A 55953-nucleotide genomic window follows, 5' to 3' on the forward strand; every position below is an offset into this window, starting at 1 on the left:
CCCATGTTCGAAGGTGCGCTGCCGGCCGAGCAGATCCGCGCCTTCATCGACGAACTGCTCAAGGTGGCCGAGGCCAATGGGGTCACCGGCAGCCTCAACGACGGGGCGCAGGCATCGCCCGCGGCGCCCGCTGCCGAACCCGAGCTGCCGCCGCTGCATCAGGAGGCCTTCGACGCCATCGAGGCCGGGAACTACGCTGCGGCCGCCGCAGCCTACCGCCGGGCCCTGGCGGAGCAACCGGCCGACGCGGACGCGAAGGCGGGCCTGGCCCAGGTTGAACTCATGCAGCGCCTCGAGGGGGCCGACGCGGCCGCGGTCCGCACCGCCGGGGCCGAGCGGCCCGACGACGTCGAGGCCCAGCTCGCCGTCGCCGACCTCGACCTGAGCGGGGGACACGTCGAAGACGCCTTCGCGCGCGTTACCTCCTTCATCGGGCGCAGCGGCGGCGAGGACAAGGAAACGGCCCGGAAGCGGCTGCTCGAACTGTTCGAGATCGTCGGACCCACCGACCCCCGCGTCACCAAGGCCCGGGCCGCCCTCGCCCGGGCGCTCTTCTAGGCCGCCACTCCGGCCGATCCGCACCACCCACCCCGTTAGGACCCCATGACCTCCGGCAGCACCACCCCCGGCCTGTTCGACCCGATCACCCTGCGCTCACTGACAGTGCCCCACCGGGGGTGGGTGGCCGCGATGTGCCAGTACTCCTGCGATCCGGTCGCCGCCCCGGGGGTCCCGACGGACTGGCACCTGGTGCACCTCGGCCAGTTCGCGACCGGCGGTGCGGCCATGATCATCACCGAGGCCGCCGCGGTCAGCCCCGAGGGACGGATCAGCCCACGTGATGCCGGCATCTACAACGCCGAGCAGGTCGCTGCCTGGCGCCGCATCACCGACTTCATCCACACCCAGGGGACTCCCGGCACGCTCACCGGGATTCAGCTGGCCCATGCCGGGCGGAAGGCCTCGACCTACTGGCCCTTCAGCAAGCTTCACGGGTCGGTGCCCGACGCAGAGGGCGGCTGGGAGACGCTCGGCCCCACCGATGAGGCCTTCGACGGCTATGCGGCCCCGCGGGCGATGACCGAGGAGGACATCCTCGCGGTGATCCGAGACTTCGGCCAGGGTGCCCGCCGTGCGGTGGAGGCCGGTTTCGACACCGTCGAAATCCACGGCGCCCACGGCTACCTGCTGCACCAGTTCCTGACCCCGCTGGTCAACAGCCGCACCGACGGCTGGGGAGGCTCCGAAGAGGCCCGGTTCCGCCTGACGCTGGAGGTCATCGACGAGGTCCGAAGGAACATCCCGGCCGAGATGCCGCTGCTCCTGCGCATCTCCGCCTCCGACTGGGTCGAGGGGGGCCTTGACGGTGCCGCTTCGGCGCGGCTCGCCGCGAAGGCGGCCGAGCATGGCGTCGACTTCGTCGACGTCTCTTCCGGCGGAGCGGTGGCGCACGCACGGATCCCCGTCGGTCCGGGCTACCAGGTGGAATTCGCCGAGACGGTGCGGGCGGCCGGGCTTCCCACCGGGGCGGTCGGCCTGATCGACGATCCGGAACAGGCGGAGGGCATCATCCGGGAAGGGAAAGCCGACGTCGTCCTGATCGCCCGGGCCGCGCTGCGCGACCCCCACTGGTGGCTCCGTGCGGCGCACGTGCTGAAGCGCGAACTTGCCCCCGTGCCGCAGTACGAGCGAGCCGGATCGTTCGGCCGGACCAGGTAGCCGGCAGGGGGCCGGCGGTAGACTGGGTCCATGACGATGCCCGCAGACCCCTTTGCCAACGACCCCCTGGACAGCCCCGGCGCCGGCTCGACCGCCACCCTCGAGCGGGAGGAACAGCGCCAGGAGGTGGAGCCGGGCGACAGCGAGCGGTTCGCGCACTACGTGCGCAAGGAAAAAATCATGGAATCCGCACTCACCGGAGAGCCCGTCATCGCCCTGTGCGGCAAGGTCTGGACGCCGGGCCGCGACCCGGAGAAGTTCCCGGTCTGCCCCGAGTGCAAGGAAATCTACAACGGCCTGCGCCCCGGCAAGGACGACACGCCGAAGTAGGCTCCCGGGCCGGTGTCCGGCCCGTCCCACCGCCTCCTGCGCCGCGCGGGAGGGAAGCAACAACGCGTAAGGTGCCATGACGGATACCCCCGCGCCCGAATCCACAATGGCGGCACGCCTGCGCCCGCTGACCTTCGGGCTGATCGCAATCATCACCTGTGCCGCCTTCGAGGCGATGGCGGTGGCCACCGCCATGCCCGCCGTGGCGGACGAGCTCGACGGGGAGGCCAGCTACGGGCTCGCCTTTTCGATGTACCTCACCGCGTCCCTGCTCGGCACCGTCCTCGCGGGGTCCTGGACGGACCGGAGGGGACCACGCCCCGCGCTGCGGGTCGGCATGGCCCTGATGATCGCCGGCCTGCTCCTGTCCGGGGCCGCGCCGGAGTTCTGGGTGGTGACGGCGGGACGGGCGGTCTCAGGGCTCGGCGGCGGCTTCCTGATTGTCGCCGTCTACGTGGTGATCGGCCGGGCCTTCCCCGCCGGCGCGCAGCCCGTGGTCTTCGGCTGGCTCTCGGCCGCCTGGGTGGTGCCCTCGCTGGTGGGGCCCTTCGTGGCGGGGGTGGTGGCCGAGGAACTCCACTGGCGGTGGGTGTTCCTCGGGGTGGCCCCGCTGGTCGCGGCAGCGGGCCTGGTCGTTGCGCCCCGGATCCGCTCCCTGGGCCCTCCGGCGGACCCCGGCACCGGCGGAACCGGCAGCGCGGGCTGGCGCCGCGCCCTGCGGGGCCTGGGGCTGTCGGGCGGCGTGTTCGCCGTGCAGTGGGCCGTCATCCGGCTGGCGGCTGACGGCAACAGCGCCGCCGCAACGGGCCTGCTTGCGGCCCTCGCCGCCGTCGGACTGGCAGCGGTGTTCATCACCCTCCCGGGGCTGCTGCCGCGAGGCACCCTGCGTTTCGGCCGGGGCCTGCCGAGTATCATCGGCACCCGCGGCCTCGTGAACGTCGCCTTCTTCGGCGCCGAGGCGTTCATCCCCCTGATGCTCGTCAGCGCCCGCGGCGTCGACGCCTCCACCGCCGGGCTGGCCCTGAGCGCCGGGGCGCTCGGCTGGAGCGCCGGGGCCTTCCTGCAGACCCGCGTGCGCTTCCGCCGCCAGTGGCTGCTGGTGGCCGGCTCGACCCTGCTCTCGCTCACCCTGGGCGGCTTCGCCCTCGCCTCGGGGGCCCAGGCACCCCTGCCGGTCCTGATCCTCATCTGGGCCTTCGCCGGCATGGCCATGGGGATGACCCTCTCGAGCACCTCGGTCCTCGTCCTCTCACTCTCACCAAAGGCCGAACAGGGGCGCAACTCCGCGTCGCTGCAGATCGCCGACCAGCTCGGCGGGGTGGCCGGGACGGCCGGGGCCGGCACCCTCTTCGCCCTGCTGCGCGATCCCGCGGCGCCGGGGCGGGTCGAGGTGTTTGTTGCGATCTGGCTGGCTCTGTGCCTGTTCGCGGCAGCAGGTATAGTTTCCGGTCTGAGAGGGGCACAGGCACCCAAGGCCGGCCCCACGAAGGACACCACGAAGTCAATGGAAGGTACTGTCCCGGCGTGAGTAGTGACACCCTGTTCGGGGCCGGCCCAGCCCTGCCGCCCGCCTATCCGGAGCGAGCGGCGTGGGGCACGGCACCCAAGCTCCGGCAGTGGCAGAGCGAGGCCCTCGAGAAGTACTTCGCCAACTCGCCGCAGGATTTCCTCGCCGTGGCCACCCCCGGGGCGGGAAAGACGACGTTCGCCCTGCGGGTCGCCACCGAGCTCGTCGAGCGGGGCATCGTGAACCGGGTCACCGTGGTGGCGCCGACCGACCACCTCAAGCGCCAGTGGGCCGACGCCGCTGCGCGGGTGGGTCTGGCCATCGACCCGAACTTCAAGAACGCCGACGGCCGCCACGGCAACGGGTTCATCGGTGTCGCCGTCACCTACGCCCAGGTGGCCAGCAAGCCCATGCTGCACCGGGCCAAGACCGAAGCCGCGAAGACCCTGGTGATCCTCGACGAGATCCACCACGGCGGCGACGCCCTGTCCTGGGGTGACGGAATCCGCGAGGCCTTCGAGCCGGCCACCCGCCGGCTCGCCCTGACCGGAACCCCCTTCCGCTCCGACACCGCGGCGATTCCGTTCGTCGAGTACGTCGAGGACGGCGACGGCATCCGCCGCTCGCGCTCCGACTACACCTACGGGTACGGCCAGGCGCTGCGCGACCATGTGGTGCGCCCGGTGATCTTCATGGCCTATTCGGGCCAGATGCGCTGGCGCACCAGCACCGGCGACGAGATGGCGGCGTCCCTCGGCGAGGCGGCCGTCACCAAGGACATCACCGCCCAGGCCTGGCGCACCGCGCTGAACCCGGCGGGGGAGTGGATTCCCGCGGTGCTGGCGGCGGCCGACAAGCGCCTCACCGAGGTGCGGCGGACGGTGCCCGACGCCGGCGGCCTGGTCATCGCCACCGACCACGACGACGCCCGCGCCTACGCCGGCCGGCTGAAGAAGATCACCGGGGAATCTCCGACGGTCATCCTCTCCGACGATGTCAAGGCCTCCTCGAAGATCGAGGAGTTCTCCGCCGACACCACCCGCTGGATGGTCGCCGTCCGCATGGTCTCCGAGGGCGTTGACGTGCCGCGCCTGGCGGTCGGGGTCTATGCCACCTCCACCGCGACTCCGCTCTTCTTCGCCCAGGCCGTCGGCCGGTACGTGCGTGCACGGCGCCGCGGGGAAACCGCATCGATCTTCCTGCCCTCCGTTCCCAACCTCATGGCCCTGGCCAACCAGCTTGAAGCCGAGCGCGACCACGCCCTGGACCGCCCCACGACGGGGGAGGAGGACGGGTTCGCCCTCGAGGAGGGCCTGATGGAGGCGGCGAACCGCGAAGAGAAGGCCTCCGATTCGCTCACCAAGCAGAAGTTTGAAGCCCTCGAGTCCCAGGCCTCCTTCGACCGGGTGCTCTTCGACGGCGGCGAGTTCGGCACCGGCGGTGAGATGGGCAGCGAGGAGGAGTTCGACTTCCTGGGCATCCCGGGGCTCCTGGACGCCGACCAGGTGGGGCAGCTGCTCCGCCAGCGCCAGCAGGAGCAGCAGTCGCGGCGGCGCGGACGCGCCCCCGAGCCCGTCCCGGCCGACCCCGCGGTGCCCGACCACCGGCAGCTGACGGAACTGCGCGGGCAGCTCGCCAAGAACGTCTCGGCCTGGTCGGCGCGGACCGGCACCCCCCACGGCGTGGTGCACACCGAACTGCGCAAGGCCTGCGGCGGACCGGCCGTGGCCCAGGCCAACGAGGAGCAGCTGCAGCGCAGGCTGAAGAAGCTGCAGGACTGGTTCATCGGGCGGAAATAGTTCCGGCCCGGAACGCGCGCCCCGGCACCCCGGTCAAGGGTGCCGGAGCGCCGTGCTCAGCGCTGGACCTGGACCCCCGCCGCTTCGAGTTCGTCGAAGGTGTCGTCAAGCTTTTCGCCGTGGACGGCGCGCGTCAGCTCCGTGAGCACCGACACCGAGTAACCGGCGGCCACGGCGTCGAGGGCGGTGGCACGCACGCAGTAATCGGCGGCGAGGCCGGCAACCACCACCTCGTCGACGTCACGGTCGCGCAGCCAGTCGTCAAGGCTCAGCGGCGTCTCATCCGGTTCGGCCAGGGCCGCCCCGAGCTTGCGTTCCCCGGTGGGAACCTCGTCCTCGGGGGCGAGGACCCCCTCGAAGCCCGAGTAGGCCGCCTCGAACTGGCCCTTGCGGAACACCGCGTCGACGTTCTCGGTGTCGAGGTCGGGATGGAAGTCCGCCCCGCGGGTATCGGCCACGCAGTGCACGGGCCAGGAGTCGATGAAGTCGGGGGTCTCGGAGAAATGGGGGCCCGGATCGATGTGCCAGTCCTGGGTCGCCACGACGTAGTCGTAGTCGGCGGCGCGGGCGTCGGCGTGGTCGCTGATGGCGGCCGCCACCTCGGCGCCGCCCTGCACCGCGAGGGAACCCCCCTCGCAGAAGTCGTTCTGGACGTCGATGATGATCAGTGCGCGCGTCATGGAAGGATCTCCTCGTACTCGGTGGGAATGGCAGGCTCGCCGCGCTGGAGCCGGTGCACCGACTCCGGGAGCTCGGCGACGGACTCTGAGTGGCGCAGGGCCGCCCGCTGGACGCCCTCGGGCCCGGTCCAGCCGGGCAGGACCTCCCCGCCCTTGACCAGCTGCTGCAGCAGGGGCCGGTCGTTGCCGTCGTCGGAGGGCGAGGCGGAGATACCCACCACCTCGGCGGTGGCCTTCCCGTTCTCGTCGAGCCGGCGCAGGGCGTACTTCCGGCCGCCCACCGAGGCCTTGTTCTTGGCGGCCTTGGCGACGGAAACGAAGTCGCCGTTGTTGTCCTCGCGGCTGACGAGCTTGTAGACCATTCCTGCGGTCGGGGCGCCCGAACCGGTCACCAGCGAGGTACCGACGCCGTACGCGTCCACGGGAGCCGAGGCCAGCAGGCCGATGGCGAACTCGTCGAGGTCGGAGGTCACCACGATGCGGGTGTTGGTGTTGCCCAGGTCATCGAGCAGTTCGCGCACCCAGCGGGCCTGGGTCACGAGGTCCCCCGAGTCCAGCCGCACCGCCCCCAGTTCAGGGCCGGCCACCTCGACGGCGGTTCGCACCCCCTGTTCGACGTCGTAGGTGTCGACGAGGAGGGAGGTGCCCCGGCCGAGGGCCTGGACCTGCGCCTCGAAGGCCTGGCGTTCGGTGTCGTGGAGCAGGGTGAAGGAGTGGGCGGCGGTGCCCACGGTCGGCACCCCGTAGCGCCGCCCGGCCTCAAGGTTGGAGGTGCTGGCGAAGCCGCCGATGATCGCGGCCCGGGAGGCGGCCACGGCCGACTCCTCGTGGGTGCGCCGGGAGCCCATCTCAATGCACGGCCTGCCCGCGGCGGCGCTGGTCATGCGGGAGGCAGCCGAGGCGATGGCGCTGTCGTGGTTGAGCACGGAGAGCACCAGGGTCTCGAGGATGCACGCCTCCGCGAAGGTCGACTCCACGATCAGGATGGGGGAGTTGGGGAAGTAGGCCTCGCCCTCGGCGTAGCCGAAGATGTCGCCGGTGAAGGAGAAGCCGGCGAGCCAGTCCAGGGTCCTGTCGTCAACGATGGACTTGTCGGAGAGGTAACCCAGCTGGTCATCCCCGAACCGGAACGAGGCAAGCGCTTCAAGGAGGCGCCCGGTGCCGGCGGTGACGCCGTACCGCCGGCCGTCGGGCAGGCGGCGGGCGAAGGCCTCGAAGACCGAGCGGCGGTGGGCCGCCCCCGAGTGCAGGGCCGCCTGCAGCATCGTGAGCTCGTACTGGTCGGTGAACAGTGCGGTGTTGGGCTGCCGGGGCGCCGGAGCGCTGCTGGGAGAAGTCACAGTCAAAACATTAGCCGTGCGTTCGCTTTGTGAGTACCGGGTCCGCCCGGGTCCGCCGCGCATTCTAGAATGAGGTACATGACACTTGGCACTGCTTCCGATACCCGTGTGCGGGACGAGGCCTCGACCCGTTCCGAGGCCGGCCTTGACCAGCCGTGGGTCGTTGTGGTGTGGAACGACCCGGTGAACCTGATGACCTATGTCAGCTACGTCTTCCAGACCTACTTCGGTTACAGCGAGTCCAAGGCGCGCACGCTGATGCTCGAGGTTCACGAGCAGGGCAGGTCGGCGGTGGCCACCGGCAGCAGGGAAAAGGCCGAGCGGGACACCGTCGCCATGCACTCCTTCGGGCTGTGGGCCACCTTCGAAAAAGCCGGAAGCGAGTAGGGCCCCATGGCGAAACCCTTCAAGTCGACCCGCCGCGGGATCACCGGGCATTTCGAGCCCGGCGAGGTGCGTCTGCTGGGCAGCCTGTTCAGCGACATCATCACGATGCTCGAACCGGACACCGCCCCCAGCACCGATCCGCTGGCCGCGATGGTCGGCGTGGACGCCGAGGCGGCACGGCCGGAGGATTCGGCGCTTCAGCGGCTGCTGCCCGACGCTGTGCGGGACGACGACGTCGAGGCGCTCGAGTTCCGCCGGCTCACCGAGCGCTCCCTGCGGGAGCAGAAGATCGGGGCGCTGCGCAGCAGCGCCCTGCTGATCGAGAACAACCCGGTGACCCTGAATCCCGAGCAGGGGCGGCTGATGGCGCAGGCCTTCAACGATGTCCGGCTCGTGCTTGCGGACCGTCTGGGGATCGAAACCGATGAGGACGCCGCCCGCCTCCACGGGATCGACGACTTCGCCGACGCCGAGGACGTCGAGGCGTACCTGGCCCTGGTGTACAACTTCCTGACCTGGCTCCAGGAGTCCCTGCTGCAGGCGCTGCTCAGCAGCACCCGCACCGCCCGGTAGCCGGGAGCTCCCGCAGGGTGTGATGGATCCCACGCGGAATCCGTTAGTGTCCGGGCGCGACACGCCCTATTCTCAGTAGATTATGAGTTCAGAGCCTGCGGGAACACCGCCCTCGAGCAAGACCGGGGCGCCGATCGGTATTTTCGACTCCGGAGTCGGCGGCCTGACGGTCGCCCGCGCCGTCATCGACCAGCTGCCGAATGAATCGATCCTCTACGTGGGCGACACGGCCAACGGCCCGTACGGGCCGCTACCGATCGCCAAGGTGCGCGCCCACGCGCTCGCCGTCATGGACGAGCTCGTCGACTCGGGCGTGAAGCTGCTCGTCATCGCCTGCAACTCGGCCTCCGCCGCAGTGCTCCGCGACGCCCGGGAACGCTACACGGCGAGGTACGGCATCCCCGTGATCGAGGTAATCCAGCCCGCGGTCCGGCGCGCGGTGGCCGCCACCCGCAGCGGGGACATCGGCGTCATCGGAACCGCGGCGACCATCGGCTCGCGGGCCTACGAGGACACCTTCGCCGCCGCCCCGCACCTGCGGATCACCTCGGCCGCCTGCCCGGAGTTCGTCGAGTACGTCGAGGCCGGGGTCACCGCCGGGCCCGGGCTGCTCTCGGCCGCGAAGCGCTACCTTGAGCCGCTGAAGCGGGCCGGCGTGGACACTGTGGTGCTCGGCTGCACCCACTACCCGCTGCTGACTGGAGTCATCTCATACGTCATGGGGGACAGCGTCAGCCTGGTCTCCAGCGCCGAGGAGACCGCCAAGGACGTCTACCGCGCCCTCGTCTCCCACGACCTGCTCAGCAGCGGCACCGGTCCGGCGGTCCACCGCTTCCTGGCTACCGGTGACGCCGAGAGCTTCGAGGTCCTCGCCCGGCGCTTCCTCGGTCCCGAGGTGCTCAGCGTCCAGCACGTCGACCACGTCGCCGCGCAGTACCCGACGGGAAGCCTGGCGAGGATCACTCCGGACATGATCACGGCCTCCGGCGGCCCGCGATGAAACTGACGATCGTGGGCTGCAGCGGCTCCTTCCCCGGCCCACAGTCGCCTGCGTCGTGCTACCTGATCACCGCCGAGGCCGAGGGCCGGACCTGGCGCATCCTGCTTGACCTCGGCAACGGCTCCCTCGGGGCCCTGCAGCGGTACATGGACCTGCGGCAGATCGACGCGGTCTTCCTGAGCCACCTCCACCCCGACCACTGCATGGACCTATGCGGGCTCCACGTCGCCGTCCACTGGGACCCCGCCGGCTGGGGCCGGGCGCGGATCCCCGTCTGGGGGCCGGCTGCGACGGCCGACCGCATGGCGACCGCGTACGGCCTGGCCCTGAACCCGGGCATGCACGAGGACTTCGAGTTCCACTCCTGGCAGGACCGCACCGAGGTCCGGCTCGGCCCCTTCAGGATCACCCCCTACGCGGTGCTGCACCCGGCCGAGGAGGCCTACGCCCTGCGCATCGAGGTCAGCGAGCCGAACGCCGAGGGGGTCCCCGAAACCCGCGTGCTGACCTACTCGGGGGACACCGACTCGTGCGAGGGGCTCATCGAGGCGGCGGCGGAGGCCGATCTCTTCCTGTGCGAGGCCGCGTTCCAGGAGGGACGCGACGACGGGATCAGCGGGGTCCACCTGACCGGCCTGCGTGCCGGGGAAATGGCGCATGCCGCCGCCGCCAAGCGCCTGCTGCTGACCCACCTGCCGGTTTGGAACGACGCCAATGTCTCGATCTGCGAGGCGCGCTCGCGCTACAGCGGCCAGCTCGCGGTCGCCGTGGCCGGAGTGTCCTACACGATTTAGCCGGCGCCCTCCCCGGCCGGGCGGTGCCAACGGAGGGGCGGCGGTTGCACCGGCCAGCGTGCTGCCGGCGCCTGGACCACAGCCTGGCGGCCTGGTCCCGCACCAGTCCCGTCCGGCTTACTTCGGGACCTCCCCGGGGGGCACCAGGGTGAGGCCCGCCTGGACCGCCTGGACGGCGATCTGGATGCGGTTCTCCACCCCGAGCTGCTGCCGGATCCGGGCCACCGCCGCCTTGATCGTCGCCTCGCTCACATGCATGGGACGGGCGATCTGCGCATTCGTCCGACCGGCCATGATGCCGCGCAGGATCGTCTGGTCGCGCGGGGTGAAGGCCTTGAAGCGAAGCGCCAGCCGAGGGTCGGCGGACGCGCCGCCGTTGGTGCGGCGCGGGGACCGGCAGGAGCTCACCGTCCCGCCACGATGCACGATCCGCAGGGCGGCGGCGATGTCCTCGAGGGTGTCGCCCCGCACCAGGTATCCGGCGGCGCCGGTCCGGAAGGCGGCATCCGCCGCGGTGGGGGAGGGATCATCCGAGAGAATGAGCACCTTCGGCGGCCCGCTCAGCTCCGAGAGGGCGGCGACGGTGGCCGGCATCGCCGTGTCCTTGATTCCTGCCTCGAGGATGACGAGGTCGGGCCGTTCCGCCCGGACCCGCTGGAGTGCCTGGCGGCCCGTCGAGCTCACCCCGGATAGGTCGATGAACCCCGAGGCCTCGAACAGTCTTTCGAGACCGAAGTCGGTGAGGTAGTCGGCTCCCGCCAGATGCACGCTTACGCGCTGATGTACCCGAATATGCGTCATTCGTCTTCTCCGCCCCCAAACGGTACCCCCAATGGGGTAGTCCGCCCACCCTATCGGGTGAACCGGCCCAACTAGCAAGGTTACTTAGTAACTATTCGGCACCATCGGTCTACCGGATTGGTTATTACAACTAGCCGACCGGACGTGTGGCATGGAAACAAGTCGTCGTGGTGTGAGTCTCACGCACCACCGTCTCGCCCTCTCGGGTCTCCTGAGGGCTCCTTCGTCTCGAATCTGGGGATTTTCATGACCACTCGTAACCGCCTGCTCGCTGCAGGTTCAACCGCCGCACTGGCCGCCGGGGGCCTCTTCTTTTCCGCCGCTCCGGCAACCGCCGCACCCGTGACACCCGAGTGCCTGTCCGCGCAGGCCGAATTCCTTGCAGCCCTTGAGCTCGCCGGCGTCAACGCCGACGTCCTCGCCGAGCTCAACCTCGCACTCGAGGACGTCCTCACCGCCCAGGCCGACCTTGACGCCCTGGTGGACGGCCAAGGCGCGGTCGTCGCGGACCTCCTGGCCGACCTGGCGATCCTCGAGCGTGACCTGGCAGCTGCTCCACAGGTCGAAACCGATGCCCGTGCCGCCCTGGCGGCCGCCCAGGGGGCCATCGTAACCACCCAGGGTGAATTCGATCTGGCAACCGGGCTCCTTGACGACGCCGAGGACGAGTTGGCCACCGAGGGCCCCGGACTCCAGCTCCTTCTTGAGGCTGCCCTCAAGGCGCAAGTGGATGCCCGAGAGGAGCTGCGCCTCGCGAACCTCGAGCTGGCCGCCGCGGTGGAAACCGAGGACCCTGCGGACAACATCACCGCCCAGGCGCGGGTCGACGCAGCATTCGATGGCCTCGACCTTGCAGATGAGGCCGTCATCGAGGTGCAGGCCGACCTCACCGCTCTCACCAAGGCCGTCGCCGATGCTCAGGCCCGCCTCACAGCAGCCACCACCGCCCTGAATGCCGCACTTGCGGTGAACCTCACGGCACTCCAGGCCGCGATCGATGCCGCCGTCCAGCTCCAGGTGGACCTGCCTACCGAGATCGCGGAGCTGCAGGCCGAGATTGCCGCCGCCGGAAACCTGGACCTCGAGGCCGTCGCCGACGCCACGGCGAACCTCAACGCCGCCCTCGCCGCCCTCGTCGAACTGCAGATCGTCCTGAACGCCACCGCCGTCGACGTCACGGAGCTCGAGGCGCTCTTCGATGCTTCACTCGGCGCCTGCGGGGTCGGCGTCGGAGGCCCGGGAACCGTCGTCGTCGACGTCGACATCGTCGTCGGGCCGGGCACCGGCGGCGGGACCGGCGTCGTGATGCCGGCCGGCACCGGCGGCGGGCAGACCGTCAACCGCGGCATGAACGTCCAGACCGCCGCGGAGACCGAGGCGGCCGGAGCCGCTGAAGGCCTCGGCCTCGCGGGTCTGCTCGCGGGCGGACTCGGCGTCGCTGCGGCAGCCTTCGGCATCCGCCGCAAGGCCCGGCACACCAACTAGTGGAGCGGCTCCCGCCGCGCCTGCGGCGGGAGCTGTACCCTGTGCGGAGGTACCGGTCCCTCGTGGACCGGTACCTCCGTCCCAGTGAAAGGCTTCAGCAGCATGGCACCCCAGGCGCACCCCGACGAGCTCCCGGCTACCGAGCCGTCCCGGTCCGATGACCGGAAGCAGCGCACGTCCCGGCGCCGGCGCACCCTCGTCCTGCTGGTGTCCTCGGTTGCGGCGCTCGTGCTCGTCCTGCTCGTGCTTCTTCCCCCGCTGCAGCAGGGATCGTCGGCGGCCGATGACGACCGCCCCAGCTCAACGCCCTCTCCGGCCCCATCGGTAACCAGCGCCCCTGCCTCTCCCAGCGCGGCGCCCGCCGCGCCCCCCGCCAAGGCAGCCGCCGGACCGGCCGCCGCCGCTCCCACCCACATCACGGTGGAGGCAGCCGGCATCGACGTCGCCGTGCTCCCGCTGCAGCCCACCGCCGCTGAAGTGGCGAGCCAGTCGATCGTCCCTCCCTTCACCGACGACGGCTACTGGCTCGCCTCCTACGGGACGCCGGGCGCCGGATCGGTCAACACGACCTACATCACCGGGCACAGCTGGGAGGGACGGGAGGCGCCCTTCGACCGGTTCAGCACCTCCACGGAAGTCGGAGACACCGTCACTGTCACCACGAAAACGGGCACGCTGCGCTACACCGTCGACTCGATCACCACCCATGACAAAGACACCCTGAAGACCAGCGACATCTGGAACATCACCCCGAACCGCCTCGTCATCATCAGCTGCTACACCGAGGACCCCTGGGGCAAGAACGTCGTGGTGACCGCCTCGCCGGTTCCACCGGCCGCGGGCTGACCGGCCGTCCGGCCCATCCCCGGAACCGTGTCGGGACGCGGCGGCGGCCCCGGCAGCTGCCCGACCCTGCCCGTTCCCTGGCCGTACCGCGCCGCCGGGCCGGGCGCGCCGCCGGTTTAGACTGGCTCCATGAGCCCAGCCGATCCGCACCCCGCCCCATCCGCCGCCATGGCCGCCCCCGATGGCGCCACGCCCGCCACGCCGACCGTGCGGCGGGCCGACGGCCGCACCCCTGACCAGCTGCGGAGCATCAGCATCACCCGGGGCTGGTCGAACCAGGCCGAGGGCTCGGCGCTGATCGAGTTCGGCAACACCCGCGTGCTGTGCACCGCCTCGCTGACCAGCGGAGTCCCGCGTTGGCTCAAAGGGGAGGGGAAAGGCTGGGTCACGGCCGAGTACGCCATGCTGCCCCGGGCCACCAACACCCGCTCCGACCGCGAATCCGTCAAGGGGAAGATCGGCGGGCGCACCCACGAAATCTCCCGCCTCATCGGCAGGTCGCTGCGCTCGATCATCGACACCAAGGCGCTCGGGGAGAACACCATCGTGCTCGACTGCGACGTCCTGCAGGCCGACGGCGGCACCCGCACCGCGGCGATCACCGGCGCCTACGTGGCGCTTGCCGACGCCATCCGGTACGCCAAGGACAAGAAGCTGATCCCGGCCGGGGCCAAGCCGCTGATCGACACGGTCGCCGCCGTCAGCGTCGGCATTATCGACGGCGTCCCCATGCTCGATCTCCCCTATGTCGAGGACGTGCGCGCCGAGACCGACATGAACGTCGTGGTTACCGGCTCGGGGAAGTTCGTCGAGGTCCAGGGCACCGCCGAGGGTGCGCCCTTCGACCGGGCCGAACTCGACGCGCTGCTCGACCTGGCGCTGATGGGCACGGCCCAGCTCACGCAGATCCAGCTCGACACCCTCAAGGAAGCAGCCGGTGCCTGAGCAGGTGCACCGGCTGGTGCTCGCGACCCGCAACCAGGGCAAGCTCCGCGAACTCCGCGAGCTGCTGCGCGGACAGGTTCCCGGGCTCGACGTCGACACCCAGGTCGTTGACGCCGAAACCGCGGGCGCTGCCGACGTCGTTGAAAACGGCGTCACCTTCGAGGAGAACGCCGTGCTCAAGGCGCGCCAGACCGCGGCGGCCACGGGGCTGGTGGCCGTGGCCGACGACTCCGGCCTCGCCGTCGACGTCCTCGGCGGAGCGCCAGGGATTTTCTCGGCCCGCTGGTCCGGCCGCCACGGCGACGACGCCGCGAACCTCGAGCTCCTGCTCGCCCAGCTGGCGGACATCGGCCCGGAGCACCGCGGCGCGGCCTTCCACTGCGCCGCGGCGCTCGCCGTGCCCGGCGGTGCCGTGCACGTAGAGCTGGGCGAGCTGCGCGGCACGCTGCTGACCGGGCCGCGGGGCACTGGCGGATTCGGCTACGACCCGGTGCTCGTTCCCGAGGGGCTCGACCGGACCTGCGCCGAGCTCGCCCCCGAAGAGAAGAACCGCATCAGCCACCGCGGCCTTGCCTTCCGGGCGCTGCTGCCGCACCTGGTCCGGGTGCTCGACGACGGCCGGGATGGGGTCCGGTCCTGAGGGTTTTTGGCGGCGGTCGCTGGACATAGGGCAGACTTGAGAGCGATGACTATTTTTTTGCAGCAGGGCCTGACCACCGCGTCCGACGGATCCGCGCTCGGCGGGGTCGCCGAGTGGGCGGTGAACGTCATGGAGACCATCGGTGCTCCCGGTGCCGGCCTCGCGATCGCCCTGGAGAACCTTTTTCCCCCGCTGCCGAGCGAGGTCATTCTTCCGCTCGCCGGATTCACGGCGAGCCGCGGCAACTTCACGCTCTTCGAAGCGATCTTCTGGACCACCCTCGGCTCGGTGGTGGGCGCCTACGCGCTCTACGCACTCGGTGCGGCACTCGGCCGCCGGCGCATGCGCGCGATCGTCGCCCGGGTTCCCCTCGTCGACCTTGAGGACGTCGACAGGGTGGAGGCCTGGTTCGCCCGCTACGGCTACCGCGCCGTCTTCTTCGGCCGGATGATTCCGCTCTTCCGCAGCCTGATCTCCATTCCGGCCGGGATCGAGAGGATGCCGCAGGGGAAGTTCCTGCTCCTGACCGCCGCAGGCAGCCTCATCTGGAATGTCATCTTCGTCCTGGCCGGGTTCTACCTGGGGGAGAGCTGGCACCTCGTGGAGCGGTACGCTGACACCTTCCAGAAGATCGTGATCGCCGCAGTGGTCCTCGGCGCCGCCTACTTCATCATCAGCAGGATCCTCAAGCGCCGCCGGGCGCCCGACGCGCGATGAGCGGCACCTCCGGCCAGCGTCGCCTGGCGGAGGTCTGGCCGCTTTTCGGGCTGTCGATCCGCACCCCCCGGCTCATCCTCACCCCCGTGCGCGATGAGCAGTTGCCCGGCCTCGTCGACGCGATCCTCGCCGGCATCCACGCCCCCTCGGTCATGCCCTTCGGCGTCCCGTGGACCGATGCGCCCCGGGACACCCTCATCCGTGAAAGCCTCAAGTACCAGTGGAGCCTCCGGGCCGCCCTGAGTCCTGACGACTGGACCATCAGCTTCGCGGTCCAGCACGAAGGCCGCGTCATCGGCGTTCAGGACCTCTCGGCCCGCCGGTTCTCCCTGCTGCGCAGGGTGAGCACCGGCTCCTGGCTCACCTCGGCCGAGCAGGGCAAGGGGCTGGGCAAGGAGATGCGCGCCGCCGTCCTGCAGTTCGCCTTCGACCACCTCGGGGCGGAGTCCGCGGCCTCGGGCGCGGCAGCCTGGAACCGCGCCTCCCTCGGGGTCTCGGCCGCGCTCGGCTACGAACCCAACGGCTCGGCCCTCATCGAGGCCCGCCCCGGCCAGGCCGACGAGCATCAGCTGCTGCTGCTTGCACGGGAAGATTTCCGCCGCCCGGAGTGGACGGCCGCCGTCGAAGGCGTCGAGGCCGTCCGGCCTATACTGGCAGGCGCCTGAGCTCGCGCGAGAGGTCGGTCTCCCGTAGGTGCAGCCGGGCGTCGATTCCGAGGCCGCGTGCGGCCTCGATGTTCGCCGTCGAATCGTCGATGAACAGCACCCGGCCGGGCTCCGTGCCCAGTTCGGCGAGGACATAGGAGAAGATGGCTCCGTCAGGCTTGATCAGGCGCAGCGACGAGCTGAAAAACAGCTTTTCGAAGTGTCGGGTCCACGGAGCTCCGCTGAAGTGCCCCACCATGGGGGCAGGCATGTTCGAAAGCAGCGCCAAGCGTGCGCCGGAACCGGACAGTTCATCGAGCACGTCAAGGGTCTCAAGGTTGTAGTGCGACCACTGGTTGGCATCCAGGACATCGAGCCATGAAGCACGGGCGTCGCTGACGGCCTGTCCGGTCACCCGCGACCAGTACCGCACGGGGGGCAGGTCTCCGGCGTCGTAGCGGTCGCGGTGCTGCCAGTAGGCGGATGAGCGCTCCCGCAGCCCCGGAACGCCGGCCTCCTCCTCGAGCCGGTCCCAGTCCTCGCTCGTGGGCTCGGTGGAGATCACCATTCCGTAGTCGAAGAGGTACCACTGCGGGGGAGAAAGGAAACCGGGCATGGTCCAGCCTACGGCCCCCCTGCGGTTCCCGGCACGCCAGCGGGGTGAACGTTGGGTGAACGGGTTTCCCTTTCGCTCCGCGTACCCTTGAGGGGTGGGAATTGAGTTCACGGCGATCGATTTTGAAACAGCTAACGGGTTTCGGGGCTCGCCCTGCGCAGTGGGACTCACCAAGGTCCGGGACGGACGAGTCGTTGACGAGGCCTCCTGGCTGATGCGCCCGCCCGCCGGCCACGACTACTTCGATTCCCGCAATACCGCCATCCACGGCATCACCGCCGACCAGGTGGTCACCGCACCCCGGTTCGGCGAGCTGTTCCCCGAGATCGGCGGCTTCATCGGCGGGGACATCCTGGTTGCCCACAACGCCGCCTTCGACCTCGGAGTGATCCGTTCGGCGCTCGAAGTGTCGGAGCTCCCAGGACCCGGCTGGGACTATGCGTGCACCGTGATGCTCTCGCGCCGCAGCTATTCCCTGGCTTCCTACTCACTTCCGTTCGTTGCGGAGGCGGCGGGGGTTCCGCTGGTGAACCACCACGATGCGGTGGAGGACGCGCGGGCCTGCGCGGGCATCCTCGTCGACATTGCCCGCCGCAGCGGCGCGTCGACGGTTGAGGAGCTGATGATTTCGCACCGCCTCCCGCTTTCCCGGGCCGAGCCGTATGAGCCCGGTGTCGACGAACTGTCAAAGGCCACCCGGACGGCGCTGGAGCGCGGCGCTGCGGCAGGGTGGGCCGGTTGGCCGGAGGAGGGCGACAACCCCGCGCCTAACCCGGCCGCCGATGCGAACCACCCCCTCTACGGGCAGACCGTCGTCTTCACGGGCGACCTTGGCATGTCCCGTCCGCAGGCGAAGGAACGGGCGGCTCGGGTGGGGGCGCAGCCGGCCAGCGCGGTCACCCGGCGCACCACGGTGCTGGTGGTCGGCGACGGATTCGTGGCCTCCGATCTGCGCAACGGCCGCGTCACGGGCAAGGCGCGCCGGGTGCTCGAACTCCACGAGCGCGGCCAGCAGATCGAGGTGCTCTCGGAGGCGGAGTTCCTGCAGATGATCGGCGGTCTCTGGCCTGTCGGCAGCCAGTAGGCCCCGCCGCAGGTTCACCCCGGCGGCCGGTCCCGCCACCGCGGGGCGGGTCGGCTACTCGCCGGTTGCCGCCTTGATGAGGGAGGAGCCCACGGCCCGGATCACCTCGGTGCCGTCCAGGCGGTCGAGCCACGGCCGGGGCAGGGCGGCCTCCCCGTACAGTGCTCCCAGGATGTTCCCGGTGACCGAGCCGGTCGTGTCGCTGTCTCCGTCGTGGTTCACGGCCAGGACGACGCCGGAGGTGAAGTGTTCGGCGGGGTCCGGCCGGGCGGACGCCAGCGCGGCATAGACGGCGATCGAGAGTGCCTCCGGGGCGAGCCATCCGTGGCCCAGCTCGTCGGGCAGCCGTTCGGGCGCGACAGGACCACCGGCGGCAAGGGCGGCCGCAGCCGTGAGGCTCCCGGCGAGCTCCGTATCGCCCAGGAATCCGGCGTGGGCGGCGGCGGACTGCACGGCGGCCTCAAGGTCGAGCCCGTCGAGGGCCAGGGCGCGGATGAGGTGGCTGAAGACGGCGGCGGCGGTCTGCGCGGCGGGATGGCCGTGCGTCAGGGCGGCGGCGTCGAGGGTCAACCGGTCCGCCATCTCCCCGGGGATCCGGGGCACCAGACCGAACGGAGCGGAGCGCATCAGCGCCCCGGATCCCTTGGCCTGTGGGTTGAGCGGACGCTTCCGGGTTCCCATGACCCCGGTGAGCAGCCCGGTCAGGCAGGCGTTGCCGGGGTCCCTGCGGTGGTGCAGGACCTCCTGGGCGTCGATCCACCGGGGCGGCGGAACCGGCGCGGGCTCCGGAGGGGTTTCGCCCTGCGTGGCAAGCCAGCGCAGGTAGGCCAGCCAGAGAATGGCCATCTCGTCGGCCGACACGCCGTCATTGGCCCATTCGAGCGCTTCGACGAGTCCGTCGACCGTGTACAGGGTCAGCTGGGTGTCATCCGAGAAGACGAACGGCGAACCGTCCTCCGGCGGAGCGGTCACCCCGCCGGGGCCGAACCGGGTGCGGATCGCCTCGAGGCTGTCGCGTTCGACCGTGTAGCCAAGGGCGTCTCCGAGTGCGCCGCCGAGCAGACTCCCGGAGACCCGCTGGGGGTAGGTTGCGTGGTGTGCCATCGTTCAAGTCTAGGTCCGCCTAGGATGGGAGACTGGACGGCTGTGCGCCGCCGCCCGGGAGCGCGAGCGAGGGTGGCGGGTACAGCCGAAGGCCCCAACCGAAGGACGCACTGCCCTATGTCGCATGAAATCCATCCCTACCTGGACGCCGGACCAGACCGGACCGGAGCACTGCCCCTGCGCTCCTACGGCCCGGCGGCCCGGACTGCCGCCGAGGCGGTCGGCTCGTTCGTCGTCGTCCTCACCGGACTGGGCGTCACCATGCTCAACACCCAGTCCGGGGTGCCTCCGACCCTGGCCTTCGGATTCGCGCTGCTCGCGGCGATGATCGCCTTCGGCTACATCTCCGGCGGGCATTTCAACCCCGCCGTCACCCTCGGCTCGGCCGTCGCCGGCCGCACAGGTTGGGGCTCGGTGCTGCCCTACATCCTGGCCCAGCTGGTCGGTGGCCTTGCCGCCGCCGGCTTCCTGTGGCTTCTGCTCAGCGCGAACTCCCAGCTGACGGACGTCAACGGACTCTTCGCGGCGGCCTCCAACGGCTTTGAGGAGCATTCGGTGGCGCAGTTCCCGCTGAGCAGTGCGTTCCTGGCCGAGGCCGTCTGCACGGCCATTCTCGTCGCCGTGTTCCTCGGCGCCACTGCCCGGCACGCGGGCCGGAGCACCGCACCGTTCGCGGTCGGCCTGACCTACGCCTCCCTGCTCACCCTGCTGCTCCCGGTCACCAACGGCGGGCTCAATCCGGCACGATCCACCGCCTCGGCCCTGTTCACCGGTGACTGGGCGCCCGCCCAGCTGTGGCTGTTCTTCGCGGCGCCGCTCGTCGGAGCGGTCATCGCCGGCCTGGTCTTCCGGAGCTTCGACGCAGCCGGCCGGAGGTCCGCCGCATCGGCGGCGCCCAGTGCGGCCGCCGGGGCCGCCGATGCCGCTCCGTCCGTCTCCACCGGGACTGCCGGCGCCGGCATCGGAGCTCCGGTCATGGGACGACCCGCTCCGGCGGCACCCCCAGCCGGTCCTGCGGCTCCTGCGGGTTCCCCGGACGACGTGCGCTCCTTCTTCGACAAGGGACCCGGGACGACGGGCCGCAGCTGACAGCCTCCCCGCAGGGAAGCGGGCGCCGGGATACCCTTTCGGGGCGGAATTTCCCCGGTGCCCGCGCGGTGCCCGCAGGAATGTCCGGGGCGGGCGGTAGCGTAAAAATATGCTGATACTCCACACCTCGGATTGGCACCTCGGCCGTTCCTTCCACGGAGCAGGAACCCTCGCGGCCCAGCGGATGTTTCTGGACAACCTCGAGAAGACGGTCCGTGACGCCCAGGTGGACGTGGTACTCGTTGCCGGGGATGTGTATGACCGGGCCCTGCCCGGGGTGGATGTCGTCGCGCTCTTCGACGAGGCGCTCGACCGGCTGCGCGGGGCGGGCGCCGAAGTGGTCATCTCGAGCGGCAACCACGACTCCGCGACCCGGCTGGGCTTCGGCGGCCGCATCCTCGAACGTGGGGGAGTGCACCTGCGGACCCGCACCGAGGACATCGGGCGGCCGGTCACCTTTCCGCTCGGTGCCGGGGCCGAACTCGCCGTGTACGGCATCCCCTACCTTGAGCCCCGGGTCGTCGCGGGCGCCCTGTCGGTCGAGCCGACCCACTCAAGCGTCACCCGTGCCGCCGTGGGCCTGATCCAGGAGGACCTGCGCCGCCGGAGGTCCTCCGGCACCGTGCACTCGGTGGTGATGGCCCATACCTTCGCCAGCGGCGGCATCAGCTCGGACAGCGAGCGGGAACTGGCACAGGGCGGGCTCGGCGCGGTACCGCTGGACCTGTTCGATTCCTTTGACTACACGGCGCTGGGCCATCTGCACGGGCAGCAGAAGCTTTCGCCCACGGTGAGGTACTCCGGTTCTCCGCTTGCCTACTCCTTCTCCGAGGCCCGCCAGACCAAGGGTGCCTGGCTCGTGGAGATCACCCCTGCGGGACTCGGCCAGGTGACGCCCGTGCAGTGGCCGGCGCCCAAGGAACTCGCCGTGCTCAAGGGCCGTATCGAGGACCTCCTGAGTGATGAGTCACTCACCTACGCCGAACACGCGTACTGCTCGATCACCCTCACCGACGCCGAGCGTCCGCCGCGCGCCATGGAGCGGCTCCGCGCCCGCTTCCCCGACACCCTCGTCCTCGCCTTCGAGCCCGAGGGCGGGCACACCGGTGACCTGCGCACCTACAGCCAGCGCATCGCCGCGGCGACGAACGACGCCGAAATCTGCTGCGGGTTCCTCGAGCACGTCCGCTCGCGGGAGGCCTCACCCGAGGAGCGGGAACTCCTGGCCGCAACCGTGGACGCCGCCCTCAGCCTTGCCTCCGAGCGGTGAGCCGCCGGTGGTGGGACCTAATAGATGACCAGCCCAGGCAATGACCGGCCCGGAAGCAGCCCAGTGAACAGGAACAGGGGAAACGCAGCGTGAGGATCTCCCGCCTTGAAATCCAGGCCTTCGGCCCCTTCGCCGGGCGGCAGGTCGTGGATTTCGACGCGTTGAGCGCCCAGGGCCTGTTCCTGCTCAACGGCCCGACGGGTGCGGGGAAGTCGAGTGTGCTCGATGCGATCTGCTACGCGCTGTACGGATCGGTGCCCGGAGTCCGGCAGGGCGCCAAGCGCCTGCGCAGCGACCATGCACCCGTCGGGCTCGCTCCGGAGGTCGAGCTCGAGTTCACCGTCGGCGCGCGCAGGTTCTCGGTCACCCGGTCCCCGCAGTGGGAGCGGCCCTCGAAGCGCGGCGGCGGAACCACGACCGAGCAGGCCCGGACCCTGCTTCAGGAATTCGTCGACGGCGCCTGGGTGCAGAAGTCCGCCCGCAATGACGAAGCCGCCCTCGAGTTGCTAAACGTGCTGGGCATGGACAAGGAACAGTTCACCCGGGTGGTGATGCTGCCGCAGGGTGAGTTCGCTGCCTTCCTGCGCGCCGATGCCGGTTCCCGGCGCGAGCTGCTCCAGCGCCTGTTCTCCACGGATCGGTTCGAGAACATCGAAAAGCTGCTGAGCGACCAGGCCGGCCAGGCGGCTTCCCGCCTGGCCGGCGCGGAGGACGGACAGCGGCAGACCATCCAGCGGGCGCTCGACGAGGCGGCACGGCACGGAATCGAAGCCGATCCTCCGGCCGACGGCGGGCCCGCGCCGGGCGGCCAGGCGGTCGTGCAGGCGCTGCTGGAAGCCGTCGCTGCCCGTTCCGCCGAAGCGGCGGCGGCGGCAGGCCGGACGGCACAGCAGCTGGAACAGGACAAGGCGCGCTACTCCGGGCTCGCAACGGCTCGGTCACGGGCGGTCGCGCTCGAGCGGCACCGTACCGCGCAGGCCGACCATGACGCCGGCGCCGCGGCGGTGGCGGCGCTTGCCGCGGCCGTGGAGCGGCACCAGGAGGCCCGCCTGCTGGCCGGGGTCCTCGACGCCGCAGAAGACGCCGGCCTGGAACACGATGACTGCCGTACCCGCTACGACAGCGCCATCCATGCGCTGCGGGCCGACGGCACCGCGGCCGCCTACCTCATGCGTGCCGATGACGGCGCCGACGCCCTGTTCGATCTGGAGCCCACTTCCGCCCGGCTCGAGGCCGCGGCCCGCGCCGCGGCCTCGGAGCTGGGGGTGCTGCAGGCCGCACTGCCCGACGAAGACAGGCTGCAGGGACTCAACGACCGGATCCGGGACATCTCGGCGGAGCGTGCCTCACTGGCCGACCGCACCACCGGGCTTGAGGAGCGGCTGGGCCAGCTGCGCGCGGACAAGGCACTGCTTGAGCAGGAAGCCGCAGGGCTGAGGGAAACCGCGGGGCAGGAGACCCGGTGCGCCGAGGCGCTTGAGGCTGCCCGGGCGCTTGAGGCCACCATCGCCGAGCATGCGCAGGCGGAGCAGCGGCGCTCGGTGGCCGAGACGAAGTACACGGCAGCACACGAGGAGCACCTCCGCCTCAAGGAAACCTGGCTGAACCGGCTGCAGCTGCGCCTTGAGCAGGCCGCCGTCGAGCTCGCCGGCCAGCTCGAGGACGGCAAGGAGTGTGCTGTCTGCGGCAGCCTCGAGCACCCCGCCCCGGCCCGGGCGGGCGCCGACGAAAGGGTGACCCACGCCGACGAACAGGCGGCCAGGGAGGCCCACGCAGCGGCGGAGGAACGCCTGAACGAGGCGCGGGCACTGCGGGACGCCGCCGTGCTTGAAGCGGCCCGGCTCGCCGCCCTCGGCGGTGAACGGGACGCGGCCGTTGCCCGGGAGGCGACACATCAGGCGCAGGCCCGGCTCACCGAGGCGCGGCGGGCCCAGCAGGAGCTTGAGAATGCAGCGGCACGGATCGACGCGCTCGTCGCCAGGGAACAGCAGATCCTCGCGCAGCAGGAGGACGCGGGCCGGGCCGCCGCCGAGGCCGCCGCCCAGCTGCGGAGCCTTGAGGACCAGGCCGGGGAACTCGCAGCGCGCCTCGAGCACCACCGGGGCGGTTTCGGTACCCTCCACGAGCGCGCGTCGGCGGTCGATTCCGCCCGTGCCGTGCTCGTCGCGGCCCGGGAGGCCCTCGAGGCCCTCGACCGGGCCGCGGGGCGCAGGGACAAGGCCGGAAGCGCCCTCGCCGACGCCCTCGCCGGCTCCCACTTCGACGGGGCCGCCGCCGTCCGGGAGGCCCTCCTCGACGCGGAGGCGCTCGAGGAGAACCTGCGCCGCATCCGCGCCCATGAGGCGGCGGGGCACCGGCTCGAGGCCGAGAGGGAAAGCCCCGACATCACCGCCGCCCTTGAGGACGAGGCCGAGGGCCGCTCCGTCCCCTCTGAGGACGAGGTCGAGGCCGCTGGCCGCGATTACACCGCGCTGGGGGAGAGGGCGGCCGACGAGGCCGTGGCCGTGCGGCTGCTTGAACAGTCTCGAACCCAGCTCGAGTCCTACAACGCCCTGCTGATGGAACAGGAGGCGGCCGTTGCGCCGCTGCGGGAGCGGCACGCGCTGCTGCGCTCGGTGGCCGATGCCGCCCGCGGCGGCGGCGAGAACCGGTACAAGATGCCGCTGAGTACCTATGTCCTCGCGTCACGCCTCGAACAGGTCGCCGAGGCCGCTACCGAACGGCTGCTGGCCATGACGGACGGGCGCTTCGCCCTCGTGCACAGCGACGCCCTGGCCGGGAACAAGAAGGCCGGGCTGGGGCTGAGCGTCATCGACGGGTGGACCGGAAACCGCCGCGACACCTCGACGCTCTCAGGTGGGGAATCCTTCATGGCCTCCCTGGCCATGGCGCTCGGCCTCGCCGACGTCGTGCAGCAGGAGGCAGGCGGCATCGACATCGAGACGCTTTTCGTCGATGAGGGCTTCGGCTCGCTCGATGACCAGGCACTGGAACAGGTGATGGACGCCCTCGACGGCCTGCGCAGCGGAGGCAGGGTCGTCGGCCTCGTCAGCCACGTCGCCGAACTGAAACTGCGCATCCCGGCCCAGCTCCAGGTCCATAAGGACCGGGAAGGCTCCCGCCTGGAATTTGTGGATCAACTCCAGATGGTGTAGATTCGCTCAGTTACCGGGTAGGGCGCATCGGGAGGAGGGACGATGCGCAATTCCAAGCACCCGGATGACAATGAACGCGATCCCTTCCCTCAGTCCCGCCGCCGAACGTTCCCCCGCCGCCCTTGAGCGGCCCCGCCGGTTTGGCCGCTTCGGCCGCCTCCCGCAGCTGGCCGGCACCTCCTTCCTCTCCGTCGGGTTCCTGGCACGACTGCCCCTTGCCATGCTGACCGTCGGTGCGCTGACCATCGTAACCTCGGTCAGCGGCTCCTACGCGCTCGGGGGGTTCGCGGCCGGCGCCGTCGGCATCGGCTCCGCCCTCGGCGCACCGATTCTCGGCTTCCTCGCCGACCGCTTCGGCCAGCGGGTGGTCCTGCTGCCGGCGGCCGCCCTCAATACCGTCGCCATCGTGGCGCTGGTGGTGCTCGCCCTTTCCCTCACCGGGACCGCCGCCGCGGCCGCCGTCCCCGTCCTGGCCGCGGCCTTCCTCACCGGGTTCACCTCCCCCCAGATCGGGCCGCTGGCGCGGGTGCGCTGGGTGGCGATGACGGGCAGGCCCGCCGACCTCGACACGGCCATGTCCTACGAAAGCACCGCCGACGAGCTGACGTTCGTCCTCGGGCCCGCCCTGGTCGGCCTCCTCGCAAGCCTCGCTGCCCCCTGGGTCCCCCTGACCCTTGCGGCGGTGCTGACCCTGGCCATGGTGAGCGCGTTCGCCGTCCACCCGACCGGCCGCCTGGTCGGATCCCCGCGCGGCCGCTCCCAGGCTCAGGAGCCGGGGCCGGCCGTGACCGGCCGGCGGTCACGCCTGCTGATCTCCATCCCCGTGCTGGGCATGGTCGCGATGGGCACCTTCTTCGGGGGGACCCAGACGACGCTTACCGCCTTCGCCGGGCAGTTCGACGCCGCCTCCGCCGCAGGGCTGCTCTACGCGGTGATGGGGCTGAGCTCGGCTGGTGCCGCCCTGTCGGTGGCCTTCTGGCCCGCCACCTTCGCGCACTCCTGGCGGTGGATCGCCTCGGCGGCCGGCATGGTCGGCCTGGCCGCGCTGCTCTTCCTGCCGTCGGGCATTCCGGCAATGGTGGTCGTGCTGTTCCTCCTCGGCATTTCCGTCGGCCCGACCATGGTTTCGATCTTCAGCATCGGGTCGATGGTGGCACCCCGGCGCCTGCTCGGCACGGTCATGACCCTGCTCGCCAGCGGCATCGTCGCAGGGTCCGCCCTCGGCTCCGCCGTCGCCGGATCCCTCGCGGAGAGGGTGGGAACCGGGGCGGCCTTCGCGGTGCCGGTGCTGGCGGCCGCAGCCTTGCTGGTTCTCGGACTGGGCGGCGCGGCAGGACTCCGGGCGCACCGCCGATCCGTCGACGCCGCCGCCCCTTCCGGCGCCACGGACAGCTGACGCGCGGACACCCCGCCGCTTGCCGCGAGTCCGGCGCGGCCGCCTGACCTGCGGCAAACGGCCCGCGGAATCTCCCCAATCGGGGGAGGTCTGCGTATGATGGACATCACATACCGAACGTTCTGTCGGTAATGTTTTCCGTCCCTTGGAGTGACAATGACGTCTTTCACCGCGAACGCCGCGGAGCACCGCACCTCACGCGAGGAGCGCCGCGTCCTGGCCGGCACCCTCGTCGGCACCACGATCGAGTGGTACGACTTTTTCATTTTCGCCCAGCTCACCGCTACGGTCCTGGGCGCGCTGTTCCTCACTCCGCTTCGGGAGTCCAACCCGGGCCTGGCCCAGGTCCTCGCCTTTTCCCTAATCGGCATCAGTTTCCTCTTCCGGCCCCTTGGAGCGATCGTCGCCGGTCACCTCGGTGACCGCATCGGTCGTAAGTCGGTCCTGGTCTTCACCCTGATCCTGATGGGCGCGGCGACCGCGCTGATCGGCCTCCTCCCCACCTATGCCTCCATCGGGGTGTGGGCGCCGGTCCTGCTGATCCTCCTGCGCATCGTCCAGGGCTTCTCGGCCGGCGGCGAATGGGGCGGGGCGGCGCTGATGTCCGTCGAACACGCCCCCGTAGGCAAACGCGGGTTGTTCGGCGCCTACCCCCAGATCGGCGTTCCGATCGGCATGATCCTGGCCACCGGCACGCTGCTGCTGCTCCGCTCCGCCATTCCCGAGGATCAGTTCCTCGAGTGGGGCTGGCGGGTGCCGTTCCTGCTGTCGGTCGTGCTGATCGTCGTCGGCTACCTGATCCGGCGTGCCGTCAGTGAGAGCCCGGTCTTCAAGGAGATGCTCGCCCGCAAGGGCGAAAGCAAGGCGCCGCTGCGCCAGCTGTTCCGGAAGAACACCCGCGAGGTGCTCCTCGCCGCCGTCATCTTCATCGGCAACAACGCCGCAGGCTACCTGGTCATCGCGTTCTTCATCTCCTACGCCACCACGGCGCTGGAGATGCCCGTGGTCCCGGTGCTGCTGGCCACGACGCTCGCTTCCTTCGGCTGGCTGATCTTCACCATGGTCGGTGGCTGGCTCTCCGACCGGATCGGCCGCGTGCGGACCTTCCAGCTCGGTTACGCCCTGGTGTTCGTCTGGATGCTGCCGATGTTCCTGCTCGTGGACACCGCCAACATCTTCCTCTACGGACTGGGCCTGTTCGTCCTGACCATCGGCCTGGGCCTGTCGTACGGGCCCATGTCCGCAATGTACGCGGAGATGTTCCCCGCCAATGTGCGCTACTCCGGAATCTCCATCGGGTACGCGCTCGGTGCGATCCTGGGCGGGGCGTTTGCGGCGATGGTCGCGCAGCTGCTGCTTGAGACCTACAAGTGGTCGGGGGCCGTGGCAATCTACATCATGATCCTGTGCGCCATCTCCTTCGTAGGGGTCACTCTGGCCCGGGAGACCCGCGGTGCGCCGCTTGGAGTCTCCCAGCATTAGCCGACGCGCCCGGGGCCGTCGACGGCGGCGTCCGGGTGCACAAAGGCAGCGCAGAGAAAAGACCGGAGGGCCAGGAAACCAACCTGGCCCTCCGGTCTTTTGCCTTGCCGCCGGGACTCCTAGGATCGAAGTAATGAACACCTACGCCGGAGGATGAGATGACCGAGACGCCGAACGGCAAGAAGCAGGACACCGACGGGCAAGACGCCAACGGGCAGGACACAGGGGCGGGTCCCGAGGGGACCATCCCCGACAACCAGGAGGGAATCGGCGCCACGACGCTCGACGAGCCCTCAAACTTCGAGCCCGAAGAGGACGACGTCGAGGGCGGCGAACCCCGCTGAGCGCGGTGCCCCCGGACGACGCGTGCCCGAACTAACGCTGGCCCGGACTAACCGAGGCTCGGGGCGTGCGAGGGCGGATCGGGGATGTGGATGTTCCCGGTGGTGATTCCGCCGGTTGAGACCCCGTCGCCGTCGTCAGCCGGAGCGGGATCGGCCGCCGCCTGGGGTGTGCCGATCCCCCAGAAGCCCGCTCCCTCGTCGGAGTGGGCGCGCAGGAGCAGGGCAACCTCATGCGCGTCGGGACGGTCCTGGGGGTTCCGGGCGGTCATGCGGGTGAGCAGGCCGGCCCAGTCGGCGCCCAGCCATTCCGGAATCTCGGGATCACGGAGCAGGCGGGCCAGGGCCGCCTCCACGATCGGCCCGGGGAAGGCCTTGTCGCCGGTGAGGCACTCGAGCAGGACCAGGCCAAGGGAGTAGATGTCGCTGCGTTCGTCGACGTCGCCCGACTGTGCCTGCTCGGGGCTGAGGTAGTTCGCCGTGCCGATGGTCGCGCCGGTGGCCGTGGCCATCGTGGCATTGACCATGCGCGCGATGCCGAAGTCGGTGAGCTTGGGGTAGAGCCGGGTGTCATTCTCGCCCGAGTGGAACATCAGGATGTTCGCCGGCTTCACATCGCGGTGGACCACTCCGTGGGAGTGGATGTAGGCGAGGGCGTCGGCGAGATCCGCTCCGACCTGGGCGACGGCGGCGGGGGCGAGAGGTCCCTTCTTCAGCAGCTTGCGCAGGTCTTCGCCGTCAACGAGTTCCATCACCAGGAAGCCGGTGGTGCGTCCGTCCTCATCCTGGTGCAGCCCCGCATCGTGGAGCGTGACGAGACCGGGGTGGTTGAGGGTGGAGAGCAGGAGCGTTTCGGTGTGCTGCCTGCGGTAATCGTCGTCATCGGCGGTGGTGGGGTTGAAGACCTTCACCGCGACGTCGCGCTGCAGGTTGCGGTCGACCGCCCGGTAGACGGAGGCGGCGCCGCCGACCCCGAGCAGGTCGGTGGTCTGGTACCGCTCGGCAAGGAGCACATCCATGGGTGTTCTCCCGGGAAGGTGTTGAGTAAGGGGAAGCTGTGTGTCACAAAAAGGTAAGTCTGCTGACGACTTATCCCGATTGTATCCTGCGCCAACCATTTTTTGCCCACGGCGCAGATCCCTTTATCTAAAGTTTATCCGCTGCGCCCGCCCTCTTCGGCGGACGGCGTGCGGCGCGGGGGCGGGCTCAGGCGGCCAGGAAGGCCACGGCGGCGGACTTGAAGGCGCGCGAGGTCACGGCATTGGCGTGGGTCCGGGCGGGAAGCGTCAGGAGTTCCGCTTGCGGGGCAAGGTCCGCCAGTTCCTGCGCCGTCGCGGCGAGGTCGTCGTTCTCGCCGGCCACCAGCAGCAGCGGCATGCGGGGCACGGCTTCGGCGGGAGTGAACGGCTCGTCCTTGACCGCCTCCACCATGGTCAGCAGCGCGAACACGTCGTTCGTCGGCACGAGCCGGGCCATCCGCATCAGCTCGGCGGTCCGGGGATCCTGGATCGGGGTGCCTTCTGCGAGGAGCTCCTGCGCCGCGGCGAGGTCGAATGCGGCAAGCGGGTCACCGCTGCCGGGGCCGCCCAGCACCATGCGGTGGATCAGTTCTGGCTGGGTGGCGCCGAACTCCCACGCCAGCCGGGAGCCGAGGGAGTACCCGATGATGTCGACGCCGCTGGCCGGCACGCCCTCGCGCAGGGGCACCACGTGGTGGTCCTGGAGGACCTGCAGGAGGTCGGCGCGGATGCGGCTCGGGGAGTAGGAGTCACGCGCCTCCGGTGCGGCGCTGTCGCCGTGTCCGGGAAGGTCGACGGTGAGAACGGTCCGGCCGGCCTCGTTGAGGTAGCGGATCCAGCCGGTGTCGACCCAGTTGAGCTTCGTCGAGGAGGCGAAGCCATGAAGAAGCAGCACCGGGCGCAGCCCGGCGTCGGAGGCGGGCGGATGCAGCGCCACGCTCAGCTGCGGATCCGATCCCTCCACCAGGTGGTCGCGGTGCCGTCCCATTCCTTGTCCTTTCCTGCCGTTTCCATGCCCGCGCCGCGGGCCGGTGCCTAGTCGTCGTCGAGCACGGCACTGAGCCGCACGCGCCGGGCCGGAGGCTTCTCGGCCGGCACCGTGCCCACGATGCCGGCCGTGTCGTCCGGCACCTCGAAGACGATCAGCGGATCGCCGACGGCGATCATCGAGCCCGCATCACCGTGGACCTTCACGACTGTACCGGCCTGCGGGGAGGGCAGTTCGACGGCGGACTTGGTGGTTTCGACCTCGACGAGGGGCTGGTTCCGCTCGACCTGGTCACCTTCGGCGACGAGCCACTCGAGGATCGTTGCCTCGATGAGGCCCTCGCCGAGGTCCGGCAGGGGAAATGAAAGTTCAGCCACGGCGGTGCTCCAATACGCGTTGAATTCCGAACAGGATCCGGTCAATGTTGGGAATGTACTCGTCCTCAAGGTCGCCCGACGGGTAGGGGACGTCGAATCCAGTCACCCGTTCCACCGGCGCCTTGAGGGTATTGAAGCACCTTTCGGTGACCAGGGCTGCGATTTCAGCCCCGAGCCCGCTGCTGCGCGGCGCCTCGTGGACGACGACGGCGCGCCGGGTGCGGGAGACGGATTCGGCGAGGCCGTCGGCGTCGATCGGGCTGAGCCAGCGCAGGTCGAGCACCTCCACCTCGATGCCGTCCTCGGCCGCCAGGTCGGCGACCTGCAGGCAGCGGGAGACCATGGCGCCCCAGGCGATGAGGGTCAGGTGACGGCCGGACCGGACGATCCGTGCGCCCTCAAGCGCACCGGCGTCCGCGGGATCGACGGGGCCCTTCTGCCAGTAGCGCGCCTTGGGTTCCATGAAAATCACCGGATCGGGCATCGACCCGGCGAGGCGGAGCAGGTGGTAGGCCTGGTGCGGGTCCGCGGGGGAGACGACCTTCAGACCCGGCACGTGGACGAAGAGGCTTTCGAGGCTCTCCCCGTGGAGTTCGGGGGCGCGGATTCCGCCGAAGCTGGGCACGCGCAGGGCGATCGGCATGGGCAGGGCTCCGCGGCTGCGGTAATTCATGCGCCCGATCTGGGACACGATCTGGTTCACCGCCGGATACGCGAAACCGTCGAACTGCACCTCGGGGATGGGGTGGAAGCCGGCCATCGCCAGGCCGACGGACATGCCCAGAATGCCGGATTCGGCGAGCGGGGTGTCGAAGACGCGTTCGGCGCCGAAGCGGGCCTGCAGTCCGTCGGTGATGCGGAAGACCCCGCCGAGGCGGCCGACGTCCTCACCGAAGATCAGGGCCTTGGGGTTGTCCTCGAGGACCTCCCCGAGCGCACGGTTCAGGGCTCCCTGCATCGAGAGCGTCAGCGGCGCGGGTGCGGCCGCCCCGTTGCCGGCGGGGGACAGGGGGCCCGACAGGGTCTCAGACATGCTCGGATTCCGTCCTCCAGGCGGCGGCCTGGGCTTTCAGTGCGGGGGTGGGCTCCTGGAAGACGAAGTCGAACATCTCGCTTCCCGGGCGGGGAGCGAGGCCTTCAAGACCCTGGCGGACGGCCTCGGCCTCGGCCTCGGCCGCGGCGAGGGCTCCGGCGAAGAACGAGTCGGGCGTGCCGAAGCGCGTGCGCAGCAGGGCCTCGCAGGCGGCCAGCGGATCGGACCGGCGGGCCGACTGCTCCTCATCCAGGCTCCGGTAGCGTCCGGGGTCGTCGCTCGTTGAGTGCGGGCCCAGCCGGTAAGTCCGGGCTTCGATGACGATCGGGCCGCCGCCGTCCCGGCAGTGCGCCAGGGCCTGCCGGGTGGCCTCAAGCACCGCCGTTACGTCGTTGCCGTCAACGCTCAGCGACGGCATGCCGTACCCGGCGGCCCGGGCGGCGACGGACCCGCCCGCCACCTGGCGCTCGGTGGGCACGGAGATGGCCCAGCCGTTGTTCTGCACGAAGAAAATGACGGGTGCCTTCATCACGGCCGCGAAGTTCATCGCCTCATGGACGTCGCCCTGGGAGCTGGCGCCGTCGCCGAAGTAGCTCAGGGCCACGTTGTAGCCGTCCTCGCCGGGCCCGGCCAGCCGCTGGCCGTGCGCCCAGCCCACGGCGTGGAGCACCGATCCGCCGACTACTGCCTGGATGGGGGCAAAGTGGGTGGTGGCGGGGTTGTAGAGCCCGCCATGCCAGGTTGCCTTGTGGGTGGCCATGTATTCGACCATGTCCACGCCCACGGCGCGGGCAACGCCGAGTTCCCGGTAGGTAGGGAATAGAAAGTCCCGGGTCGGATCGACGGCGTAGCCGCTGCCCACCTGGGCCGCCTCCTGCCCGAGGAGGGGTGCGTAGCCGGGGATGATGCCCTGGCGCTGCCAGCGGACCGCGGCGGTGTCGAGCTGCCGGACGGCGGCGAGGAGCCGGTAGAGCTCCTCGAGCTCGCTCGGGTCCGCAGGTGTCGGAGATTCCATGGTGCGTCCTTGCGTAGGGGGTCTTGGGCGACGGTATCCGTACCCGGAGGTCCTGCGCAATCTGCCGCGTCGATCCTCCGCAGTTTGCCGCAGTGAACGCCGGGTGGGCGTATCCGACTGTACAGACTGCTTCATTCTGCGGTTATTGTCTCTACAAACAGGCGTCCGCACTCAATCGGCCCCGGCCCGGACAGTCCCGGCCAGGGTGGTCCGGGCGGCGCCGCGGCAGGGCACTGTGTGTCCGGAGGAAGGCAACCCATGGAGATCGACCGGCTGGACGTCCGCATCGCTGACCTGTTCGCCGACAACCCCCGGATCTCGGTGCTCGAGGCATCCCGCGTCCTGGGGGTCGCGCGGGCCACCGTGTCGGCGCGGCTTGAGCGGATGCAGCGCAGCGGGGTGATCAACGGCTGGGGCCCCCGCATCGACCCCGGCTCCATGGGGTACGGCGTGACGGCCTTCTGCTCACTGATCATCCATCAGGATTCGGGCCACGACGCGGTGGCCGAGGCGCTCGCGGAGATCCCCGAGATCCAGGAACTGCACACCGTGTCGGGGGAGAGCGACCTGCTGGCACGGGTCACGGCCCGCTCCAACGCCGACCTGCAGCGCGTGATCGACGCGATCATCGCCACCCGGACCGTCATCCGCTCCTCGAGCGTCATCGTCCTCAACACCCACTTCGAGGCGCGGACCCTGCCGCTGATGCGGGCCGCGGCCTCGGGGGGCCCTGCCGCAGGGGTTGGGGACCTGTTATAGTCATGGTGACTTTAACCGGGGCTGCCGCGGCGGACTGAACTTCGAGGGCGGTGCAGGCATGGACTTCGGCTCGGCGAACGTGACCGAACGCAACCAACTCCCTCCGGCTCTGGCGATCTCCACGGTGATCTTCGCCCTCCGCTCCGACGGCGGTCGGCAGGCTCTCTGGATGCCCCTGGTGCGGCGGATCCGCGAGCCGCACCTGGGCAAGTGGGCGCTGCCCGGCGGGCCGCTGTCCGGCCGGGAATCCCTCCAGGACGCCGCGGCCCGGAACCTGAACGAAACCACGGGCCTCGCCCCCCGGTACCTCGAACAGCTCTACGCTTTCGGCGGGCTCGACCGTGCCGCCACCCAGCGGCTGGTCTCCATTGTCTATTGGGCCCTCGTGCAGCCGGGGGAGGCGGACCTCGCGCGCGAATCGGAGAACGTGAAGTGGTTCCCGGCCGACGCCCTGCCTGACCTCGCCTTCGACCACAACACGATCGTCGAATACGCCCTCTGGCGGCTGCGCAACAAGATGGAATACGGGCCGATCGCCTTCTCCTTCCTGGGCGAGTCCTTCACCCTCGCCCAGGTGCGCGGGGTCTACGAGGCGGTCCTGGGCCGGGAACTCGACCCGGCCAACTTCCGCCGCCACCTCCGGGCCACCCCCGACATCGTTCCGACGGACACCTTCCAGCAGGGCGGCAGGCACCGCCCGCCGCGCCTCTACCGCTACACCGGCGCCGCTTCACCCGATCCCGGCTTCCCCAGGAGAACCCCATGACCTCTGTCAACACCGCGGTCCAGCTCATCACCCGGGCCCAGGCCCAGGCCGCCCCGGCCGCCCGCAGCACCTGTTCCTCCGCGCTCGCCGAAGGCCCGTGGGCCTTCGACACACCCGTGCCCACCTACGGGCCGGGCGCCTCGATGGCCGACTCCGCACCCGCCGCGACCCCCCGCCAGGGCGAACTGCCCGAGGAATACCGGCGGGCCGGCGACGACGAACTGGACCGGCGCATCACCGCGGCGCGGCAGGCCCTTGGCAGCCGGGTGGTCATCCTCGGGCACTTCTACCAGCGCGACGAAGTCATCCGCCACGCCGACTTCGTCGGGGACAGCTTCCAACTCGCCCGCGCGGCAACCCAGCGCCCCGAGGCCGAGGCGATCGTCTTCTGCGGCGTGCACTTCATGGCCGAGACCGCCGACCTGCTCTCGCGGCCGGATCAGGCGGTGATCCTGCCCAACCTCGCCGCCGGCTGCTCCATGGCGGACATGGCCGACATCGACTCGGTGACCGACTGCTGGGAGCAGCTCGCCGAGGTGTACGGCACCGAACCCGACGCCGAGGGCAGGGTCCCGGTGCTCCCGGTCACCTATATGAACTCCTCCGCGGCGCTCAAGGGGTTCTGCGGCGAGAACGGCGGGATCGTCTGCACCTCCTCCAATGCCGCCGCGGTGCTCGAGTGGGCCTTCAAGCGGGCGCAGCGGGTGCTCTTCTTCCCCGACCAGCATCTGGGCCGCAACACCGCCAAGGCGATGGGTGTTCCGCTGGAGCAGATGCCGCTGTGGAACCCGCGCAAGGACCTCGGCGGCCTCGCCGAGCAGGAGCTCCTCGACTCCCGCGTCATCCTGTGGAACGGCTTCTGCTCCGTCCACAAGCGCTTTACGGTCGCCCAGATCGAGAAGGCCCGGGCCGAGCACCCGGGCGTGCGTGTAATCGTCCACCCGGAGTGCCCGATGCCCGTCGTCGACGCCGCCGACGAGGCAGGGTCCACCGACTACATCCGCAAGGCGATCGCCGCCGGTGCGCCGGGCACCACCTTCGCCATCGGTACCGAAGTCAACCTCGTGAACCGCCTGGCCGCCGAGCACCCCGAACACGCGATCTTCTGCCTCGATCCCGTCATCTGCCCCTGCTCCACGATGTACCGGATCCACCCCGGGTACCTCGCTTGGGTGCTCGAGGGCCTGCTCGAGGGCGACGTGCGCAACCGGATCACCGTCGCGGATGCCACCGCAGGCTCCGCCCGGACCGCCCTGCAGCGCATGCTCGCGGTCCGGCCATGACCCCGGTCCCTGCCGACCACCCGGACGCCCCGCGCCGGGTGATCGTCGTGGGCGGCGGGGTGGCAGGGCTGGCAACGGTGCTCCGGATCCGCCGTTCCCTGCCGGGCGCGCAGCTGACCTTGATCACAAAGGCCGCCCTCGAGGAGAGCAACACCTGGTATGCCCAGGGCGGCATGGCCGCAGTGCTGTCCGGTGCCCCCGGACAGGAGCCGTCCGAGCCCGGTCCCCGGGGAGGCGTTAGGGACAGCGTGGCCGCCCACGTGGCCGATACCCTGGCCGCCGGCGCGGGCCTCGCCGCCCCCGACCCGGTCAGGCTGCTGTGCGCGGGGGCGCAGGGCCAGGTGAGCTGGCTTGAGTCCGTCGGGTTCCGCTTCGACAGCGCCGGCGGTGCGCCCGCCAGCGGCCGGGAGGCCGCCCACAGCGCGGCCCGGATCCTCCGCGCCGGTGGCGACGCGACCGGCCGTGCGCTGGCCGCCGCCCTGATCCGCGCGGTGCGGGCCGACGCCTCAGTGCGGATCCTTGAATCCACCGTCGTCACGGACCTGCTGCGTGCGGGCACGCCCGCGAAACTCCGCGTCTCGGGCGTGCACGTCCGCCCGGCGGGTCCCGCCACCGCAGGGGAGCCCGCTGCACGGGAGATCACGGCCGACGCCGTCGTGCTCGCCACCGGCGGGGCGGGCAGGCTCTTTGAGCACACCACCAACCCGGCGGTGGCCACCGGTGACGGCGTGGCCGTGGCCTGGCGGGCCGGAGCGGTGGTGGCCGACGCGGAGTTCTTCCAGTTCCACCCCACCGCGCTCGATGTCGCCGGCAGCCCGCTCGTCTCCGAGGCGGTGCGGGGCGAGGGCGCGGTCCTCCGCGACGCCTCCGGAACCCGCTTCCTCTCCGCCTACCACCCGGACGGTGAACTGGCACCGCGCGACGTCGTCTCACGCAGCATCGCGCAGCACCTCGCCGCGCGGGGTGAAAGGTGTGTGTACCTCGACGCGACCGCCCTCGGCGGTCCCTTCCTCGCCCGCCGGTTCCCCTCACTGACCTCCCTGACCGCGAGCCACGGCCTGAACTGGGCGCGCGAACCAATCCCGGTGGTGCCCGCCGCGCACTACTGGATGGGCGGGATCCGCACCGACACTTCGGGCCGGACCTCGCTCCCCGGCCTGTACGCGGTGGGGGAGGCCGCCTGCACCGGCGTGCACGGCGCCAACCGGCTCGCCTCGAACTCGCTCCTCGAGGGACTCGTCTTCGCCGGGCGGACGGCAGAAGCCCTGGCCGCGCCGGAGGCCCCGTGGCCAGCGTTCCCGGCCCACCCGCTCGCCCTTGACTCCCCGGACGCCGGCGAACCCTTCGACCGTGCCCAGCTGCAGCGCCTGATGACCCGGCAGGCCGGGGTCCTCCGGGACGCGGCCGGGCTCGAACTGGCAGCCAAGCAGCTGGCCGCCTACGCGCCCGTCGGCAGCACGATCGAGGAACTCGAAACCGTCAACCTCCTGCTGTGCGCGCGGCTGCTGGTGCACGCCGCCACCGCCCGCAGGGAAAGCCGGGGCGCCCACCACCGGTCGGATTTCCCGCTGGCCGATCCGCGAAAAGTTCCCGGGAGCACGGCGTACGTCCGCGCTTCCACCCCCGAGGAAGGATTCCCCCAATGACCCCACCGGCAGCAGCCACCGCCCCGTCCGCCGCGGTCTTCGATGCGGTGATTCTAGCCGCGCTCGCCGAGGACTCACCCTGGGGCGACATCACCTGCCAGGGCCTCATTGCGCCGTCGGTCCTGGCCACCGGGGCCGTCACGGCCCGGGAGGCCGGGGTCTTCTGCGGGGCGCAGGTCATCGAGTCGGCAATGCGCCTGACCGACCCGCGCATCACCATGGAGCCGCAGCTGAGCGACGGCGATGCCTTCGCCCCAGGCGCCGTGCTCGCGACCCTTTCCGGTCCCGCCGCGGGGATCCTCGCCGCCGAGCGCACCGCGCTCAACCTCACTCAGCGGCTCAGCGGCATCGCCACCCTCACCGCCCGGTATGTCGAGGCGGTCCGCGGAACCGGCGCACGCATTGTCGACACCCGCAAGACCACGCCCGGCCTCAGGGCGCTGGAGAAGTACGCGGTGCGCTGCGGCGGCGGGTTCAACCACCGCTTCAGCCTCTCGGACGCGGTGCTGGTGAAGGACAACCACCTGGCCCTGCTGTCCGCGGACGGCCCCAAGGCACTCACCGCCGCCCTCGCGGAGGCAAGGGTGCGGCTGCCGCACACCGTGCATTTCGAAGTGGAGGTCGACCGGCTCGACCAAATCGAGCCGGTGCTCGCCGCGGGGGTCGACACGATTCTGCTCGACAACTTCTCCCTGGCCGAGCTCGCCGAGGGGGTCCGCCGGGTCGGGGGCCGCGCCCTCGTCGAGGCCAGCGGCAACGTCACGCTGGAAACCGTTGCCGCCATCGCCGCGACCGGCGTCGACCTGATCTCCTCGGGGGCCCTGACCCACAGCGTCCGCAGCCTCGATCTCGGCCTCGACTTCCGGCCTGAGGCCCCCGGCTACGTCGGCGCCGGGGCGACGGCAGGTGCCCGGCTCCCGGCGGAGCTGCGGTCATGATCTATCTCGACGCCGCCGCCACGACGCCGGTGCGGCGGGAGGTGCTTGAGGCGATGTGGCCGCTGCTGACGGGTGGTTTCGGCAATCCCTCAAGCCACCACGCGGTGGGTGAGGCCGCCGCGGCTGCCCTCGCTTCCGCGCGGGAGGCCGTCGCCGCGGACCTGTTCTGCCGGCCGGCGGAGGTGGTCTTCACCTCGGGCGGCACCGAGGCGAACAACCTTGCGCTGAAGGGGATAGCGCTCGCTGCGCCGCGCGGACGGCACATCGTCACGAGCGCCGCCGAGCATGCCGCGGTCCGCGAGCCTCTGTCCTACCTCGAGCGGTTCCACGGCTTCCGGATCACCGTCCTGCCGGTGGACGGTGCAGGGACGGTCGACCCGGAAGAGCTCGCGGCCGCACTGACCGCGGAGACGACGCTGTGCAGCGTGATGTATGCCAACAACGAGGTCGGCACCGTGCAGGACATCGCCCGACTCGCCGGGATCTGCCGGAGTCGGGGGGTGTACTTCCACACCGACGCCGTCCAGGCCGCGGCGTGGCTTCCCCTCGACGTCCAGGCGCTGGGCGTCGACGCGCTGAGCATCTCGGGACACAAGCTCGGGGCGCCGAAGGGCTCCGGGGTGCTGTACCTCCGGCGCAGGGTCCCGGTGGAACCTCTGATTCACGGCGGCGGCCAGGAGCGGGGGCGCCGTTCGGGCACCGAAAACGTGGCCGGCGCCGTCGGCGCCGCGACGGCGCTGACGGCCGCCCGGCGGGGCTGGGCCGCTGCCGCGGAGGCCTCGACCGCGCTGCGGGACCGGCTCATCGCCCACGTCCTGGCCGGGGTGCCGGGCGCCGTCCTGACCGGGCACCCCGAGCGGAGGCTGCCGAACCTCGCCTCCTTCTGCTTTCCCGGCCTCAGCGGCGAATCGGTGCTGCTTGAACTGGAGCGCCTCGGCGTGGTGGCGTCATCCGGCTCCGCCTGTGCCGCAGGGTCGGACGAGCCCTCCGCCGTCCTGCTCGCTTTGGGTCTCGACGCCGACACCGCCACCACGGCGCTGCGGCTCTCCTGGATCCCGGAGGCGACGGCGGCGGACCTTGAGGCGGCGGCCGCCGCGGTCGTCGAGGCCGTCGGCCGGGTGCGGGCCCCGCACGCCGCACGGATCTAGACCGCTGCAGCCCCCTCATGCCTGCCTGAAATCGCCGCTGCCCGGGAGCCCGGCCGCTTGGGCGTCGGGAGCCCAGGCGTCAGGTGCGCGGCTCGAGGGCCCGGTAGTCGACCCCGGTCAGTTCGACACTGCGATCCCAGAGCCGTGCGGCGGTTTCGGGGTCAAGGACGCGCGGGGAAGGCGCCACGAGGCGCACGTTTCCGCGGGTCTCCCCGGGGCCGTCCGGCCCGTAGTAGTCTCCGCCCTCAACGTCGGATGCGGTGGCCGCGTAGAGCACCGGAAGCGCGCCGGCCTCATCGGACTGGCTCAGCACGCCGAGGAAACCGCCGAGCAGGTCGAGCACCGGTCCCGCCTGGCGGTTGCGCACCAGGTTGGTGCGGGCGAGGCCCGGGTGCGCCGCCGCCGCCGTGAGCTGCCACCCCGCCGCCCGTGCACGCCGGTCGAGTTCGATGGTGAAGTACAGGTTGGCCGCCTTGCTCTGGCCGTATGCGGCCCAGGGACGGTACGCCCGGGCGGACTGGAGGTCCCCGAAGTTCAGGCGCCCGCGTTTGTGGGCGAGGCTTGAGACGGTCACCACGCGGGAATCACCGGCCGCCCGCAGCTGTCCGAGGAGGAGCCCGGTCAGGGCGAAGTGGCCGAGGTGGTTGATTCCGAACTGCGACTCGAAGCCGTCATCGGTGAGCACCCTGCGCGGTGGCGCCATGACCCCGGCGTTGTTGATCAGCAGGTCCAACGGGTGCTCCCAGCCGGCGGCGAACCGCCGAATGGAGGCGAGGCTGGCCAGATCGAGCAGGCGCAGCTCCACCGCCGAACTGCCGCTGACGGAGCGGACGTGCTGCTCGGCTTCCTCCCCCCGCCCCGCGTCGCGGCAGCCGAGCACCACGTGGGCGCCCTTCCGGGCCAGGGCGACGGCGACCCGGAGGCCGATGCCGCTGTTGGCCCCGGTGACGATGGCGCGGCGGCCGGTGAGGTCGGGGACGTCGTCGGGGGTGAAGCTGTGCATGGGGCCGCCTTCGCTCGTACGGCTGACCCTGGATGGGTGCCGTGCCCCCAGCATAGGGGCCGGCTGCCGGCCCCGGGTCAGGAGTGGCGCTCCACCCCTGCACTGATCTTGGTGGTGAGCGTGCGGAGCTGTTCGAGTTCCTCGACGCTCAGGACCGGCCCCAGGGTCTCCTGGATCACCCGCACGTGCGAGGTGCCGATGCGCTTCTGGAGCGCCCGGCCCTCCTCGGTCAGGGAGAGCTCCACGCCGCGGTGGTCGTTCTTGGCCGGCCGGCGCTGGATCAGCCCCTTGGCCTCGAGCCGCTCCACCATCCGGCTCAGGCTCGGCTGGCTGATCAGCAGGTTCGCGTTCAGCTCATTCAGCCGTGCCCACCCGGTGGCGCACCTGCTCAGGTTGAAGAGCACGTCGTAGTCGCGGATGCCGAGCTGTTTGAAGGCCTCGTCCTGCCTCAGGACCTTCATCACCGCGACCTGGGCGCGGAACAGCGACTCCCACGCCTCGGCCGTGAGGCGCATGGGTGGGAGTTCCGTGCCCTCACCCACGGGACACCGCCGGTGAGGTTGCCCCCGCGGCGCGCCGGTTTTCGAAGGTCGGAGGGGCCGGAACCGTGGCCGGGGTGCGCTTGGCGAACTCGGCGCGCAGCGTCGGCAGGACCTCGGAGCCCAGCAGGTCCAGCTGCTCAAGGACGGTCTTCAGCGGCAGGCCGGCGTGGTCGACCAGGAACAGCTGGCGGTGGTAGTCGCCGAAGAACTCCCGGAAGGTCAGAGTCTTCTCGATCAGTTCCTGCGGGCTGCCGACCGTCAGCGGAGTCTGCGAGGTGAACTCCTCAAGGGACGGGCCGTGGCCGTAGACCGGGGCGTTGTCGAAGTACGGCCTGAACTCCCTCACGGCGTCCTGCGAGTTGTGGCGGATGAAGAACTGGCCGCCCAGGCCCACGATCGCCTGCTCCGGGGTTCCGTGGCCGTAGTGGGCGTAGCGCTCCCGGTAGAGCCCGATGAGCTGCTGGTAGTGCTCCTTGGGCCAGAAGATGTTGTTCGCGAAGAACCCGTCGCCGAAGTAGGCGGCGATCTCGGCGACCTCGGGGGTGCGGATGGAGCCGTGCCAGACGAAGGGGGCGACGCCGTCGAGCGGGCGGGGGGTGGAGGTGAAGTTGCGCAGCGGGGTGCGGAACTTCCCGTCCCAGTTCACGACGTCGTTGTCCCACAGCTGGCGCAGCAGGTTGTAGTTCTCCACCGTCAGCTCCACGCTGTCCTGCTGGTTCTTGCCGAACCAGGGGTAGACCGGCGCGGTGTTGCCGCGCCCCAGGATCAGGTCCACGCGGCCGTCGGCCAGGTGCTGGAGCATCGCGAAGTCCTCGGCGATCTTCACCGGGTCGTTGGTGGTGATCAGCGTGGTGGAGGTCGAGAGGATGATCCGCTCGGTCTGCGCGGCGATATACCCAAGCATTGTGGTCGGCGAGCTCGGCACGAACGGCCGGTTGTGGTGCTCGCCGGTGGCGAAGACGTCGAGCCCGACCTCCTCGGCATGCTTCGCGATCGTCACCATCGCCTTGATGCGCTCGTATTCGGTGGGCGCGGTCCTGTTGGTGGGGTCAACGGTGACGTCACCGACTGTGAATATGCCGATCTGCACGGGGTCTCCTCGTTCGGGTAGATGCATTTGCATCCATTATACGCCGATGGGCACCGGCGCCGGCCGGGCGGGCCGGTACGGGCGCCGTACGGGCCAGGGCGGGTTAGGCGGGCACCGTTTCCCGGGCCTGCTCCGCGCGGTCGGAGGCTTCGCGGCGGCGGGCGCGCAGTTCCCGCCGGCCCTCGATCAGCCGGTAGAGAACGGGCACCAGGATCAGGGTCAGGGCGGTGGAGGAGACCAGCCCGCCGATGACGACGACGGCAAGCGGCTGGGAGATGAAGCCGCCCTCGCCGGTCAGCCCCAGGGCCAGCGGCGTCAGGGCGAAGACCGTGGCCAGCGCGGTCATCAGGATGGGGCGGAGCCGCTGCCGGGCGCCCTGCAGGATGGCTTCGGCCACATCCAGCCCGGGCGTGCCATCCCGCGGCCTGCGGTACTGGTTGATCAAATCGATCAGCACGATGGCGTTCGTCACAACGATTCCCACGAGCATGAGCATGCCGATGAGCGAGGGCAGTCCGAGCGGGATGCGGGTAATCACCAGCAGTGCTATCGCCCCGGTCGCGGCGAACGGGATGGAGACGAGCAGGATCAGGGGCTGAAGCAGGCTCTTGAACGTGGCCACCATGATGACGTAGACAATGGCGACAGCCGCCCACAGCGCAATGAAGAGCTGGCCGAAGGACTCGCTCTGCTGTGCCGCCGCCCCACCGACGGTGGCGGTGGCTCCGGCCGGCAGGTCCACACCCTCGAGGCGCGCGGAGACCGCCGCGGTCAGGGCGCCCAGGTCGTCACCGGCCGGGGTGACCGAGACGCGTGCCGTGCGCTCCCCGTTGGCGCTGGTGACCGTCAGCGGGACCTGGACCTCCTCGATGGTGGCCACCTCGGTCAGGGGAACCGGGCGTTCGGCCGCGGGGATGACCAGGTCCTCAAGCTGGGCCAGGCTGGTGATGGGCGTTCCCTCACCGATGAGGACGGGGTAGTCGGTGGCCTCCAGCCGGAGCACTCCGGCGGGGACCGGGCTGATGCTGCCGCCAAGCAGTCCGGCGATCTGCCCTTCGGTGAGCCCCGCGGCGACCGCGGCGGCCCGGTCCACGCTGATCTGGACCTGCGGCTGGGCGGCGGAGAGGTTGCTCGTGACCTCGCCGGCGCCGTCAATCCCTCGGAGGTTCTCCACCACCGCATCGCTTGCGCGCTGGAGGTCCTCGGGGACCGGGGCGGTGATGTTGATGTCGATGGTGCTTGAGGTGCCGAAGCCGCCCTGCTGGCTCGAAAGCGAGAAGTCCCCGGCACCGGTGAGCTGCTCGAGGTCGTTCCGGATCCGGGCCTGCAGCGCGTCCTGGTCGGCGTCCTCGTCGGTGGTGACGGTGAAGCTCGCCACCGAGGCCCCTTCGGAGAACTGGGCGGCGAACGCGCCCTGGGCGTTGCCAACGGTCAGCTGGATGTCGCGGATCGCCGGGTCCCGGGCGAGCACTTCCTCGGTGCGGGCGGCCGCCGCGGCCGTCGTGGCGAGGCTTGAGCCGGCCGGGAGGGTCTGGGAGATGCTGAAGCTGTTCTGGCCGCTGCTGCCGAGCAGGTTGGTCTGGAGCAGGGGAACCATGGCGGCCGTGGCCCCAAGCACCAGCACGCCGGCGGTGAGCGTCCAGACGGGGTGGCGCTGGGTTCCGCGGAGGATCGGGAGGTAGCCGCGCTGCAGCCAGGAGCGGCGTTCGGCGCGGTGGGCCTCCTCGACCGCCAGGGCGCGCCCCTGCCGGGCCGCCTCTGACGCGGCGTCGTCGTCGACGTCGGTGGTCCGGGTGCGGGGCAGGAACCAATAGGCGAGGACCGGAATGATGGTCAGGGACACCGCGAGGGAGGCCAGCAGCGCGATGCCGGTGGTGACGGCGAAGGGGCGGAACAACTCACCGGCGAGTCCGCCAACGAACGCGATGGGCGCGAACACCGCCACGGTGGTCAGGGTCGAAGCCGTCACCGCCCCGGCCACCTCACGCACCGCGGTCAGGATGGCCGTGCGCTTCTCCTCGCCGTAGCTCAGGTGCCGCTTGATGTTCTCGATCACGACGATCGAATCGTCGACCACCCGGCCGATGGCGATGGTCAGCGCCCCGAGGGTGAGGATGTTCAGGGAGTACCCGGCCGCGTAGAGACCGATGAAGGTCACCAGCAGCGAGAGCGGGATGGAGATTGCGGTGACCAGGGTGGAGCGCACCGACAGCAGGAACACCAGGATCACGACGACGGCGAAGGCGAGGCCAAGCAGCCCCTCGGTGGTGAGGTCCTTGATGGAGCGTTCGATGAAGGGCGCCTGGTCAAAGACCACCGTGATGCTCGCGCCGTCACCCAGCTCCGTCTCAAGCTCGGGGATGAGATCGCCGACCGCCCGGGAGATGCGCACCGTGTCGCCGTCGGGCACCTTGGTGATCGTCAGGCCGAGGGTTTCGACGCCGTTGGTCCGGGTGATCGAGGTGGCCGCGTCGTCGGCGAGTTCTACGTCGGCGACCTCCCCGATGGTGACCGGATCGGCGCCGGGAGCCGGTGCGGGCTCGGCGGGCGAGGGGTTCGCGGGGTCTGGGGAGCCAGGGGAGCCGGGCCCAGGGAACCCCGGAGCTCCACCGGGAACGCCCGGCGCCGGAACACCGGGCGCGGGGACGCCGGGGGCGGCCGGAGTCGAGGGAGCCTCCGGGGCCGGCCCAGCAGCTCCGGCCGGCTCGGAGGGCAGCACGGGCAGGCCCCGGATGTCGTCGAGGGACGCGACGGGACTGCCGGCCTGAATGGTGAGGGACCGCAGCTCCTCCTCGAGCGTGCCCACCGGGAACAGGGCGCCGTTGGCTTCGAGGGTGTCGACGATGTCCCGGACCTGCACCCCGGCCTCGGCGAGGGCGCCGTCGCGGGGAAGCACCGAGATGTGCTGCCGCGAGCCGCCGGTGATGTCCGCCGACCGGACCCCCTCGAGCTTCTGCAGCCGGGGAACCGTCAGCCGGGTCAGTTCGTCGTTCAGCTCGCTGAGCGTCCGGTCGGAGGAGATGGCCAGGAAGGCGATCGGGAAGTCGCCGATGCTGCCGGCCAGGGCCTGCGGCTCGACGTCCTCGGGGAGGTTGGGCCGCACCGCGGAAATGGCCCGGTCCACCTGGGCGCGGGCCCGGTCGAGGTTCGTCCCGTAGACGAACTCGAGGTTGACCGTGGAGACCCCGCTGCGGGAGGTGGCCGAGGAGGTTTCGAGCCCCTCCACCCCGCTGAGCGCGCTCTCGAGCGGGCCGCTGACCTGCTTGTCGATGTATTCCGGGGAGGCGCCGGGCACCGAGGAGATTACGGTGATCCGGGGAAACTCGAGCGAGGGGATGAGCTCCTGCTTGAGCGAGCCGACGGTGATCACGCCGAACACCGAGGCAAAAACGGTGATCAACGCAATCAGGGCCCGGTTTCCCAGGGAGAGCTGCGCCAGACGGAACATGGGCCTGCCTTCGGTGCTGACGGTGCCTGGTGTCCCGGGGCAGCCGCGGCTTACTGGAGTTTCAAGACCCGATCCGTCATCGACTGGACTTCCGCGGCAAGCTCCTCGTTCTCATTGAGTTTCACGCCGTATCCGGGGATCATCTCCTTCAGCTTCGCCTCCCAGCCCGACATCTTCGCCGGGAAGCACCGCTTCAGGAGTTCGATCATGATCGGAGCCGCCGTGGACGCCCCCGGCGATGCGCCGAGGAGGGCCCCCACCGACCCATCGGCCGAGGTGATGACTTCCGTTCCGAACTGCAGAATTCCACCCGTCTTGGGGGCCTTCTTGATGACCTGTACACGTTGGCCGGCGGTGATCAGTTCCCAGGCGCCGCCGTTGGCCGACGGAACGAACTGATTGAGGGCCTCGTTCTTGGCCTCGCGGTTCTTCAGGACCTCGGAGATCAGGTACTTGGTCAGCGGGACGTTGTCCTTGGCAACGGCGAGCATCGGCACCAGGTTGGAGGGGCGGACCGACCCGGGCAGGTCGAGGAAGGAGCCCCGCTTGAGGAATTTGGTGGAGAAGCCGGCGTAGGGCCCGAACAGCAGGGACCGCTCGCCATTGACGAACCGGGTGTCCAGGTGCGGCACCGACATGGGCGGCGCGCCGACCGAGGCCTGGCCGTAGACCTTGGCGTTGTGCTGGTTCACCGTGTCCGGGTCGGTGCAGCGCAGGAACTGCCCGGACACCGGGAAGCCTGCGAAGCCCTTGCCTTCGGGGATGCCGCTGCGCTGCAGCAGGTGGAGGGCACCGCCGCCGGCGCCGATAAAGACGAATTTCGTGCTGACCGTGCGGGTGGCGCCGGTGCCGCGGTTCTTCACCTTGATGTCCCAGCGCCCGTTGGAGGCGCGGGAGACGTCGACCACATCGTGGTGGTAGTTCAGTTCGACGCCGTTGCCCTCGAGGTAGGTGGTGAGCCCGCGGGTCAGGGCGCCGAAGTCGACGTCGGTCCCGCCTGCGACCCGGGAGGCCGCCACGGGCTGGCCCGGGTTGCGGTCCTTCATGATCAGGGGGGTCCACTCGGCGATCGTTGCCGCGTCTTCGGAGTGCTCCATGGTGCGGAAGAGCGGCTGGGCGCTGAGGGCCTCATACCGCCGCCGCAGGTAGGTTGCGTTCGCCGTGCCCCAGACGAAGCTCATGTGGGGGACGGGGTTGATGAAGTTGCGGGGGTCCCCGAGGTGTCCGCTGGAGACCATGTGGGCCCAGAACTGGCGCGAGACCTGGAACTGCTCGTTGATCGCCACGGCCTTGGACGGGTCGACCGACCCGTCCTTACCGGCCGGCGAGTAGTTGAGTTCGCACAGGGCCGAGTGCCCGGTTCCGGCGTTGTTCCACGGGTCGGAGCTTTCGAGGCCGGCGCGGTCGAGGCGCTCGAAGACGGAGATGTCCCAGTCCGGCTGAAGCTGCTTCAGGAACGCCCCGAGCGTGGCGCTCATGATGCCCCCGCCGATCAGGACAACGTCGGTGGTGGATGCGGGTGATGCCGCCTGGCTTTGTGCAGTCAACGTTGTCTCCAGTCGCGAGGTCCTAGCCCTTGAAGCCTAACGGCTGGGAGCCGCCTTAATTAAATCAGCCGGAGCTTGCGTCGCCGCCGGGGGCAGGTACTCCGTCGAGGTCGATCCGGTTGAAGACCTCGTTCATGACGGGGCTCACCGGGTAGGAGGCAACCCGGGGGGACATGGCCAGGGCCGAGATGGGGAAGGCCAGCGGAACGGCCGGCAGCCGCGTGGCAACCTGGCTGCTGATGTCCGCATAGGCCTCCCGCCGGTCCTCGCCGTTGGGCAGGGTCCCGGCCCGCGTGATCTTGCTGAACAGTTGATGGTCCTCAAGGCCGAACTCGCGTGAGTATCTGCCGAAGAGCGCGGCCGCGAAGTTGTCGGGGTCCTGGTAGCTCCCGCTCCAGCCCAGCAGGTGGAAAGCGCGGTCGCCGTCCTCAAGGACCCGGTCGAGGTAGCCCTCGTTCCAGTCGACGGGCACCGGTTTGAGGTTGAACCCCGCGGCGGTGAGCTGCCTGCTGAGTTCGGCGTAGACCTTCTCCGGGGCCGGGAGGTACGGCCGGGAGATATTGCGCGGGTAGTAGAAGGGCAGCGGCGTACCTGTATACCCCGCTTCCGCGAGCAGCTCACGGGCCTTGTCCGGGTCGTGGTTGTAGGAGGGGACGGACTCGCTGCTCACGCCGAGCTTCTGGGGAAGGAACTGGCGGGCCGGTTTGGTGCCGTTGAGGAAGCGGCCCTCGATGAGCGCCTCCTTGTCGATGGCGTGGGCGACCGCCTGGCGGAAGAGCACGTTGTCGACGCCCGGGAAGTTCTGGTTCAGCCCCAGATACAGCACCGAATAGGGGTCGCGCTGCAGCAGCTGCTGGCCTGCCCGGGCCAGTTCGGCGGCGTTCTCCACGGTGACGAAGTCGTAGCCGTCGATGCGGCCCGCCTTCAGGGCACGGAGGCGGGAATCGGGGTGGGCGATGGTGGTGAACACCACGTCCGTGACCTCGCCGGGGTCCCCCCAGTAGGAGTCGGACGCAGTCAGCCTCACCTCCTCCCCGGTCCAGCTCTCGAGCCGGAACGGGCCGGTGCCCACGGGTGCCAGGGCGTACCGGGACAGCCGTACTCCCTCCCGGGTCTCGGTCAGTTTGTCCGCCTCCAGCTGCTCCAGTGCCCGCGGGGAGGACATGGCGAAGGAGGGCAGTGCGAGAGCAGGGATGAACTCGGTCATCCGGCTGTTCAGCTCGATGAGCACCTCGTGCTCGCCCAGGGGCCGGCAGCCCTTGTACAGGGAGGCCTCGGCGTTGTCGGAGAAGGCCAGGAAAACGGTTTCAAAGGAAAGTGCCGCCGCCGCCGCGGTGCGCGCCGCGGGGGGAGTGTTAAACCAGCGGGAGAAGTTCGCGCATACCGCCTCGGCATCAAAGGGCTCCCCGTCGTGGAAGACGACGTCCTCCCGCAGCTCGAAGGCGTAGGCCCGGCCCTCGCTGCGTTCCTCCCACGACTCGGCCAGCAGCGGTGCCGGCTCGGAGGTCAGCGGGTCGATGCCGACAAGGCCCTCGAACAGCTGCTGCGTCACCCGGAAGGATTCGCTGTCGTTGGCCATCGCGGGGTCCAGGCCGGTCGGGTCGGCTGCCGCCCCGAACCGGAAGGTGGTGTCAGGTGCGGCGGAGGAGGCCGGCGCCGGAGCCGACGGGGACGGCGGCGCGGGCGGCGCCGAGGTGCAGGCGGGGAGGCTGAGCGCTACGGCGGCCGCGGCAAGGACTCGGAGGCCACGTCGGGGCCGGACGCGCCCGGCGGTTTTCTTCACAGCCAGATTCTCCAAAGGGGCGCAGCGCCCGGCTAGGTGGTTGGACGTCCAGTCTAGGCGATGCGGCCGGGGCGGCCGCCCGGGCGCCGGTGCCCGCGTACCACCCGTTTCCCGCAGAGAACGGGCCCCCGCACGGCGAGTGCGGGGGCCCATCCAGGTTCCCTGGTCACGTTAGAGGAGTTACACCAGGGAGGTTCCTAGCCGGCCGGCGGCGTGAGGACGCCGTCGATCAGGTACACGGTGGCGTTGGCCGTCTGGACGCCGCCGCAGATGACGTTCGCGCCGTTGACCATCAGCTCGTCACCCGATCCGGTGATTTCGACGTCTCCACCCTGCACCGTGGTCTGGGTGGTTCCTTCAAGGTCGGCCGGAAGCATCCTGCCGGGCACCACGTGGTAGGTCAGGATGCCCGAGAGCAGGTCCTTGTCGGTCTTGAGGGCCTCGACGGTCTCGGCGGGCAGTGCCTTGAAGGCATCATCGACCGGGGCGAAGACGGTGAACTCGTCGCCGTTGAGGGTGTCAACGAGGTTGACGTCGGGGTTCAGCTCGCCGGAGACGGCCGCCGTGAGCTGGGTCAGGATGGGGTTGTTCGAGGCCGCAACGGCAACCGGGTCAAGGGCCATGCCTTCGACCGAGCCGGCACCGTCGGGAACCTGGGCCGCGTAGTCGGCGCAGCCGGGCCCGACGAGGTTCGCCGCCGGGTCCATTGCCTCGCCGGAGGCTTCTTCCGTGGCCTCCGGGGCCATTGACTCGGCTGCCTCGGTCTCCATGCTCTCGGCACTGGGGGCCGACTCGGAGGCAGCTTCTCCGCCGCCGCCACAGGCCGACAGACCGAGCACCGAGACGGCTGCGAGTCCGAGGACGGAAAGGTTCCTGCGCTTGGTGAGTTCCATCAGATTTCTCCTTGATCGACTCGGCCCGGTGGGGGAGTTCGGGGCCGCTTGCTGGGGGGTGGAGCGCATCGTGTCGATGTCTCGGAGGTACTTCGACCGTGCGTCGAAGTCGGATGGGTCGGACCGGGAATATTTCCGCCGGGCCCGGCCCGGGCGGGGGAGGAGAGGCCGGAGCGTGGCCGGAGCGCCCGGTGCGGACCGCCGTCGGGAGGCGGGACCGGGCGCGCCCAATGAAAGAACGGCACCCCGGTCCGAAGACCGGGGTGCCGTTGGGTGCCGACCCGGGGCCGGCGCTGAAGTGCGCAAGGGGGGACTTGAACCCCCACGTCCGAAGACACTGGAACCTAAATCCAGCGCGTCTGCCAATTCCGCCACTCGCGCGCCGACGCTGCGCGAAAGCGCAGAGTCGGCCTTTAGTCTACGGGAATCAGGAAACCCCGAGGTCTCGGCGCAGCTTGGCGACGTGTCCGGTGGCCTTGACGTTGTACTGGGCCAGCGCAACCTGCCCGTCCTCGTCGAGGACGACGGTCGAGCGGATCAGGCCCTCGTAGGTCTTCCCGTAGTTCTTCTTCTCGCCCCAGGCGCCCCATGCTTCGGCGACCGTGTGGTCCTCATCGGAGAGCAACGGGAAGGTCAGGTGCTCGTCCTCGCTGAAGGCACGGAGTTTCTCGGGCGCGTCGGGGGATACTCCAAGCACCCGGTATCCGGCCGCCGCGAGGGATGAGAGGTTGTCGCGGAAATCGCAGGCCTGGGTGGTGCAGCCGGGAGTGGCGGCCGCCGGGTAGAAGTAGACGACGACCTTTTCGCCGCGGAACTCCGAGAGCGACACCGAGTTGCCAAACGCGTCAGTGAGCGTAAAGTCGGGGGCATGATCTCCGGCCGACAGTTGTTGTGTCATGCGGGTTCCTCAGTTCAATAGGGGCGGCGCGAAGGCACTAAGAATGACCGGGACGCCTAGTTATCATAAAGGGACGGGTTGGCGCCATCCATGAGCGTTGATCAGCTTAGCGAAAGGGAGTGCACAATTTCATGCCGGATCTGGAGCAATGGCCCACAGGCCGACTGCTGACGACGGCTGCCCGCCTGGTCGAGCACGCCTGGAACGAGCGGCTGGTGGACATTGGCGTTACCCACGCCGGAGTGATTGCGCTCGGGGTGCTCGCATCGCAGGGGGCCATGACCCAGGCGAGCCTCGCCCAGATCGTCCGGGTCCAGGCCCAGACCATGGGCAAAACCCTGGCCCGGCTCGAATCCCGCGGCCACGTGGCCCGCGTGCGGAACGACCTCGACCGCCGGTCCCACCTTGTCTCCATCACCGACGCTGGCCGTGAGGTGCTCTCCCGGGCCGACGACGTCGAACGCACCCTCGTGGCAGGCGGCGGCCTCGTCTCCGATGAACTCCGCACCCATCTTCAGAGCGTCATCAAGGAACTCGGCGCACCTCGGTGGAACTGGGCTGCCGCCGCGGCAGCCCCGGAGGTCGCCTCCGCACTCCAGGACGACGCCGTTCCAGGCCCGGAGTCCTCAGGGCCCACCGCCACGATCAGCACCTGACCAGGCCTCCTCCGCGGCGTCGACGATCCGGTGGGTTCCTCGGACTCCGGATCGGGCCGGATCGCCGCGGTTCTCCGTGAGTACGACGGCTGGAGCGACAGCTGAGCGCGGCGGGAAAATCGCCGAGAACGCATACTCCATCGGAATTGAAAATAGAAGATTTTCGGGAGCAAAACTTTTCACTAATCGTTGCAGGGCCCGGTGGCCCGTGGTTCTTTGGGGGTGTCAGTTGGACACACCGAACTGGAGAACCATATGTCGAATCCTGCCGCCACCCCGACGCCCCCGTGTGAGCCTCATGGCAGGACCGACGGGCCATTGCGGGCCGCGTTGCAGGACGACATCGCGCTGCGGCACCTGGGCCTGGCCGAGTCGGTCGCCCGGTCCTTCTCCTCGTTCGGCCCGGACGCCGCGGACATCCGGCAGGTGGCCTACCTCGGCCTGATCAAGGCGGTGCAGCGGTTCAATCCAGCCCGGGGAGTGCCCTTTGCCTCGTTCGCCATTCCCACCATCACCGGCGAGATCAAGCGCTACCTGCGTGACTGCTGCTGGGTGATCCGCCCCCCGCGCCACCTCCAGGACCTGAGGACCGAAGCCGTACGGGCCGCCCCCGTGCTGGCGCAGCGGCTCGGGCGGGAACCGACCACGAGGGAGCTGGCGGCCGAACTCGGCGCCGAGGAGCCGGTGGTGGCCGAGGCGCTCACCTGCTCCACGAGCCTGCGGCCGGAGTCGCTCGACGCACCCTTCGACGGCAAGAGCTGGGGGGACACCCTTCCCTCGCCGGATAACTGCATCGAGCGCAGCGACGACCTCGTCTCGCTGCGGGCGGCGGTCAACGGCCTCACCCCGGCGGAGAAGGAACTGCTGTACCGGAGGTATTTCAAGGAGCAGACCCAGCAGCAGATCGGTGAACACCTCGGGATGACCCAGATGCAGGTGTCCCGGAAACTGGCCCGCATCCTGGTGCTGCTGCAGGAGCGGCTGGCGGGGCCGGCGGGCAGCGGTTCGGCGGACATCCGGATCGCCTGAACCCGGTCCGCTCCGGCGGTCCCGGCGGGACCCACCGGCTTGCGTTCCTGCCCAGCCCTCTCCACGGCCCTCGCCCGGGCGCTGGCGCTCCGGGCCTGCGCTAGTACACGCCGAGCCGGGAGGCCGCCGCGAGCACCGAATCGGGGGTCACCGCGAGCAGCGCAGGGTCCGGCTCCGTGGCGAAGGTTTCGCCGATCCGCTTCGAGGCGTCGGTGAGCACGATGTGCGGCCCGGGCGGAGGGCCCCACTCCTCGACCGGCGCCGGCCCGAAGAGCACAACGGAGGGGCGGGCGTACGCGGAGGCGAGGTGGGCGGCACCGGTATCGGCCGACACGACGAGGCGGGCCCCCGCCACGAGCGCCGCGAAACGTTCCAGCGGCAGTTCCCCGGCGACGACGGCGCGCTCGGGGAACCCCGCGGCCTCGGCCACAGCCAGCGCCCGCGCCCGCTCCCCGGCGCTGCCGGTCAGCAGCACCTGGTGGCCGGCGCCGGCCAGTGCCTTGGAGACGGCGGCGAAGCGGTCCACCGGCCACAGCCGGCTCCCATACGCGGCCCCGACGTGCACGACGATGGCCCCGGGCGCCACGCTTTCCTCATCGGGGATGCGCAGGCGCAGATCCAGCGGATCGGCCGGCACGCCGTGCCAGGACACGAGGTCGGCCCACCGGTGCCGCTCGTGGACGCCGTCCTGCCAGGCCGGGCCGTCCCACCCGGGGGAGCGGTGGCCCATGCGGCGGGCGGGAACGATCTCCTCGAGCCGCCCCCGGCTCTCGGGTCCGTTGCCGTGGAGGTTGACGGCGATGTCGACGCTCCCGGGAGCAAGGTCCAGGGGCTCATCGAGGCCGTGCGTTGGAAGCAGCTCATCGACGGCGTCGGTGAGCGCCACGATGGGGGCAAGCCAGGCCTGGGCCGCGTACCGGATGCGGTGCCCGGGGAACGCCCGGCGCAGCCCGCGCAGTGCGGGGACGGCCACCAGGAGGTCGCCCAGCTTCAGGGCGCGCAGGGCCAGCAGTTCCGGCCGGCCGTCCCGGTGCGGGGACGCGGCGAAGTTCAATGCCATGGTCCCATCCTTGCAGAGGAAACGGGCGCCGGGCCGGGCACTTCCCGGCGGCCGGCCGGAAAGAAGTTTGCCTTCAAGTGTTTAGCAGTGCTTCTTCTCGGGAACAGAGCTTGTATGAGAAGCAGGGCTTTGGCTGCGGCCGCTCCAAAGGCGGTCCTGTTCGACCGCGACGGAACGCTCGTCGTCGATGTCCCGTACAACGGTGAACCCGCACTGGTCCAGGAGATGCCTGGTGCCCGGCAGGTCCTCGACCGGCTGCGGGGTGCCGGCGTCGCCGTGGGGGTGGTGACGAACCAGTCGGGGATAGCGAGGGGGCTCCTGACCCGCGCGCAGGTGGACGCCGTTCACGCCCGCATCGAGGAGATCCTTGGCCCCTTTGCCGTCTGGGAGGTCTGCCCCCACGGCCCCGCCGACGGGTGCGCCTGCCGGAAGCCGGAGCCCGGCATGGTCCTTGCCGCCTGCCGCAGGCTCGGGTTGGAGCCCGGCCAGGTGGCGGTGATCGGTGACATCGGCGCCGACATGGGAGCCGCCCGGGCTGCCGGGGCGGCCGGTGTCCTGGTGCCCACCGCGGTCACCCGCCCGGAGGAGATTGCTGCCGCGCCGGCCGTCGCCTCTTCCCTCGGCGGTGCCGTGGAGTTGCTTTGGCGGGATCCGCGGTGACGGGTCGCGTGCTGGTGGCCCGCCTCGACAGCGTGGGGGACGTCCTGCTCGCCGGACCGGCGGTCCGTGCCGTCGCCGCAGGGCGCGGCGGAGCGCCTTCCGAGGTGGTCATGCTGTGCGGGCCGCAGGGCGCACCGGCGGCCCGGCTGCTGCCCGGCGTCGTGGACGTGCTCACCTGGGCTGCGCCCTGGATCGTCGATCCGGCGCCGCCGGTCACCTCCGGCCTGCTGCGGGAGGTCATTGACCATGCCGAGGCGTGCGGCGCCACGGAGGCGGTTATCCTCACCTCCTTCCACCAGTCGCCGCTGCCGCTGGCCCTGGCGCTGCGGCTCGCCGGCATCGGGCGGATCACGGGGGCGTCGGTCGACTACGCCGGGTCCCTGCTCGATGTCCGGCTCAAACCCGGCGAGGACTTTCCCGAGGACCAGCCGGAGGCTGAACGCGCGCTGCGCATCGCCGCGGCCGCGGGCTACCAGCTCCCCCCGGATGACGACGGGCGGCTCCTTGTCACCGGCCTCCCCGACGTTTCGAATCTGGTGGGGGAGGCTCCCTATGTCGTCGTGCACCCCGGGGCCGCCGTGCCGGCGCGCGCCTGGCCGCCGCTGCACCACGCCGCCGCCGTCGAACTGCTCACCGCCGCGGGCTTCCGCGTGGTCGTCACGGGCGGACCGGCGGAGGCCGGGCTGACCGCGACGGTCGCCGGCCCCGAGGGCCTCGACCTCGGAGGCCGCACGGACCTTGCGTCCCTGGCGGCCGTCCTTCGGGGCGCCTCGGTCGTCATCACCGGCAACACCGGGCCGGCCCACCTCGCCGCCGCCGTGGGGACCCCGGTGGCCTGCCTGTTCTCGCCCGTGGTGCCCGCTGTGCGGTGGGCGCCCTACAAGGTGCCCGTCGAACTGCTCGGGGACCAGGGCGCGCCCTGCGCCCTGAGCCGTGCCCGGACCTGCCCGGTGCCGGGCCATCCGTGCCTCTCGAGCGTCCAGCCCGAGGAGGTCGTCGACGCGGCCCGCCGGCTGACCGCCGGGGTCGCATCGCTCGGTTCACGGCGCCGCATCGGCCGCGCGGAGGCGCGCGGCCGGGAAAGGAGGAGCCAATGAAGATCCTGCTCTGGCACGTCCATGGAGGGTGGACCGACGCTTTCGTGCGCGGCAGCCACACCTACCTGCTGCCCACCACCGCCGAGGGCGGGCCATGGGGCCTGGGACGCGCGGGGAGGGACTGGCCCGATTCGGTGCGAGAGGTCGAGCCCGGGCAGCTCGCCGGGCAGGACATCGATGTCGTCGTCCTGCAGCGGGTCGAGGAGATCGCAGAGTGCGAGCGGCTGCTGAACCGCACGCCCGGACGGGACCTGCCGGCTGTGTTCCTCGAGCACAACACCCCCAAAGGGGACGTTCCGTCGGCGCTACATCCCCTCGGGGGGCAGGACCTCATCCCCGTGGTCCACGTCACCCACTTCAACGAGCTGATGTGGGACAACGGGATCGCCCGGACCACCGTCGTAGAACATGGCATCGTCGATCCCGGCCCGCTCTACACCGGGGAGCTGGAGCAGCTCGGGGTGGTCATCAACGAACCGGTCCGCAGGGGCCGCGTCACCGGCACCGACCTGCTGGCCCGCTTTGCCCCCACCGCGCCCCTGGAGGTGTTCGGCATGGGCGGCGGCGGCCTCCCGGACCTGCTCGGGCTGCCGCCGGGGCGGCTGCGGCTCGGTGGGGACCTGCCCACCGCGCAGCTCCACGCCCGGCTGGCCCGCTCCCGCGCCTATCTCCACCCCCTGCGGTGGACCTCGCTTGGACTTGCCCTGCTTGAGGCCATGCACCTGGGCATGCCCGTGCTGGTCCTGGCAACCACCGAGGCAGCCAGGGCGGTCCCGCCCGAAGCCGGAGCCGTCTCGACGAACGTCGGTGAGCTTACGGCCATGGCGGCGCGGCTGCTGGCAGACCCGGATGAAGCCCGTTCCCGCGGCCGCGCCGCCCGGGGGGCCGCCCTCGACCGTTATTCCCTGATCCGGTTCCTCGCGGACTGGGACGACGTGCTGGACTCGGCCGCCGGGCGCGGGCGGGTCCTGGCAGTAACCGAAAGGAGAGCGCAGTGAGGATATCCCTGGTTTCCGAACATGCGAGTCCGCTCGCGGCCCTGGGCGGAGTCGACGCCGGCGGTCAGAACGTGCATGTCGCCGAGTTGTCCCGTGCCCTCGCGCAGCGCGGCCACGCCGTCACGGTCTACACCCGGCGGGATGATCCGGGGCTGCCCGGGCGCGTGCGGTCCGCTGCGGGCCTGGACATCGTCCACGTCGATGCCGGTCCGCCCCGCGCCGTGCCCAAGGACCAGCTGCTGCCGTTCATGCCGGACTTCGCCCGGGGCATCCTGGCGGACTGGGGGGCCCGCCCGCCCGAGGTGGTGCACGGACATTTCTGGATGTCCGGGCTGGCCTGCCTCGACGCGGCGGCGCAGTGCCCTCCCACCCGCCGGCCGGTGGTTGTCCAGACCTTCCACGCCCTGGGCACGGTGAAGCGCCGCCACCAGGGCGGCGAGGACACCAGCCCCGCAGAGCGCATTCGGCTCGAGACCGCCGTCGGCCGGGGAGCGGATCGGATCATCGCCACCTGCAGCGACGAGGTCTTCGAA

At 70.6% G+C, this 55953-nt stretch carries 53 protein-coding genes and 1 tRNA gene (2 of these 54 running past the window's edge); 34 read left to right on the plus strand and 20 right to left on the minus strand.

The window, feature by feature from the left end; genetic code table 11:
- The 5 genes from E2F48_RS00285 to E2F48_RS00305 all read left to right on the plus strand — a co-directional run.
- Window positions 1-558 carry the 3' portion of a co-chaperone YbbN gene (locus tag E2F48_RS00285; RefSeq protein ID WP_133402051.1) on the plus strand. Its footprint begins 393 nt before the window's first position, so 558 of the gene's 951 nt are visible here — the last part of the coding sequence; its start codon lies beyond the left edge, outside the window; its stop codon occupies window positions 556-558.
- Between the two features lie 45 nt (window positions 559-603).
- Window positions 604-1719 carry an NADH:flavin oxidoreductase/NADH oxidase gene (locus E2F48_RS00290; protein WP_133402052.1) on the plus strand — a complete coding sequence of 372 codons (1116 nt, stop codon included), beginning with the start codon at window positions 604-606 and terminating at the stop codon, window positions 1717-1719.
- Window positions 1720-1749: 30 nt separating this feature from the next.
- Entirely contained in the window at window positions 1750-2049 is a 300-nt protein-coding gene (locus E2F48_RS00295) for a DUF3039 domain-containing protein (protein WP_120165215.1), read from the plus strand.
- Window positions 2050-2125: 76 nt separating this feature from the next.
- Window positions 2126-3577, plus strand: a complete 1452-nt coding sequence (locus E2F48_RS00300; RefSeq protein WP_133402053.1) for an MFS transporter — start codon at window positions 2126-2128, stop codon at window positions 3575-3577.
- Window positions 3574-5355, plus strand: coding sequence for a DEAD/DEAH box helicase (locus E2F48_RS00305; protein ID WP_133402054.1), 1782 nt, complete (start codon window positions 3574-3576; stop codon window positions 5353-5355). Before E2F48_RS00300 ends, E2F48_RS00305 begins: the two co-directional genes overlap by 4 nt.
- Before the next feature lie 56 nt (window positions 5356-5411).
- Here E2F48_RS00305 and E2F48_RS00310 read toward each other — a convergent pair whose 3' ends face one another.
- Both E2F48_RS00310 and E2F48_RS00315 read right to left on the minus strand, forming a co-directional pair.
- Window positions 5412-6035, minus strand: a complete 624-nt coding sequence (locus E2F48_RS00310; RefSeq protein ID WP_133402055.1) for an isochorismatase family protein — start codon at window positions 6033-6035, stop codon at window positions 5412-5414.
- The gene (locus tag E2F48_RS00315; protein ID WP_425455736.1) at window positions 6032-7375 is read right to left on the minus strand and encodes a nicotinate phosphoribosyltransferase; all 1344 of its coding nucleotides are present in this window, start codon (window positions 7373-7375) and stop codon (window positions 6032-6034) included. The genes E2F48_RS00310 and E2F48_RS00315 overlap by 4 nt, the downstream gene beginning before the upstream one ends.
- Before the next feature lie 78 nt (window positions 7376-7453).
- Here E2F48_RS00315 and clpS point away from each other — a divergent pair, with 78 nt between their 5' ends.
- The 4 genes from clpS to E2F48_RS00335 all read left to right on the plus strand — a co-directional run bounded on the left by clpS (window position 7454) and on the right by E2F48_RS00335 (window position 10129).
- Entirely contained in the window at window positions 7454-7762 is a 309-nt protein-coding gene (gene clpS / locus E2F48_RS17440; protein ID WP_133402057.1) for an ATP-dependent Clp protease adapter ClpS, read from the plus strand.
- A gap of 6 nt (window positions 7763-7768) precedes the next feature.
- On the plus strand, window positions 7769-8335 hold the full coding sequence (locus tag E2F48_RS00325) for a DUF2017 domain-containing protein (RefSeq protein WP_133402058.1): 567 nt from the start codon (window positions 7769-7771) through the stop codon (window positions 8333-8335).
- A gap of 82 nt (window positions 8336-8417) precedes the next feature.
- Window positions 8418-9335 carry a glutamate racemase gene (gene murI / locus E2F48_RS00330; protein ID WP_133402059.1) on the plus strand — a complete coding sequence of 306 codons (918 nt, stop codon included), beginning with the start codon at window positions 8418-8420 and terminating at the stop codon, window positions 9333-9335.
- On the plus strand, window positions 9332-10129 hold the full coding sequence (locus tag E2F48_RS00335; RefSeq protein ID WP_133402060.1) for an MBL fold metallo-hydrolase: 798 nt from the start codon (window positions 9332-9334) through the stop codon (window positions 10127-10129). Before murI ends, E2F48_RS00335 begins: the two co-directional genes overlap by 4 nt.
- A 117-nt stretch (window positions 10130-10246) precedes the next feature.
- Here E2F48_RS00335 and E2F48_RS00340 read toward each other — a convergent pair whose 3' ends face one another.
- Window positions 10247-10930: a LuxR C-terminal-related transcriptional regulator gene (locus tag E2F48_RS00340; RefSeq protein ID WP_133402061.1), complete on the minus strand. Its 684-nt coding sequence runs from the start codon at window positions 10928-10930 to the stop codon at window positions 10247-10249.
- Window positions 10931-11176: 246 nt separating this feature from the next.
- Between E2F48_RS00340 and E2F48_RS00345 the strand changes: the two genes are divergently transcribed.
- The 6 genes from E2F48_RS00345 to E2F48_RS00370 all read left to right on the plus strand — a co-directional run bounded on the left by E2F48_RS00345 (window position 11177) and on the right by E2F48_RS00370 (window position 16228).
- A complete protein-coding gene (locus E2F48_RS00345) occupies window positions 11177-12415 on the plus strand; it encodes a hypothetical protein (RefSeq protein ID WP_133402062.1) in 1239 nt (412 codons plus the stop codon).
- Window positions 12416-12517: 102 nt separating this feature from the next.
- Entirely contained in the window at window positions 12518-13261 is a 744-nt protein-coding gene (locus E2F48_RS00350) for a class F sortase (RefSeq protein ID WP_246018442.1), read from the plus strand.
- A 168-nt stretch (window positions 13262-13429) separates the two neighbouring features.
- Window positions 13430-14206, plus strand: a complete 777-nt coding sequence (gene rph / locus E2F48_RS00355; protein ID WP_133402655.1) for a ribonuclease PH — start codon at window positions 13430-13432, stop codon at window positions 14204-14206.
- On the plus strand, window positions 14199-14846 hold the full coding sequence (gene rdgB, locus E2F48_RS00360; protein WP_133402063.1) for an RdgB/HAM1 family non-canonical purine NTP pyrophosphatase: 648 nt from the start codon (window positions 14199-14201) through the stop codon (window positions 14844-14846). The genes rph and rdgB overlap by 8 nt, the downstream gene beginning before the upstream one ends.
- A gap of 45 nt (window positions 14847-14891) precedes the next feature.
- The gene (locus E2F48_RS00365; RefSeq protein WP_133402064.1) at window positions 14892-15563 is read left to right on the plus strand and encodes a DedA family protein; all 672 of its coding nucleotides are present in this window, start codon (window positions 14892-14894) and stop codon (window positions 15561-15563) included.
- A complete protein-coding gene (locus E2F48_RS00370) occupies window positions 15560-16228 on the plus strand; it encodes a GNAT family N-acetyltransferase (RefSeq protein ID WP_133402065.1) in 669 nt (222 codons plus the stop codon). The genes E2F48_RS00365 and E2F48_RS00370 overlap by 4 nt, the downstream gene beginning before the upstream one ends.
- Here the strand turns inward: E2F48_RS00370 and E2F48_RS00375 are convergent.
- Entirely contained in the window at window positions 16209-16823 is a 615-nt protein-coding gene (locus E2F48_RS00375) for an HAD family hydrolase (protein WP_133402066.1), read from the minus strand. The genes E2F48_RS00370 and E2F48_RS00375 overlap by 20 nt on opposite strands.
- Window positions 16824-16917: 94 nt before the next feature.
- Here E2F48_RS00375 and E2F48_RS00380 point away from each other — a divergent pair, with 94 nt between their 5' ends.
- Window positions 16918-17907, plus strand: coding sequence for a 3'-5' exonuclease (locus tag E2F48_RS00380; protein WP_133402067.1), 990 nt, complete (start codon window positions 16918-16920; stop codon window positions 17905-17907).
- A 54-nt stretch (window positions 17908-17961) separates the two neighbouring features.
- On the opposite strand, the gene E2F48_RS00385 is transcribed toward E2F48_RS00380, so the two are convergent.
- Window positions 17962-19011: an ADP-ribosylglycohydrolase family protein gene (locus tag E2F48_RS00385; RefSeq protein ID WP_133402068.1), complete on the minus strand. Its 1050-nt coding sequence runs from the start codon at window positions 19009-19011 to the stop codon at window positions 17962-17964.
- Between the two features lie 117 nt (window positions 19012-19128).
- On the opposite strand from E2F48_RS00385, the gene E2F48_RS00390 reads away from it, so the two are divergent.
- The 6 genes from E2F48_RS00390 to E2F48_RS00415 all read left to right on the plus strand — a co-directional run bounded on the left by E2F48_RS00390 (window position 19129) and on the right by E2F48_RS00415 (window position 27747).
- Window positions 19129-20100, plus strand: a complete 972-nt coding sequence (locus tag E2F48_RS00390; protein WP_165968653.1) for an aquaporin — start codon at window positions 19129-19131, stop codon at window positions 20098-20100.
- 109 nt (window positions 20101-20209) lie between these two features.
- Window positions 20210-21370: an exonuclease SbcCD subunit D gene (locus E2F48_RS00395; protein ID WP_133402070.1), complete on the plus strand. Its 1161-nt coding sequence runs from the start codon at window positions 20210-20212 to the stop codon at window positions 21368-21370.
- 89 nt (window positions 21371-21459) lie between these two features.
- Window positions 21460-24525, plus strand: a complete 3066-nt coding sequence (locus E2F48_RS00400) for an AAA family ATPase (RefSeq protein WP_133402071.1) — start codon at window positions 21460-21462, stop codon at window positions 24523-24525.
- Window positions 24526-24589: 64 nt separating this feature from the next.
- Window positions 24590-25921 (plus strand): MFS transporter, encoded by a 1332-nt coding sequence (locus E2F48_RS00405; protein WP_133402072.1) that lies wholly within the window; start codon window positions 24590-24592, stop codon window positions 25919-25921.
- Window positions 25922-26077: 156 nt separating this feature from the next.
- Entirely contained in the window at window positions 26078-27403 is a 1326-nt protein-coding gene (locus tag E2F48_RS00410; protein WP_133402073.1) for an MFS transporter, read from the plus strand.
- Window positions 27404-27561: 158 nt separating this feature from the next.
- Window positions 27562-27747 carry a hypothetical protein gene (locus E2F48_RS00415; RefSeq protein ID WP_133402074.1) on the plus strand — a complete coding sequence of 62 codons (186 nt, stop codon included), beginning with the start codon at window positions 27562-27564 and terminating at the stop codon, window positions 27745-27747.
- A 47-nt stretch (window positions 27748-27794) separates the two neighbouring features.
- Here E2F48_RS00415 and E2F48_RS00420 read toward each other — a convergent pair whose 3' ends face one another.
- The 5 genes from E2F48_RS00420 to E2F48_RS00440 form a co-directional block, all read right to left on the minus strand.
- Window positions 27795-28763, minus strand: a complete 969-nt coding sequence (locus E2F48_RS00420) for a serine/threonine-protein kinase (protein WP_133402075.1) — start codon at window positions 28761-28763, stop codon at window positions 27795-27797.
- Between the two features lie 187 nt (window positions 28764-28950).
- Window positions 28951-29751, minus strand: a complete 801-nt coding sequence (locus tag E2F48_RS00425; RefSeq protein WP_133402076.1) for an alpha/beta fold hydrolase — start codon at window positions 29749-29751, stop codon at window positions 28951-28953.
- 47 nt (window positions 29752-29798) lie between these two features.
- Window positions 29799-30128, minus strand: coding sequence for a biotin/lipoyl-containing protein (locus E2F48_RS00430; RefSeq protein WP_133402077.1), 330 nt, complete (start codon window positions 30126-30128; stop codon window positions 29799-29801).
- Window positions 30121-31161 (minus strand): alpha-ketoacid dehydrogenase subunit beta, encoded by a 1041-nt coding sequence (locus E2F48_RS00435; protein WP_133402078.1) that lies wholly within the window; start codon window positions 31159-31161, stop codon window positions 30121-30123. The genes E2F48_RS00430 and E2F48_RS00435 overlap by 8 nt, the downstream gene beginning before the upstream one ends.
- Complete coding sequence (locus E2F48_RS00440) at window positions 31154-32176, minus strand: thiamine pyrophosphate-dependent enzyme (RefSeq protein WP_133402079.1); 1023 nt, start codon at window positions 32174-32176, stop codon at window positions 31154-31156. The genes E2F48_RS00435 and E2F48_RS00440 overlap by 8 nt, the downstream gene beginning before the upstream one ends.
- A 258-nt stretch (window positions 32177-32434) precedes the next feature.
- Here E2F48_RS00440 and E2F48_RS00445 point away from each other — a divergent pair, with 258 nt between their 5' ends.
- From E2F48_RS00445 to E2F48_RS00470, 6 genes are read left to right on the plus strand one after another with little or no spacing between them, the layout of a single operon-like run.
- On the plus strand, window positions 32435-32935 hold the full coding sequence (locus tag E2F48_RS00445) for an Lrp/AsnC family transcriptional regulator (protein ID WP_133402080.1): 501 nt from the start codon (window positions 32435-32437) through the stop codon (window positions 32933-32935).
- A 58-nt stretch (window positions 32936-32993) separates the two neighbouring features.
- Entirely contained in the window at window positions 32994-33701 is a 708-nt protein-coding gene (locus E2F48_RS00450) for an NUDIX hydrolase (RefSeq protein ID WP_133402081.1), read from the plus strand.
- Complete coding sequence (gene nadA, locus E2F48_RS00455; RefSeq protein ID WP_133402082.1) at window positions 33698-34984, plus strand: quinolinate synthase NadA; 1287 nt, start codon at window positions 33698-33700, stop codon at window positions 34982-34984. The genes E2F48_RS00450 and nadA overlap by 4 nt, the downstream gene beginning before the upstream one ends.
- Entirely contained in the window at window positions 34981-36630 is a 1650-nt protein-coding gene (gene nadB, locus E2F48_RS00460; protein WP_133402083.1) for an L-aspartate oxidase, read from the plus strand. Before nadA ends, nadB begins: the two co-directional genes overlap by 4 nt.
- Complete coding sequence (gene nadC, locus E2F48_RS00465) at window positions 36627-37568, plus strand: carboxylating nicotinate-nucleotide diphosphorylase (RefSeq protein WP_133402084.1); 942 nt, start codon at window positions 36627-36629, stop codon at window positions 37566-37568. The genes nadB and nadC overlap by 4 nt, the downstream gene beginning before the upstream one ends.
- On the plus strand, window positions 37565-38716 hold the full coding sequence (locus tag E2F48_RS00470) for a cysteine desulfurase family protein (protein ID WP_133402085.1): 1152 nt from the start codon (window positions 37565-37567) through the stop codon (window positions 38714-38716). Before nadC ends, E2F48_RS00470 begins: the two co-directional genes overlap by 4 nt.
- A gap of 79 nt (window positions 38717-38795) precedes the next feature.
- Here the strand turns inward: E2F48_RS00470 and E2F48_RS00475 are convergent, their stop codons facing one another.
- The 9 genes from E2F48_RS00475 to bcp form a co-directional block, all read right to left on the minus strand.
- Complete coding sequence (locus tag E2F48_RS00475; protein ID WP_133402086.1) at window positions 38796-39719, minus strand: oxidoreductase; 924 nt, start codon at window positions 39717-39719, stop codon at window positions 38796-38798.
- Between the two features lie 77 nt (window positions 39720-39796).
- Window positions 39797-40261 carry a MarR family winged helix-turn-helix transcriptional regulator gene (locus tag E2F48_RS00480; RefSeq protein WP_425455737.1) on the minus strand — a complete coding sequence of 155 codons (465 nt, stop codon included), beginning with the start codon at window positions 40259-40261 and terminating at the stop codon, window positions 39797-39799.
- On the minus strand, window positions 40254-41351 hold the full coding sequence (locus E2F48_RS00485) for an LLM class flavin-dependent oxidoreductase (protein WP_133402088.1): 1098 nt from the start codon (window positions 41349-41351) through the stop codon (window positions 40254-40256). Before E2F48_RS00485 ends, E2F48_RS00480 begins: the two co-directional genes overlap by 8 nt.
- 103 nt (window positions 41352-41454) lie before the next feature.
- A complete protein-coding gene (locus E2F48_RS00490; RefSeq protein ID WP_133402089.1) occupies window positions 41455-44799 on the minus strand; it encodes an efflux RND transporter permease subunit in 3345 nt (1114 codons plus the stop codon).
- A gap of 50 nt (window positions 44800-44849) precedes the next feature.
- Window positions 44850-46346, minus strand: a complete 1497-nt coding sequence (locus E2F48_RS00495) for a malate:quinone oxidoreductase (RefSeq protein ID WP_133402090.1) — start codon at window positions 46344-46346, stop codon at window positions 44850-44852.
- A 64-nt stretch (window positions 46347-46410) separates the two neighbouring features.
- Window positions 46411-48129 (minus strand): ABC transporter substrate-binding protein, encoded by a 1719-nt coding sequence (locus E2F48_RS00500; protein WP_246018449.1) that lies wholly within the window; start codon window positions 48127-48129, stop codon window positions 46411-46413.
- 197 nt (window positions 48130-48326) lie between these two features.
- Window positions 48327-49022 carry a fasciclin domain-containing protein gene (locus tag E2F48_RS00505; protein ID WP_133402092.1) on the minus strand — a complete coding sequence of 232 codons (696 nt, stop codon included), beginning with the start codon at window positions 49020-49022 and terminating at the stop codon, window positions 48327-48329.
- A gap of 299 nt (window positions 49023-49321) precedes the next feature.
- A tRNA-Leu gene (locus tag E2F48_RS00510) sits at window positions 49322-49403 on the minus strand.
- A 46-nt stretch (window positions 49404-49449) separates the two neighbouring features.
- Complete coding sequence (gene bcp, locus E2F48_RS00515; protein ID WP_133402093.1) at window positions 49450-49920, minus strand: thioredoxin-dependent thiol peroxidase; 471 nt, start codon at window positions 49918-49920, stop codon at window positions 49450-49452.
- Between the two features lie 131 nt (window positions 49921-50051).
- Here bcp and E2F48_RS00520 point away from each other — a divergent pair, with 131 nt between their 5' ends.
- The gene (locus E2F48_RS00520; RefSeq protein ID WP_133402656.1) at window positions 50052-50576 is read left to right on the plus strand and encodes a MarR family winged helix-turn-helix transcriptional regulator; all 525 of its coding nucleotides are present in this window, start codon (window positions 50052-50054) and stop codon (window positions 50574-50576) included.
- 318 nt (window positions 50577-50894) lie between these two features.
- Window positions 50895-51605: a sigma-70 family RNA polymerase sigma factor gene (locus E2F48_RS00525; RefSeq protein ID WP_246018450.1), complete on the plus strand. Its 711-nt coding sequence runs from the start codon at window positions 50895-50897 to the stop codon at window positions 51603-51605.
- 100 nt (window positions 51606-51705) lie between these two features.
- On the opposite strand, the gene E2F48_RS00530 is transcribed toward E2F48_RS00525, so the two are convergent.
- On the minus strand, window positions 51706-52665 hold the full coding sequence (locus E2F48_RS00530; RefSeq protein ID WP_133402095.1) for a glycosyltransferase family 9 protein: 960 nt from the start codon (window positions 52663-52665) through the stop codon (window positions 51706-51708).
- Window positions 52666-52779: 114 nt separating this feature from the next.
- Here E2F48_RS00530 and E2F48_RS00535 point away from each other — a divergent pair, with 114 nt between their 5' ends.
- The 4 genes in view from E2F48_RS00535 to E2F48_RS00550 are tightly spaced (each overlapping or abutting the next) and all read left to right on the plus strand, a layout consistent with a single transcriptional unit that may run on beyond the window.
- Complete coding sequence (locus E2F48_RS00535; protein ID WP_133402096.1) at window positions 52780-53325, plus strand: D-glycero-alpha-D-manno-heptose-1,7-bisphosphate 7-phosphatase; 546 nt, start codon at window positions 52780-52782, stop codon at window positions 53323-53325.
- On the plus strand, window positions 53322-54422 hold the full coding sequence (locus tag E2F48_RS00540; RefSeq protein ID WP_246018451.1) for a glycosyltransferase family 9 protein: 1101 nt from the start codon (window positions 53322-53324) through the stop codon (window positions 54420-54422). The genes E2F48_RS00535 and E2F48_RS00540 overlap by 4 nt, the downstream gene beginning before the upstream one ends.
- Window positions 54419-55420 (plus strand): glycosyltransferase, encoded by a 1002-nt coding sequence (locus E2F48_RS00545; RefSeq protein ID WP_133402097.1) that lies wholly within the window; start codon window positions 54419-54421, stop codon window positions 55418-55420. The genes E2F48_RS00540 and E2F48_RS00545 overlap by 4 nt, the downstream gene beginning before the upstream one ends.
- A protein-coding gene (locus E2F48_RS00550; RefSeq protein ID WP_133402098.1) for a glycosyltransferase crosses the window boundary here: on the plus strand, window positions 55417-55953 show its start. The gene runs 747 nt beyond the window's last position; the window shows 537 of its 1284 coding nt (coding positions 1-537); it begins with the start codon at window positions 55417-55419; the stop codon falls past the right edge of the window. The genes E2F48_RS00545 and E2F48_RS00550 overlap by 4 nt, the downstream gene beginning before the upstream one ends.

The organism is Arthrobacter crusticola, assembly GCF_004357995.1.
GTDB lineage: Bacteria > Actinomycetota > Actinomycetes > Actinomycetales > Micrococcaceae > Arthrobacter_D > Arthrobacter_D crusticola.

What these genes read in the sequence shown, in the direction of transcription:
- E2F48_RS00290 (WP_133402052.1), top strand. Translation starts at nt 604, where the DNA reads ATGACCTCCGGCAGCACCACCCCCGGCCTGTTCGACCCGATCACCCTG.
- E2F48_RS00295 (WP_120165215.1), top strand. Translation starts at nt 1,750, where the DNA reads ATGACGATGCCCGCAGACCCCTTTGCCAACGACCCCCTGGACAGCCCC.
- E2F48_RS00300 (WP_133402053.1), top strand. Translation starts at nt 2,126, where the DNA reads ATGACGGATACCCCCGCGCCCGAATCCACAATGGCGGCACGCCTGCGC.
- E2F48_RS00310 (WP_133402055.1), bottom strand. Translation starts at nt 6,035, where the DNA reads ATGACGCGCGCACTGATCATCATCGACGTCCAGAACGACTTCTGCGAG.
- clpS (WP_133402057.1), top strand. Translation starts at nt 7,454, where the DNA reads ATGACACTTGGCACTGCTTCCGATACCCGTGTGCGGGACGAGGCCTCG.
- E2F48_RS00325 (WP_133402058.1), top strand. Translation starts at nt 7,769, where the DNA reads ATGGCGAAACCCTTCAAGTCGACCCGCCGCGGGATCACCGGGCATTTC.
- murI (WP_133402059.1), top strand. Translation starts at nt 8,418, where the DNA reads ATGAGTTCAGAGCCTGCGGGAACACCGCCCTCGAGCAAGACCGGGGCG.
- E2F48_RS00335 (WP_133402060.1), top strand. Translation starts at nt 9,332, where the DNA reads ATGAAACTGACGATCGTGGGCTGCAGCGGCTCCTTCCCCGGCCCACAG.
- E2F48_RS00340 (WP_133402061.1), bottom strand. Translation starts at nt 10,930, where the DNA reads ATGACGCATATTCGGGTACATCAGCGCGTAAGCGTGCATCTGGCGGGA.
- E2F48_RS00345 (WP_133402062.1), top strand. Translation starts at nt 11,177, where the DNA reads ATGACCACTCGTAACCGCCTGCTCGCTGCAGGTTCAACCGCCGCACTG.
- E2F48_RS00350 (WP_246018442.1), top strand. Translation starts at nt 12,518, where the DNA reads ATGGCACCCCAGGCGCACCCCGACGAGCTCCCGGCTACCGAGCCGTCC.
- rph (WP_133402655.1), top strand. Translation starts at nt 13,430, where the DNA reads ATGGCCGCCCCCGATGGCGCCACGCCCGCCACGCCGACCGTGCGGCGG.
- E2F48_RS00365 (WP_133402064.1), top strand. Translation starts at nt 14,892, where the DNA reads ATGACTATTTTTTTGCAGCAGGGCCTGACCACCGCGTCCGACGGATCC.
- E2F48_RS00370 (WP_133402065.1), top strand. Translation starts at nt 15,560, where the DNA reads ATGAGCGGCACCTCCGGCCAGCGTCGCCTGGCGGAGGTCTGGCCGCTT.
- E2F48_RS00375 (WP_133402066.1), bottom strand. Translation starts at nt 16,823, where the DNA reads ATGCCCGGTTTCCTTTCTCCCCCGCAGTGGTACCTCTTCGACTACGGA.
- E2F48_RS00385 (WP_133402068.1), bottom strand. Translation starts at nt 19,011, where the DNA reads ATGGCACACCACGCAACCTACCCCCAGCGGGTCTCCGGGAGTCTGCTC.
- E2F48_RS00390 (WP_165968653.1), top strand. Translation starts at nt 19,129, where the DNA reads ATGTCGCATGAAATCCATCCCTACCTGGACGCCGGACCAGACCGGACC.
- E2F48_RS00395 (WP_133402070.1), top strand. Translation starts at nt 20,210, where the DNA reads ATGCTGATACTCCACACCTCGGATTGGCACCTCGGCCGTTCCTTCCAC.
- E2F48_RS00405 (WP_133402072.1), top strand. Translation starts at nt 24,590, where the DNA reads ATGACAATGAACGCGATCCCTTCCCTCAGTCCCGCCGCCGAACGTTCC.
- E2F48_RS00410 (WP_133402073.1), top strand. Translation starts at nt 26,078, where the DNA reads ATGACGTCTTTCACCGCGAACGCCGCGGAGCACCGCACCTCACGCGAG.
- E2F48_RS00415 (WP_133402074.1), top strand. Translation starts at nt 27,562, where the DNA reads ATGACCGAGACGCCGAACGGCAAGAAGCAGGACACCGACGGGCAAGAC.
- E2F48_RS00420 (WP_133402075.1), bottom strand. Translation starts at nt 28,763, where the DNA reads ATGGATGTGCTCCTTGCCGAGCGGTACCAGACCACCGACCTGCTCGGG.
- E2F48_RS00425 (WP_133402076.1), bottom strand. Translation starts at nt 29,751, where the DNA reads ATGGGACGGCACCGCGACCACCTGGTGGAGGGATCGGATCCGCAGCTG.
- E2F48_RS00435 (WP_133402078.1), bottom strand. Translation starts at nt 31,161, where the DNA reads ATGTCTGAGACCCTGTCGGGCCCCCTGTCCCCCGCCGGCAACGGGGCG.
- E2F48_RS00440 (WP_133402079.1), bottom strand. Translation starts at nt 32,176, where the DNA reads ATGGAATCTCCGACACCTGCGGACCCGAGCGAGCTCGAGGAGCTCTAC.
- E2F48_RS00445 (WP_133402080.1), top strand. Translation starts at nt 32,435, where the DNA reads ATGGAGATCGACCGGCTGGACGTCCGCATCGCTGACCTGTTCGCCGAC.
- E2F48_RS00450 (WP_133402081.1), top strand. Translation starts at nt 32,994, where the DNA reads ATGGACTTCGGCTCGGCGAACGTGACCGAACGCAACCAACTCCCTCCG.
- nadA (WP_133402082.1), top strand. Translation starts at nt 33,698, where the DNA reads ATGACCTCTGTCAACACCGCGGTCCAGCTCATCACCCGGGCCCAGGCC.
- nadB (WP_133402083.1), top strand. Translation starts at nt 34,981, where the DNA reads ATGACCCCGGTCCCTGCCGACCACCCGGACGCCCCGCGCCGGGTGATC.
- nadC (WP_133402084.1), top strand. Translation starts at nt 36,627, where the DNA reads ATGACCCCACCGGCAGCAGCCACCGCCCCGTCCGCCGCGGTCTTCGAT.
- E2F48_RS00470 (WP_133402085.1), top strand. Translation starts at nt 37,565, where the DNA reads ATGATCTATCTCGACGCCGCCGCCACGACGCCGGTGCGGCGGGAGGTG.
- E2F48_RS00475 (WP_133402086.1), bottom strand. Translation starts at nt 39,719, where the DNA reads ATGCACAGCTTCACCCCCGACGACGTCCCCGACCTCACCGGCCGCCGC.
- E2F48_RS00490 (WP_133402089.1), bottom strand. Translation starts at nt 44,799, where the DNA reads ATGTTCCGTCTGGCGCAGCTCTCCCTGGGAAACCGGGCCCTGATTGCG.
- E2F48_RS00505 (WP_133402092.1), bottom strand. Translation starts at nt 49,022, where the DNA reads ATGGAACTCACCAAGCGCAGGAACCTTTCCGTCCTCGGACTCGCAGCC.
- bcp (WP_133402093.1), bottom strand. Translation starts at nt 49,920, where the DNA reads ATGACACAACAACTGTCGGCCGGAGATCATGCCCCCGACTTTACGCTC.
- E2F48_RS00520 (WP_133402656.1), top strand. Translation starts at nt 50,052, where the DNA reads ATGCCGGATCTGGAGCAATGGCCCACAGGCCGACTGCTGACGACGGCT.
- E2F48_RS00530 (WP_133402095.1), bottom strand. Translation starts at nt 52,665, where the DNA reads ATGGCATTGAACTTCGCCGCGTCCCCGCACCGGGACGGCCGGCCGGAA.
- E2F48_RS00535 (WP_133402096.1), top strand. Translation starts at nt 52,780, where the DNA reads ATGAGAAGCAGGGCTTTGGCTGCGGCCGCTCCAAAGGCGGTCCTGTTC.
- E2F48_RS00545 (WP_133402097.1), top strand. Translation starts at nt 54,419, where the DNA reads ATGAAGATCCTGCTCTGGCACGTCCATGGAGGGTGGACCGACGCTTTC.